The 57671-nt window shown below is 42.2% G+C and carries 57 protein-coding genes and 5 pseudogenes (1 of these 62 cut by a window edge); 30 read left to right on the plus strand and 32 right to left on the minus strand.

Annotated features, from left to right (window positions below; translation table 11 throughout):
• The 4 genes and pseudogenes from argC to ACQ86K_RS18415 all read left to right on the plus strand — a co-directional run.
• Positions 1 to 773, plus strand: partial view of an N-acetyl-gamma-glutamyl-phosphate reductase gene (argC, locus tag ACQ86K_RS18400; RefSeq protein ID WP_091162679.1) — the 3' portion only. It extends 226 nt beyond the left edge of the window; the window shows 773 of its 999 coding nt (coding positions 227–999); its start codon lies off the left edge, out of view; it ends in the stop codon at positions 771 to 773.
• A gap of 69 nt (positions 774 to 842) precedes the next feature.
• Positions 843 to 1969, plus strand: a pseudogene (locus ACQ86K_RS18405) (aspartate aminotransferase family protein).
• 78 nt (positions 1970 to 2047) lie between these two features.
• Complete coding sequence (locus ACQ86K_RS18410; RefSeq protein ID WP_091162677.1) at positions 2048 to 2995, plus strand: N-acetylornithine carbamoyltransferase; 948 nt, start codon at positions 2048 to 2050, stop codon at positions 2993 to 2995.
• 83 nt (positions 2996 to 3078) lie between these two features.
• Positions 3079 to 3687, plus strand: a complete 609-nt coding sequence (locus ACQ86K_RS18415) for an FMN-binding negative transcriptional regulator (RefSeq protein WP_431198509.1) — start codon at positions 3079 to 3081, stop codon at positions 3685 to 3687.
• Between the two features lie 42 nt (positions 3688 to 3729).
• Here the strand turns inward: ACQ86K_RS18415 and ACQ86K_RS18420 are convergent, their stop codons facing one another.
• The 3 genes from ACQ86K_RS18420 to ACQ86K_RS18430 are packed head-to-tail and all read right to left on the minus strand — an operon-like array spanning position 3730 to position 6319.
• Positions 3730 to 4977: a cation:proton antiporter gene (locus tag ACQ86K_RS18420; RefSeq protein WP_129571229.1), complete on the minus strand. Its 1248-nt coding sequence runs from the start codon at positions 4975 to 4977 to the stop codon at positions 3730 to 3732.
• 42 nt (positions 4978 to 5019) lie between these two features.
• Positions 5020 to 5307: a hypothetical protein gene (locus tag ACQ86K_RS18425; RefSeq protein ID WP_431198510.1), complete on the minus strand. Its 288-nt coding sequence runs from the start codon at positions 5305 to 5307 to the stop codon at positions 5020 to 5022.
• 13 nt (positions 5308 to 5320) lie between these two features.
• Positions 5321 to 6319 carry an NAD(P)/FAD-dependent oxidoreductase gene (locus tag ACQ86K_RS18430; RefSeq protein WP_431198511.1) on the minus strand — a complete coding sequence of 333 codons (999 nt, stop codon included), beginning with the start codon at positions 6317 to 6319 and terminating at the stop codon, positions 5321 to 5323.
• A 204-nt stretch (positions 6320 to 6523) separates the two neighbouring features.
• Between ACQ86K_RS18430 and argB the strand changes: the two genes are divergently transcribed.
• From argB to ACQ86K_RS18455, 5 genes are all read left to right on the plus strand, one after another.
• Entirely contained in the window at positions 6524 to 7369 is an 846-nt protein-coding gene (argB, locus tag ACQ86K_RS18435) for an acetylglutamate kinase (RefSeq protein ID WP_431198512.1), read from the plus strand.
• Positions 7366 to 8184: a pyrroline-5-carboxylate reductase gene (gene proC / locus ACQ86K_RS18440; protein WP_090527080.1), complete on the plus strand. Its 819-nt coding sequence runs from the start codon at positions 7366 to 7368 to the stop codon at positions 8182 to 8184. The genes argB and proC overlap by 4 nt, the downstream gene beginning before the upstream one ends.
• Before the next feature lie 194 nt (positions 8185 to 8378).
• Complete coding sequence (locus ACQ86K_RS18445; RefSeq protein ID WP_431198513.1) at positions 8379 to 9755, plus strand: aspartate kinase; 1377 nt, start codon at positions 8379 to 8381, stop codon at positions 9753 to 9755.
• 242 nt (positions 9756 to 9997) lie between these two features.
• A complete protein-coding gene (locus ACQ86K_RS18450) occupies positions 9998 to 10822 on the plus strand; it encodes a hypothetical protein (RefSeq protein ID WP_431198514.1) in 825 nt (274 codons plus the stop codon).
• Between the two features lie 110 nt (positions 10823 to 10932).
• Complete coding sequence (locus ACQ86K_RS18455; protein WP_431198515.1) at positions 10933 to 12807, plus strand: alpha/beta hydrolase family protein; 1875 nt, start codon at positions 10933 to 10935, stop codon at positions 12805 to 12807.
• A gap of 47 nt (positions 12808 to 12854) precedes the next feature.
• On the opposite strand, the gene ACQ86K_RS18460 is transcribed toward ACQ86K_RS18455, so the two are convergent.
• From ACQ86K_RS18460 to ACQ86K_RS18470, 3 genes are read right to left on the minus strand one after another with little or no spacing between them, the layout of a single operon-like run.
• Positions 12855 to 13229, minus strand: a complete 375-nt coding sequence (locus ACQ86K_RS18460) for a ZIP family metal transporter (RefSeq protein WP_431198516.1) — start codon at positions 13227 to 13229, stop codon at positions 12855 to 12857.
• The gene (locus ACQ86K_RS18465) at positions 13196 to 13561 is read right to left on the minus strand and encodes a hypothetical protein (RefSeq protein WP_431198517.1); all 366 of its coding nucleotides are present in this window, start codon (positions 13559 to 13561) and stop codon (positions 13196 to 13198) included. Before ACQ86K_RS18465 ends, ACQ86K_RS18460 begins: the two co-directional genes overlap by 34 nt.
• Positions 13562 to 13568: 7 nt before the next feature.
• On the minus strand, positions 13569 to 14132 hold the full coding sequence (locus ACQ86K_RS18470) for a phosphatase PAP2 family protein (RefSeq protein ID WP_431198518.1): 564 nt from the start codon (positions 14130 to 14132) through the stop codon (positions 13569 to 13571).
• 265 nt (positions 14133 to 14397) lie between these two features.
• On the opposite strand from ACQ86K_RS18470, the gene glmM reads away from it, so the two are divergent.
• The gene (gene glmM / locus ACQ86K_RS18475; RefSeq protein WP_112654294.1) at positions 14398 to 15789 is read left to right on the plus strand and encodes a phosphoglucosamine mutase; all 1392 of its coding nucleotides are present in this window, start codon (positions 14398 to 14400) and stop codon (positions 15787 to 15789) included.
• Between the two features lie 123 nt (positions 15790 to 15912).
• Positions 15913 to 17049 (plus strand): cysteine desulfurase family protein, encoded by a 1137-nt coding sequence (locus ACQ86K_RS18480; protein ID WP_431198519.1) that lies wholly within the window; start codon positions 15913 to 15915, stop codon positions 17047 to 17049.
• Between the two features lie 309 nt (positions 17050 to 17358).
• On the opposite strand, the pseudogene rpoN reads toward ACQ86K_RS18480, so the two are convergent.
• Positions 17359 to 18833: pseudogene (gene rpoN, locus ACQ86K_RS18485) on the minus strand (RNA polymerase factor sigma-54).
• Between the two features lie 176 nt (positions 18834 to 19009).
• Between rpoN and mscL the strand changes: the two are divergent.
• A pseudogene (mscL, locus tag ACQ86K_RS18490) lies at positions 19010 to 19413 on the plus strand (large-conductance mechanosensitive channel protein MscL).
• Between the two features lie 176 nt (positions 19414 to 19589).
• Here the strand turns inward: mscL and ACQ86K_RS18495 are convergent.
• Together ACQ86K_RS18495 and ACQ86K_RS18500 are read right to left on the minus strand one after the other, a co-directional pair.
• Positions 19590 to 20260 (minus strand): annotated as a pseudogene (locus tag ACQ86K_RS18495) (ChaN family lipoprotein).
• On the minus strand, positions 20176 to 20466 hold the full coding sequence (locus tag ACQ86K_RS18500; RefSeq protein WP_431200983.1) for a hypothetical protein: 291 nt from the start codon (positions 20464 to 20466) through the stop codon (positions 20176 to 20178). Before ACQ86K_RS18500 ends, ACQ86K_RS18495 begins: the two are co-directional and overlap by 85 nt.
• Before the next feature lie 384 nt (positions 20467 to 20850).
• Between ACQ86K_RS18500 and rpmH the strand changes: the two genes are divergently transcribed.
• The 4 genes from rpmH (at position 20851) to tsaB (ending at position 22445) form a co-directional block, all read left to right on the plus strand.
• Entirely contained in the window at positions 20851 to 21009 is a 159-nt protein-coding gene (gene rpmH, locus ACQ86K_RS18505; RefSeq protein WP_083878950.1) for a 50S ribosomal protein L34, read from the plus strand.
• 120 nt (positions 21010 to 21129) lie between these two features.
• Positions 21130 to 21453, plus strand: coding sequence for a ribonuclease P protein component (locus ACQ86K_RS18510; protein WP_431200888.1), 324 nt, complete (start codon positions 21130 to 21132; stop codon positions 21451 to 21453).
• Between the two features lie 47 nt (positions 21454 to 21500).
• Entirely contained in the window at positions 21501 to 21743 is a 243-nt protein-coding gene (yidD, locus tag ACQ86K_RS18515) for a membrane protein insertion efficiency factor YidD (RefSeq protein WP_167516103.1), read from the plus strand.
• A 9-nt stretch (positions 21744 to 21752) separates the two neighbouring features.
• Positions 21753 to 22445 carry a tRNA (adenosine(37)-N6)-threonylcarbamoyltransferase complex dimerization subunit type 1 TsaB gene (gene tsaB, locus ACQ86K_RS18520; RefSeq protein WP_091162664.1) on the plus strand — a complete coding sequence of 231 codons (693 nt, stop codon included), beginning with the start codon at positions 21753 to 21755 and terminating at the stop codon, positions 22443 to 22445.
• On the opposite strand, the gene ACQ86K_RS18525 is transcribed toward tsaB, so the two are convergent.
• The 3 genes from ACQ86K_RS18525 to ACQ86K_RS18535 form a co-directional block, all read right to left on the minus strand.
• Positions 22442 to 23629, minus strand: a complete 1188-nt coding sequence (locus ACQ86K_RS18525) for a DUF5723 family protein (RefSeq protein WP_431198520.1) — start codon at positions 23627 to 23629, stop codon at positions 22442 to 22444. The genes tsaB and ACQ86K_RS18525 overlap by 4 nt on opposite strands.
• A 402-nt stretch (positions 23630 to 24031) precedes the next feature.
• Entirely contained in the window at positions 24032 to 24490 is a 459-nt protein-coding gene (locus ACQ86K_RS18530) for a hypothetical protein (protein ID WP_431198521.1), read from the minus strand.
• On the minus strand, positions 24490 to 25620 hold the full coding sequence (locus tag ACQ86K_RS18535) for a hypothetical protein (RefSeq protein WP_431198522.1): 1131 nt from the start codon (positions 25618 to 25620) through the stop codon (positions 24490 to 24492). The genes ACQ86K_RS18530 and ACQ86K_RS18535 overlap by 1 nt, the downstream gene beginning before the upstream one ends.
• Positions 25621 to 25705: 85 nt before the next feature.
• Here ACQ86K_RS18535 and ACQ86K_RS18540 point away from each other — a divergent pair, with 85 nt between their 5' ends.
• From ACQ86K_RS18540 to ctlX, 7 genes are all read left to right on the plus strand, one after another.
• On the plus strand, positions 25706 to 26095 hold the full coding sequence (locus ACQ86K_RS18540) for a DUF423 domain-containing protein (protein ID WP_090527050.1): 390 nt from the start codon (positions 25706 to 25708) through the stop codon (positions 26093 to 26095).
• A gap of 6 nt (positions 26096 to 26101) precedes the next feature.
• Positions 26102 to 28591, plus strand: a complete 2490-nt coding sequence (gene priA, locus ACQ86K_RS18545; protein ID WP_091162661.1) for a replication restart helicase PriA — start codon at positions 26102 to 26104, stop codon at positions 28589 to 28591.
• Positions 28592 to 28652: 61 nt separating this feature from the next.
• On the plus strand, positions 28653 to 28841 hold the full coding sequence (locus ACQ86K_RS18550; protein ID WP_431198523.1) for a hypothetical protein: 189 nt from the start codon (positions 28653 to 28655) through the stop codon (positions 28839 to 28841).
• A gap of 56 nt (positions 28842 to 28897) precedes the next feature.
• Positions 28898 to 29425, plus strand: a complete 528-nt coding sequence (locus tag ACQ86K_RS18555) for a helix-turn-helix domain-containing protein (RefSeq protein ID WP_431198524.1) — start codon at positions 28898 to 28900, stop codon at positions 29423 to 29425.
• 65 nt (positions 29426 to 29490) lie between these two features.
• The gene (locus ACQ86K_RS18560) at positions 29491 to 29805 is read left to right on the plus strand and encodes a hypothetical protein (protein ID WP_091162659.1); all 315 of its coding nucleotides are present in this window, start codon (positions 29491 to 29493) and stop codon (positions 29803 to 29805) included.
• Between the two features lie 142 nt (positions 29806 to 29947).
• Entirely contained in the window at positions 29948 to 31393 is a 1446-nt protein-coding gene (locus tag ACQ86K_RS18565; RefSeq protein ID WP_091162658.1) for an arginine deiminase family protein, read from the plus strand.
• Positions 31394 to 31485: 92 nt separating this feature from the next.
• Complete coding sequence (gene ctlX / locus ACQ86K_RS18570) at positions 31486 to 32403, plus strand: citrulline utilization hydrolase CtlX (protein WP_256337320.1); 918 nt, start codon at positions 31486 to 31488, stop codon at positions 32401 to 32403.
• A 328-nt stretch (positions 32404 to 32731) separates the two neighbouring features.
• Here the strand turns inward: ctlX and ACQ86K_RS18575 are convergent, their stop codons facing one another.
• The 6 genes from ACQ86K_RS18575 to ACQ86K_RS18600 all read right to left on the minus strand — a co-directional run bounded on the left by ACQ86K_RS18575 (position 32732) and on the right by ACQ86K_RS18600 (position 37338).
• The gene (locus tag ACQ86K_RS18575; RefSeq protein WP_091162657.1) at positions 32732 to 33253 is read right to left on the minus strand and encodes a tetratricopeptide repeat protein; all 522 of its coding nucleotides are present in this window, start codon (positions 33251 to 33253) and stop codon (positions 32732 to 32734) included.
• A 621-nt stretch (positions 33254 to 33874) separates the two neighbouring features.
• Positions 33875 to 34624: an ABC transporter ATP-binding protein gene (locus ACQ86K_RS18580; protein ID WP_091162655.1), complete on the minus strand. Its 750-nt coding sequence runs from the start codon at positions 34622 to 34624 to the stop codon at positions 33875 to 33877.
• Complete coding sequence (locus ACQ86K_RS18585) at positions 34621 to 35490, minus strand: ABC transporter permease (RefSeq protein ID WP_091162654.1); 870 nt, start codon at positions 35488 to 35490, stop codon at positions 34621 to 34623. Before ACQ86K_RS18585 ends, ACQ86K_RS18580 begins: the two co-directional genes overlap by 4 nt.
• A complete protein-coding gene (locus ACQ86K_RS18590; protein WP_431198525.1) occupies positions 35491 to 36273 on the minus strand; it encodes an ABC transporter substrate-binding protein in 783 nt (260 codons plus the stop codon).
• The gene (locus ACQ86K_RS18595; protein ID WP_431198526.1) at positions 36192 to 36464 is read right to left on the minus strand and encodes a hypothetical protein; all 273 of its coding nucleotides are present in this window, start codon (positions 36462 to 36464) and stop codon (positions 36192 to 36194) included. Before ACQ86K_RS18595 ends, ACQ86K_RS18590 begins: the two co-directional genes overlap by 82 nt.
• A 229-nt stretch (positions 36465 to 36693) precedes the next feature.
• Positions 36694 to 37338, minus strand: coding sequence for an HAD family hydrolase (locus ACQ86K_RS18600; protein WP_091162652.1), 645 nt, complete (start codon positions 37336 to 37338; stop codon positions 36694 to 36696).
• A gap of 79 nt (positions 37339 to 37417) precedes the next feature.
• Here ACQ86K_RS18600 and ACQ86K_RS18605 point away from each other — a divergent pair, with 79 nt between their 5' ends.
• A complete protein-coding gene (locus ACQ86K_RS18605) occupies positions 37418 to 37918 on the plus strand; it encodes a hypothetical protein (protein WP_091162651.1) in 501 nt (166 codons plus the stop codon).
• Between the two features lie 630 nt (positions 37919 to 38548).
• Here ACQ86K_RS18605 and ACQ86K_RS18610 read toward each other — a convergent pair.
• The 5 genes from ACQ86K_RS18610 to ACQ86K_RS18630 form a co-directional block, all read right to left on the minus strand.
• Entirely contained in the window at positions 38549 to 38701 is a 153-nt protein-coding gene (locus ACQ86K_RS18610; protein WP_167516102.1) for a hypothetical protein, read from the minus strand.
• 165 nt (positions 38702 to 38866) lie between these two features.
• Positions 38867 to 39274: a DUF983 domain-containing protein gene (locus ACQ86K_RS18615; RefSeq protein WP_091162649.1), complete on the minus strand. Its 408-nt coding sequence runs from the start codon at positions 39272 to 39274 to the stop codon at positions 38867 to 38869.
• Between the two features lie 18 nt (positions 39275 to 39292).
• Positions 39293 to 40162, minus strand: a complete 870-nt coding sequence (locus ACQ86K_RS18620; protein ID WP_431198527.1) for an AraC family transcriptional regulator — start codon at positions 40160 to 40162, stop codon at positions 39293 to 39295.
• Between the two features lie 90 nt (positions 40163 to 40252).
• Positions 40253 to 42010: an ATP-binding protein gene (locus ACQ86K_RS18625; protein ID WP_091162647.1), complete on the minus strand. Its 1758-nt coding sequence runs from the start codon at positions 42008 to 42010 to the stop codon at positions 40253 to 40255.
• A gap of 275 nt (positions 42011 to 42285) precedes the next feature.
• Complete coding sequence (locus tag ACQ86K_RS18630; RefSeq protein WP_091162646.1) at positions 42286 to 43236, minus strand: aldo/keto reductase; 951 nt, start codon at positions 43234 to 43236, stop codon at positions 42286 to 42288.
• A 183-nt stretch (positions 43237 to 43419) separates the two neighbouring features.
• On the opposite strand from ACQ86K_RS18630, the pseudogene hscA reads away from it, so the two are divergent.
• From hscA to ACQ86K_RS18645, 3 genes and pseudogenes are all read left to right on the plus strand, one after another.
• A pseudogene (gene hscA / locus ACQ86K_RS18635) lies at positions 43420 to 45275 on the plus strand (Fe-S protein assembly chaperone HscA).
• Positions 45276 to 45312: 37 nt separating this feature from the next.
• On the plus strand, positions 45313 to 46305 hold the full coding sequence (locus ACQ86K_RS18640) for a hypothetical protein (RefSeq protein ID WP_090527015.1): 993 nt from the start codon (positions 45313 to 45315) through the stop codon (positions 46303 to 46305).
• A gap of 122 nt (positions 46306 to 46427) precedes the next feature.
• Positions 46428 to 47129 carry a hypothetical protein gene (locus ACQ86K_RS18645; protein WP_091162644.1) on the plus strand — a complete coding sequence of 234 codons (702 nt, stop codon included), beginning with the start codon at positions 46428 to 46430 and terminating at the stop codon, positions 47127 to 47129.
• Positions 47130 to 47194: 65 nt separating this feature from the next.
• On the opposite strand, the gene ACQ86K_RS18650 is transcribed toward ACQ86K_RS18645, so the two are convergent.
• Positions 47195 to 47482, minus strand: a complete 288-nt coding sequence (locus ACQ86K_RS18650) for a hypothetical protein (RefSeq protein WP_091162643.1) — start codon at positions 47480 to 47482, stop codon at positions 47195 to 47197.
• A gap of 111 nt (positions 47483 to 47593) precedes the next feature.
• Between ACQ86K_RS18650 and ACQ86K_RS18655 the strand changes: the two genes are divergently transcribed.
• On the plus strand, positions 47594 to 47767 hold the full coding sequence (locus ACQ86K_RS18655; RefSeq protein WP_431198528.1) for a hypothetical protein: 174 nt from the start codon (positions 47594 to 47596) through the stop codon (positions 47765 to 47767).
• Positions 47761 to 48735 carry a tetratricopeptide repeat protein gene (locus ACQ86K_RS18660; protein ID WP_431198529.1) on the plus strand — a complete coding sequence of 325 codons (975 nt, stop codon included), beginning with the start codon at positions 47761 to 47763 and terminating at the stop codon, positions 48733 to 48735. Before ACQ86K_RS18655 ends, ACQ86K_RS18660 begins: the two co-directional genes overlap by 7 nt.
• On the opposite strand, the gene ACQ86K_RS18665 is transcribed toward ACQ86K_RS18660, so the two are convergent.
• The 3 genes from ACQ86K_RS18665 to ACQ86K_RS18675 all read right to left on the minus strand — a co-directional run bounded on the left by ACQ86K_RS18665 (position 48732) and on the right by ACQ86K_RS18675 (position 49898).
• Positions 48732 to 49316 carry a riboflavin synthase gene (locus ACQ86K_RS18665; protein WP_091162641.1) on the minus strand — a complete coding sequence of 195 codons (585 nt, stop codon included), beginning with the start codon at positions 49314 to 49316 and terminating at the stop codon, positions 48732 to 48734. The two genes, ACQ86K_RS18660 and ACQ86K_RS18665, sit on opposite strands and share 4 nt — an antisense overlap.
• A gap of 154 nt (positions 49317 to 49470) precedes the next feature.
• Positions 49471 to 49665, minus strand: coding sequence for a hypothetical protein (locus ACQ86K_RS18670; RefSeq protein ID WP_431198530.1), 195 nt, complete (start codon positions 49663 to 49665; stop codon positions 49471 to 49473).
• Complete coding sequence (locus tag ACQ86K_RS18675; protein ID WP_431198531.1) at positions 49635 to 49898, minus strand: hypothetical protein; 264 nt, start codon at positions 49896 to 49898, stop codon at positions 49635 to 49637. The genes ACQ86K_RS18670 and ACQ86K_RS18675 overlap by 31 nt, the downstream gene beginning before the upstream one ends.
• Before the next feature lie 86 nt (positions 49899 to 49984).
• On the opposite strand from ACQ86K_RS18675, the gene ACQ86K_RS18680 reads away from it, so the two are divergent.
• Positions 49985 to 50302 carry an NUDIX domain-containing protein gene (locus tag ACQ86K_RS18680; protein ID WP_431198532.1) on the plus strand — a complete coding sequence of 106 codons (318 nt, stop codon included), beginning with the start codon at positions 49985 to 49987 and terminating at the stop codon, positions 50300 to 50302.
• Between the two features lie 186 nt (positions 50303 to 50488).
• On the opposite strand, the gene accC is transcribed toward ACQ86K_RS18680, so the two are convergent.
• The 5 genes from accC to ACQ86K_RS18705 form a co-directional block, all read right to left on the minus strand.
• Positions 50489 to 51925, minus strand: a complete 1437-nt coding sequence (accC, locus tag ACQ86K_RS18685) for an acetyl-CoA carboxylase biotin carboxylase subunit (RefSeq protein WP_431198533.1) — start codon at positions 51923 to 51925, stop codon at positions 50489 to 50491.
• A gap of 598 nt (positions 51926 to 52523) precedes the next feature.
• Entirely contained in the window at positions 52524 to 53009 is a 486-nt protein-coding gene (locus ACQ86K_RS18690; protein ID WP_091162920.1) for a c-type cytochrome, read from the minus strand.
• Between the two features lie 253 nt (positions 53010 to 53262).
• Positions 53263 to 54255 (minus strand): Hint domain-containing protein, encoded by a 993-nt coding sequence (locus tag ACQ86K_RS18695; protein ID WP_143020674.1) that lies wholly within the window; start codon positions 54253 to 54255, stop codon positions 53263 to 53265.
• Between the two features lie 131 nt (positions 54256 to 54386).
• Positions 54387 to 55442, minus strand: coding sequence for a pyridoxal phosphate-dependent aminotransferase (locus ACQ86K_RS18700; protein WP_431198534.1), 1056 nt, complete (start codon positions 55440 to 55442; stop codon positions 54387 to 54389).
• 130 nt (positions 55443 to 55572) lie between these two features.
• Entirely contained in the window at positions 55573 to 57156 is a 1584-nt protein-coding gene (locus ACQ86K_RS18705) for a flavin monoamine oxidase family protein (protein WP_218134330.1), read from the minus strand.
• Between the last annotated feature and the right edge of the window lie 515 nt (positions 57157 to 57671).

Raw genomic sequence — 57671 nt, forward strand, 5'->3', positions numbered from 1 at the left:
TCCTTTGCGTTGGTCACGGTGACGCCAAAAAGTTCCTGGAAGCAAACGTTATCCCCGATTCGGTTAAGATCATTGACTTAAGCCAGGATTTCAGGCTGAACCAAAACTCAACATTAAACGGTAAAAGCTTTGTTTACGGCTTGCCGGAGTTAAACCGTGAGGCTATTAAAACAGCCTCTAATATTGCTAACCCCGGTTGCTTTGCTACCTGTTTGCAATTGGGTTTACTTCCACTGGCTTCAAAAGGTTTGCTAAACAACGAAGTACACGTTACTGCTACAACAGGTTCAACCGGTGCAGGACAAAGTTTATCGCCGACCTCACACTTTACCTGGCGTAATGATAACCTTTCTGTTTACAAAGCATTCAGTCACCAGCATTTAAATGAGATCGGTCAGTCGTTAAGGCAGTTGCAAGCCGGTTTTGATAAGGCTATCAACTTTATTCCTTACCGTGGCGACTTTACCCGAGGCATTATTGCTTCAATTTATACTGAGAGCGATTTGAGCGAGGAAGAAGCATTAGCACTTTACCAAAGCTGCTACGATGGGCATCCTTTTACGCATGTCACCAATCGCAATATTGATTTAAAGCAAATTGTAAACACCAATAAATGCTTTATCCAGGTAAAAAAACACGACAACAAAATATTCATTATCAGCATAATGGACAACTTACTTAAGGGCGCTTCCGGCCAGGCAGTACAGAACATGAACTTATTGTTCGGGCTGGACGAACGCGCAGGCTTACGACTTAAGGCGATCGGCTTTTAGAAGAGCTGCTCGCCGAATTCTGAAAGTTCTGTTATTAATTAAGTACTAAATTTTTATACCATTTAAGAAATGAAATTATTTGATGTTTATCCTATAAATCCAATTAATATAGTTAGGGGCCAGGGCAGTTTAGTTTATGACGCTCACGATACTGAATACCTTGACATGTATGGTGGCCACGCCGTAATTTCTATCGGTCATACCCATCCAAACTACGTAAAACGTTTAGAAGATCAATTGCATAAACTTGGCTTTTATTCTAATTCTATCGAGATTCCTATTCAAAAAGAGTTAGCTCAAAAGTTGGGAAAAGTTTCAGGCAAGGAAGATTACCAGTTATTTCTGTGCAACTCCGGTGCCGAGGCTAATGAGAATGCTTTAAAACTGGCTTCTTTTTACAATGGAAAAAGAAAGTAATTGCATTCAGCAAATCGTTCCACGGCCGTACCTCATTGGCTGTGGCGGTTACTGACAACCCGAAGATCGTCGCTCCTATCAACGAAACTGATAACGTGATTTTTTTGCCATGGGCCGATGAAGCAGCGCTGGAAGAAGCATTCAAAAACAACGAAATCACTTCAGTAATTATCGAAGGTATTCAGGGTGTTGGTGGTATCCAGGTTGCACCAGAGGGCTTCCTGCAAAAGATTCGCTCACTGTGCGATGAATATAATGCAGTATTCATTGCCGATTCTGTACAATGCGGTTACGGCCGTACAGGTAAATTCTTTTCGCATGATTTTGCCGGTGTTAATGCTGATATCTACAGTATGGCTAAAGGCATGGGTAATGGTTTCCCTGTGGGAGGTATCATCATTTCGCCTAAAATACAGCCGGTATATGGCATGTTAGGTACTACTTTTGGTGGGAACCATCTGGCTTGCGCTGCAGGTTTAGCCGTTCTTGAAACTATGGAACAGGATAACCTGTTGCAAAATGCTGCTGAAGTTGGCGGCTACTTAATAAAGGAGCTTAACAAGCTGGAACAGGTTAAAGAAGTTCGTGGCCGTGGTTTAATGATCGGTATAGAATTGCCCGAAGAATTGGCCCATGCCCGTAAAGAACTGTTAAACAAGCACCATATATTTACTGGTGAAGCTAAACCAAACGTGATCAGGTTATTACCTGCTTTGAACTTAACTAAAGCTCATGCCGATAGGTTCCTGGAAGCTTTTGTAAATGTATTGAATCAATAGACGCCCCTCTAAATCTCCCCTAAAGGGGAGACTTAAAAAAATAGATGACAGAAAACACACCAATTAATTGTAAAGTTCATGAAACTATTCTCTTCTGTTAATGATGTTGCTGATGTTAACGCACTTGTAAAAGAGGCATTGGCGCTTAAGCAGGATCCCTTTGCCCACCAAAAGCTTGGTAAAAATAAAACACTTGCATTAGTGTTTTTAAATCCAAGTTTACGTACCCGAATGAGTACACAAAAAGCTGCTATCAATTTGGGCATGAATGTAATGGTGCTCAATATCGATAAAGAAGGCTGGGCACTTGAACTGCGCGACGGCGTGATCATGGATGGCACTACTGTTGAGCATATCCGTGAAGCCGCAGGCGTTATGGGCCAATACGCTGATATTATTGGCGTTCGTTCGTTCCCTGGCTTAAGGAACCGTGAGGAAGATTACAGCGAAATGATTTTCAATAAGTTTGTTGAATTTTGCAAAGTGCCGGTTGTGAGCCTGGAATCAGCTACCCGCCACCCGCTGCAAAGTTTGGCCGACTTGATCACTATTGAAGAGCTGAAAACAACAGCGCGTCCTAAAGTGGTTTTAACCTGGGCGCCGCATATCAAACCTTTGCCGCAGGCTGTTCCTAACTCATTCTCGGAGTGGATGTGCAAGGCGGATGTCGACTTTACTATCGTGCAGCCTAAAGGATATGAGCTTTGTACCGATTTTACCCAGGGTGCAAATATCTCTTATGATCAGGATGAGGCTTTAGCCGGCGCGGATTTCATCTACGTAAAAAACTGGTCGGCGTATGAGCCTTATGGCAATATATTAGGCAAACACGAAGAGTGGATGCTTACTAACAAAAAGCTGGAGCAAACCAACAATGCCAAAGTAATGCATTGCTTACCGGTGCGCCGTAACCTGGAGCTCTCTGACGAAATATTAGACGGGCCAAACTCAATCGTTGTACACGAAGCCGGCAACCGTGTTTGGGCTGCGCAAGCTGTGCTCAAACAGATGCTGGAAAGTTTGTAAGTAATTGTTGTTCATATAAAAGCAAGAATCAAAGCAAATCTGTCTTGGTTCTTGCTTCTTCTCGTCTTAAATCTTTCCTCCCGATGTATACGCCAAAACATTTCCAGTTAACGAATGAGCAGGAAGCAATCAGCTTTATGCAGCGCTATAGCTTTGCAACAATTGTAACAGCTACTGATAACGTTCCGTTTGCTACGCATCTTCCCTTCCTGGTAAGCAAACGCGATGATAAAATTGTTTTGTCGTCTCATTTCGCCAAGGCCAACCCGCAGGCTGCTGAAATTATTGGAAAGGAAATATTGGTGATCTTTACTGAGCCTCACGCTTATATCTCACCCAAACATTACGAAAAGGGAACCAACGTACCTACCTGGAATTATATCGCGGTACACGCTTACGGCAAAGCAACAATCCTGCCTGAAGGCGAACAAACAGCCAAGCTGTTAGCACAGATGATCGGTAATTATGAGGCCGATTATCTTACCCAATGGAACAATTTACCAGACGAATATAAGCAACGGATGATGAAAGGTATAGTAGCCTTCGAAATCATAGTTGACGACCTGCAAGGCAAACAAAAACTTAGTCAAAACCGTAGCGAAACGGAACGGGAAAACATCATCAATGCATTAGGCAAAAGTACGGACACTACTGAAGCGGAGATTGGCAAATACATGTCGCGTCTTAAATAATATCCTACCGGGTTACGCTGCACCAAACCCGCGCAGCATGGTTTATTCTTCTATCTTTTTAGAAGCGCTGTTTATCATTCTGTTCAACGTCAATCCCTGAACTATTACCGAAAATATCACAATAAAATAACTGCCGGACAAAATCAGGTGCCGGTATGGCGTATTGGGTAAAGACAACGCAAGGGCTATAGATATAGCCCCGCGCAGACCGGCCCAGGTCATAATGTTGATATTGCTATAGTTCACTTTAAGAGTATGCCTTAAAAACGTTAGCGGCAGCATAATACTCAGCCAACGGGCTATTAAAACTGTAACTATAGAAAGGCTTCCCGTTACCCAGTAATTATTTACAAAAGGCAGGTTAACGAGTTGCAAGCCAATCATTACAAATAAAATGGTGTTCAGTATCTCATCAACCAGCTTCCAGAATTTCTCCAGTGCCTCGTGCGACCGTTCTTTATTATCCTGGTTAATAGATTGGCTCCCGGCAAACAGTCCCGCTGTAACAACCGACAATGGAATTGAAAAATCAAGCAAAACTGCCAATACGGATAAACCCATTACTAAGGCCAGCGAGATCAATACGATAGTCTGAAAATCCTTAACCGAGCGCATCAACCGGTGAGCGACATACCCTAAAATTCCCCCGGCTACTATCCCGCCAATAATTTCTTTAACAATAAGCGCTACAACCTTAGCCAGTTCAATTTTCTCTTCTCCTACCCGCGCCACCTCCAGGATGATCACAAACAGGATCAGCCCTATCCCATCATTAAAAAGCGATTCGCCCGAAATAATAGTTTCAAGATTGGCAGGTAACTTTGAATTACGGATAATGGCTGCAACCGCCACCGGATCGGTGGGTGAAATCAAAGCGCCGAACAACAGGCAATAGATCAGCGGCATATGGATATGAAAAAACGGGGCTACATAAAATAACAGGCATCCAAACACCGCAGTCGAAATAACAACCCCCAATGTGCTTAGTACAAATACGGGGCGCATTTCTCTCTTCAGCTTCCGGCCATCTAAGTTAAATGAGCTTGAAAAAAGCAAGAAACCAAGCAGCACATTCAATACCGCTTTTGAAAAGTTGATATTTTTGGCAAGTGTACCCAGGTAATCGGCAATTGATGAGTCAACTTTATCAACAATAAGTATCGATATAGAAGCAATTGTTGCCAGTAACACGATACCAATAGTGCCCGGCAATTTAATAAACCGCGCATTAAGGTACGAGAAAACCGCGCTGACAATAACCAATAAAGCAATTACAACAAACAGATCCATAAATACTTACAAGTAAGGATTCAAAAGGATTATTGTTTGCTTTTATCTCGATTCGGGATCCGTCATTCGGGTTTCGGTATCAAAATACCGTACAATAAGTCGGTTGTCGCTATTTTTGGTGAAATAGTTGATGGCCCAGCTAAAAAATATGATACCCTTATTGGTAAAGCCTGCCAGCGACATGATGTGTACAAATCCCCATACCAGCCAGGCAAAAAATCCCTGGAAATGAATTTTTCCTAAGTCGGCCACGGCTTTATTTCGGCCTATGGTTGCAAGCGAACCTTTATCCCTGTATTTAAAGGGGACCAACGGTTTACGGTCGAACATTCGGTACACGTTCTCACCCAGATTTTGTCCTTGCTGGATAGCTACCGGTGCAACTCCCGGATGCCCGTTTGGATATTCTGTCCGTAATCATAGCGGCAACATCACCTATGGCATAAATATTTTCGTAACCTTTTACCTTATTAAATTCATCAACCAGGATGCGGTTACCCCGCGCTATATTATCGGCAGAAATACCTTCAGGAAATTCCCCCTTTACTCCTGCCGCCCAAAGTACATTACGGGTTAACAGCGATGTGCCGTTATCTATCTTGAGTTCATAGCCATTATAGCTTTCCACGTGTGCGCTGTTATAAATGGTTACGTCCATATCCTGCAAAAACTTTTTGGCCTTGGCCCTCGCCCCCGGCGAAAACGCGGCCAACAGTTCCGCTTTACCTTCAACAAGGTAAACACTCATGCTATGTTTACGTAAGCCATGGTAATCCTTCATTAATATCAACTCGCGCATTTCGGCAAGTGCACCAGATAGTTCCACACCGGTTGGGCCGCCGCCAACAACTACAAAGGTCATTAACGCTGCTTTTTCTTCCGGGTCTTTAGATACGAGCGACATTTCGAGGTTTTGGAGGATCAGGCTCCTTAAGTTTAAGGCCTCCGGGATATTCTTCATCGGCATAGCAAAATGCTCTATCTCTTTATTACCAAAAAAGTTGGTATTGGAGCCGGTAGCTATAGCAAGGTAATCGTAATAAATGGTACCGATATCAGTATCAAGCGTATTAGTTTCGGGATTGATCTTTTGCACTTCAGCAAGCGCGAAGCGAAAATTCTTTTGCCTGGTAAAGATCCGGCGCAATGGAAAGCCAATTGAATCGGCAGCTATGGAGCCCCCCGCCACCTGGTACAACAAAGGCTGAAACGTGTGATAATTATGCTTGTCAATCATCAGTACATCAACGGGCGCATCTTTTAGTTTTTTAGCTAAATGGATCCCGCCAAATCCTCCGCCTATAATTGCCACCCGCGGCCTGGTATTCTTTTTTTGCTCCATAGATAGTTATAAGCAAGGATAATGCCTTAAAGTTTTCCAATATTACTAATTCTTTCATAATCAAATTGTAAACTTAAACTGCAAGTCCCATTATTCATTTTTAAATCAATTTTTGAAAAAACACGCTATATTTTCGTAATTTTAACAGTTTTCCGCTTAAAAAAGTGGAAATTTGGCACTAAAAGAGTTATATTAACAGCTGGAATGAATAAAATTGATACAGATCATATCAAAACGGGTAAATTACCATCAAATAAGAGCCTTTATATAATCAAAATAGGTGGAAACGTTATTGATAACTCTGAAAACCTATATCATTTTTTAAAGGACTTTGAAGCGCTCGACGGCCTGAAGATCCTGGTACACGGCGGTGGAAAAGTGGCCACACAAATGGCCGAAGATTTAGGTATTGAATCGAAAATGGTTGATGGCAGGCGCATCACTGATATTGAAACGCTGAGGGTGGTCACCATGGTTTATGGAGGCCTCATCAATAAAAATATTGTAGCCCAGTTGCAGCGTTTTGGCAACAACGCCATAGGCCTGACCGGTGCCGATGGCAACTTTATTAAAGCGGTTAAACGGCCGGTAAAAACTATTGACTATGGTTTTGTGGGCGATATTGTTAAAGACTCTATTAGCCCCGAAAATATAAGCCGGTTGATGGAAGCAGGCTTTACCCCCGTTTTCTGTGCTATAACGCATGACGGCGAAGGGCAGCTGCTAAATACAAATGCAGATACCATTGCTTCGGCATTGGCGGTATCGTTATCGGGATTATATGAAACCACCCTCATATACTGCTTTGAAAAAAAGGGTGTGCTAAAGGATATTAATGACGAAGAATCGCTGATCAGGGAAATTAACCCGCAGCACTACGAGGAACTAAAAGTGGAAAGGATAATACACAGTGGTATGCTACCTAAACTTGACAACGCTTTTACCGCAATTACTTGTGGTGTAAAGGCAGTAATTATTGGCAAATCAGATGATCTGGGCCAATTGAAAGATAACAAACCATTTGGAACACGTTTAACAAAAAACGCATGAACGCACAACAGCATATTTCAATATTAGGCTCCGGTAACATAGGGCTTTCATTAGCCAAAGGTTTGGTTAAAAAGGGTATTTGTAAACCCCAGCAAATATCATTAACCCGTCGTAACGTAGCTGCGCTGGCTCAATATGCCGAGCAGGGGTATCATGTGTCAGACAATAACCTGCGTGCTGTACGCAAAGCCGATATTATTGTGCTGGCCGTACTGCCGCAACAACTCAATAAACTGTTAGACGAGATCAAACCTTCGTTAAAGCCAGATAAGCAATTATTGATCTCAGTTATCTCTGGTGTTAGCTGTGCCGATATCCGCCAGCACCTTGACCTAAATGTACAGGTGATCAGGGCAATGCCGAACACCGCGATCGCGATAGGCCACTCCATGACCTGTATCGCTACAGATAACGGCACCAATAAAAACATCAACATGACCAAATCATTGTTTGATACGGTTGGTGTAACTATCCAGATCAATGAAGAATTGATGACCTCGGCCACAGCGCTTTGTGCCTGTGGTATCGCTTTCTTTTTAAGGTCGATCCGCGCTGCTTCACAAGGAGGAACAGAGATTGGCTTTCACGCGCATGACGCTTTAAAGATGGCAGCCCAAACAGCCAAGGGAGCGGCCGACCTGCTGCTGCAACTGGCGTCGCACCCCGAGCAGGAAATTGATAAGGTAACCTCACCAAGCGGCTGTACTATTGCCGGCTTAAATGAAATGGAGCACCACGGTTTCAGCTCGGCCATGATCAAGGGCATCCGTTTATCTGCCGAAAAAGCAGGCGATTTGTATAAAAAGGATAGTTAATTAAGCGAAAAGCTTAAGGCCGAAGGCTCAAAGCTTTTAATCATTATATTTCAATCGTTTTGATAGCGTATATCAAAATGAGTTATTTTTAAAAAAGCAGTTCAGATACAAGCTATTTACATTCAACCAATTAATAAATAGCTACAACAATTGATATGGTTATGGTATTTGACTGCTGATCTTTTCAATATAAAATGTTAACAGTAGAAAAAATTGGCGGTACATCCATGACCGCTTTGGGTGATGTGATAAAAAACATTATCCTGTTTAAACGCAGCGGGGAACAACTTTACAACCGCATATTTGTAGTATCGGCATTTTCGGGGGTAACCAACCTCCTGCTCGAAAACAAAAAGACAGGCGCGCCGGGCGTATATCACAAGCTTGCCAATTATAAGGACTTCCATACGCCGTTAAAACAATTAATTACGCGTTTAAAGCAGATCAATAAAACTTATGAAGCCCTTGGCTTGAATATAGCCGAAGCCGATAAGTACATTGAAACAAGGATCAACGATGCTCAAACCTATCTGGAGAACCTGGCTAATATTCTGGCATCAGGGTATGTAGGTAAAGAAGGCATTTTACAGGCTGCGAGAGAGATCCTGGCATCTATAGGTGAAAGCCATTCGGCATTTAACTTTACCAATATCCTGCAAAATATGGGTATCAATGCTACTTTGGTTGACCTGAGCGGTTTTCATGACCACCGTGCATTAACCATTGATCAACGCATTAAGAAAGACCTTGCCCATATTGATTTTTCAAAAACCATTACCGTTGTTACCGGCTACGCCAAAGGCACGGAAGGTATTATGCGCGAGTTCGACCGCGGCTATTCGGAAGTTACTTTCAGTAAAATTGCCGTGGCTGTACAACCACAGGAAGCCATCATCCATAAAGAATACCACCTTTGCACTGCCGACCCTCAACTGGTTGGCGTTGAAAACTGTTTTCCGGTAGGTAACACCAACTATGATGTTGCCGATCAGCTGGCCGACGTGGGCATGGAAGCTATCCACCCAAAAGCGTCAAAACCGCTGGAAATAAATGATATCGACCTGCGGATCAAAAACACCTTTCAACCGGAACACCCGGGTACTCTGATTACCCGCGAATATATTTGTGATAAAAAGCGTGTTGAGGTTATCACCGGCACCGATAAGGTGATCATGATCGATATTTACGATCCCTCAATGGTTGGTAACGTAGGTACCGATTTTCATATCATGCAGTTGTTTTACAAGTTTGGCGTTAGCTATAGCTTCAAAGCCACCAGCGCTAACAGCATTTCTATAGTGATATGGGAGAAGGACTACAATAAAAAACTGATTGGCGAACTGGAAGATAATTACGAAAAAGTTGCTGTTGAAAAAATGGCGATGGTTTGCCTGATAGGCTCCAACATGGATCAGCCGGGTTTACTTGCCAAATCCGCAACAGCATTGGCCCAAAAAGGGATCAATATCAAAAGCTGTGGCTTTGCACTAAGAATGGTCAATATCCAATTTTTGATAGCCCGCGAAGATTTCGATGAGGCGATCCGCGCTTTGAATAAAGCAATGTGCTAATTTTTGAGGTGTTTTTGAGGTGAAAGGCGAAAGCTAAAAGGCCAAAGGTTGTTTTTGGTTATTTAACATAATTCCTTTCACCTTTCACCTTTCACCTTTCACCTTTCACCTTTCACCTTTCACCTTTCACCTTTCACCTTTCACCTTTCACCTTTCACCTTTCACCTCAATTGTAACTTTACAGTAACTAATTTCTTTTAACCATAAGTTTTCAGCATATTTAGGTTTGACATCTTTCCTGTATGCGTAAACTTTTACTATCAGCCTGCCTGTTATTAGCTATTGGGTTTCATGTATCTGCTCAAAAAACAGCTAAAAAACCTTTAGATCATACTGTGTTTGACGGATGGCAAAGTATAGCAGGGCAACGCATCAGCAATGATGGTAAATGGATAGGTTATGTCATAAAGCCGCAGCAGGGCGATGCTGAACTGATTATAAAAGACGCCAGGAACGCTACTTTGGTAAAAATTCCGAGAGCTGACACAATTAAGATAAGCAGCGATTCAAAATTTGCTGTATGCCTTATCCGTCCGTTTTATAAGGATACCAGGCAGGCCAAAATAAAGAAGAAAAAACAATCGGATTTCCCTAAAGATACTTTAGGTATAATTACTTTAGGATCATCATCCGTAAGGAAAGTCCCGGCCATCCGTTCATTTAAAATAGCCGAAGATGCGGCTATTATTGCTTACCTCGCAACAGCCGATACGCTTAAAAAACCTGCATCAGGCGATACCACAAAAAAAGCGGTAGCTGCAACTGTAGCCCCGCCTACACATGAAGGTGCAGATTTAACTATTAAAAAGTTAAAAACCGCCGCCGAACGCTCTTTTAAATATGTTACCGAATACCAGGTCAGTAAAAATGGAAAATGGATTGCGTTTGCTGTAACAGCGCCGGCTAAACAAAAAGAGACTGTATCTGGTCTGTATTTATTTGATTCGGAAAAAAACACGGTTAAACAATTAAGCACCGGCAGGGGTAATTACCGTAACATCAGCATTGATGATGCCGGGCGCCAGGTAGCTTTTACTGCCGAAAAAATCCGGAAAAGGCACTGGTAAAACCTTTTAAGCTTTATTACTACAACACGGCAAAAGATAGCGCGGAAGTTATTGCCGCTGCCGGAACTGCAGGCATATCCAATAACTGGGCGGTAAGTGGCGATGGCAAAGTGAGCTTTAGCAAAAGCGGCAATAGCCTTTTCTTTGGCACTGCGCCTATCCCCAAACCTGCCGATACCACCCTGGTTGATTTTGAGGTAGCCAAACTGGATATCTGGAACTACAAAGATGATTATCTGCAACCCCAGCAGCTCAAAAACCTGCAAACCGACCTAAAGCGTAGCTATCTTGCTGTGATAAAACCTGAAGAAACGAACGCCAAAACTGTTCAATTAGGTAACAAGGCCATCCCAGAAATATTAACTGCCGAAAATAAAGATGCCCGCTATGTTTTAGGGCTTACCGACACCGGCGCACGCGTATCGGCCCAGTGGGAAGGCAGTACCAGGCAACAAGCCATTTTAATTGATACCCGAAGCGGCAATCACAGGTTTATTAATGCCTCTTTGGGCCGTTATTATATCTCTCCGCAGGGCAATTATGTACTATGGTTTGATCTCAAAGATCAGGCATGGTACTGTTATACCATTGCAACAGGGCAAAAAATAAACCTGAGCAAAGCAACCGGCACCAAAATGGGCGACGAACTGAACGATGTGCCAGGGTATGCTTCGGCCTATGGTATGGCCGGCTGGTTAGCAGGAGACAAGGCCGTATTTATTTATGACCGGTACGACATATGGCGTTTTGACCCGGCAACGGGCGACGCGTTTAATTTTACCAAAGGCATCGGGCGTAAAAACAAACTGATCATGAGGTATGATCAAACTGACCCGGAGCAAAAATTCATCCCGCTGAAAGAGCCCATGTGGCTATTAACCCAAAACGAAGAAACCAGGCAATGGGGATATTTCAGGAAGTTTCCTGAGACTAACAATCTGCCCGAAAAAGCGGTCATGGCCTCAATGAGTTATGATAACCTGCTGAAAGCTAAAAATGCCGAAACTTACATCTACACCAAAGCAAGCTATAAACAGTCGCCTGATTTGTACTTTTCATCTGATTTGAAGAAAGAGATCAAGCTGAGCAGCATCAACCCGCAGCAAAGTGAATATAACTGGGGCACTGCCGAGCTTGTGAGGTGGACGACACCTAAAGGCTATCAGTCGCAAGGGATCCTGTACAAACCCGAAGATTTTGACCCGGCCAAAAAGTACCCGATGATAGTTTATTTTTATGAGAAACTTTCTGACGGGCTTTATAATTACATTGCTCCGGCTCCCACTCCTTCCCGCCTGCCTATCTCATTTTTTGTGAGCAACGGCTATCTTGTTTTCGCACCTGATATCAGCTATCAAACCGGTCATCCGGGGGCATCAGCGGTCGAGTTTGTAAATTCGGGTGTTGAGGCTTTAAGGAAAAACACATGGGTTGATGCTGCACATATTGGCTTACAGGGCCAAAGCTGGGGCGGTTACCAGGTGGCTTACCTCATTACCCAAACCAATATGTATGCAGCAGCCTGGGCAGGCGCGCCGGTAGCTAACATGACTTCGGCCTATGGCGGTATCCGCTGGGAATCTGGCCTGAACAGGCAATTTCAGTACGAAAAATCACAAAGCCGCATTGGTGCTACGCTTTGGGAAAAGCCCGAGCTGTATATCGAAAACTCGCCCTTGTTCCAGTTACCTAAAGTAAAAACACCGGTAATGATCATGAGTAATGATGCCGATGGCGCTGTGCCATGGTACCAGGGGATTGAAATGTTTACAGCTTTACGCCGTTTAGGTAAACCTGTTTGGTTACTGCAATACAATGGCGAGGCTCATAACCTGGTGCTGCGCCAAAACCGCAAAGATATTACTATACGTGAGCAGCAATTCTTCGATCACTTTTTAAAAGGCGCGCCAATGCCGGTTTGGATGGATAAGGGCGTACCTGCAGTTGATAAAGGAAAAGACTGGGGCCTGGAGCTGGAAAAATAAAAGTTTATATAGAAATTAATTTCACACAAAGTAATAGCATTAATATTCTATAGCTCTTTCAAAAAGCCCAGCAGCGCAATGGCCACACCGGCCAATACCGCCATCATTTTATGCATATTGAAACGGTGATCAGCACTCGATTCAAAGAGGATGGTAGTGGAGATATGCAGGAAGATGCCGATAACAACGCCCATGATCCTGTTAAAATAATGCTGCAGGTTGCCGATGTTTCCGCTGCTTAACGCGTCGCTAAAAAAATAACCTGCCGGCGCCATTACCGCAAATACTGCCACAAAAAGTATGGTTTTGTTTTTCCCTTGTTTGTTTGTGAGCAACACTGTAGCCAGTGCGAAAGCCGCCGGGATATGATGTAAGGCAATGCCGTAAACTAATTGGTCCTGGTTGCCCTGGGCAAGCGGCATCCCTTCCAAAAAGCGTGCAGGCAAAGGCTTGCCATGATACCAATCGGGAAAACTGCCAGATCATGCGGGTGTTTGTGCATGTGGCCGTGCTCAATCCCGTCCGAAAATTGTTCAAGCACAATCTGAAACAGGAAGCCGACCAATATGAATACGCCAACGTAGTTATCATTACCGTGGTAAGCATCAGGAATCAGGTGCAAAACGGTAATACCAAACAGGTAAGCCCCGCTGAACGACAGCACCAGCTTCAGTGTTTTGTGGTTATCGCCTTTAAATAAAAATACAGAAGTACCGCCAAAAAAGGCGGCAAAAAAAGCAGCAGAATTTTCCAATATCCCATTAAAAGGCAGGTTGTAATTTTTTAAACAATAATGAAAACAGCCATCCAACAAAGGCCCCATATAAAGCGCCGCACAATACATCTACCGGGAAATGAACCCCCACGTATACCTGTGCAAAGCAAATGCTGCCTGCCCAAAGTATCGCCCAAAGCCATACCCACCTCCATTTTCTGAAAAACACAAAGCCAAGGAATATCGCCATGGCAAAATGATCGGTGGCGTGGGTTGATGGAAAACTATATCCGCTACCACAAGGCACACGGCTGATATCGGTTGCAGATACAACCGGATCACGGCAAGGGCGAAGCCGCTGAATATTGTGCTTGATAATAACTCCACTGGTGAAATCAGCAACGCCTGCCGATGCTGCCAGCAGCATTATAATAATAGCGCCTGTTTTTTTATATCGCCATAAACAAAAAATAATGATGAAAATATACAGCGGGATCCAGAATTTGGGGTTACGTAACAAGGGCATGATCCAGTCGAAAAACGAATTGGACAGGTCATGATTAATGAAATAAAATAGATGCCGGTCGAGGTTTAAAAGATAGTCGGGCATTGTTTTTTACTATAGGTGTTTGTTTGCTGTAATTTCCAAAGTTATCAAATAGCTTAAAAAATCCTTCAAATTTTAATACTTAGCAGCAGCATTATCCCGTTAAGCATAAAATAATGCGCAGGGATGACAATTGAAACCACCCTGCACCGTATTAAAAAACAACAAATTAACCGTAACCTTATATGCAAGCGTTTGCGTAAATCCTTAAAACAATATCATTTGTAGCTTATATTTTTTACTTTTACCACACCAAAAACTTCGCATTTTGACATTAATAAAATCTATTTCAGGAATACGCGGCACCATAGGCGGTGCTGTTGGCGATGGTTTAACACCGCTTGATATTGTAAAATTCACTTCGGCCTACGGATCATGGGCTGTAAAAAAATCGGGGATTAAAAAGATTGTGGTAGGCCGCGACGCCCGTTTATCGGGTGCTATGGTGAACAATCTTGTTATTGGCACACTTCAGGGTTTGGGGATTGATGTTATTGATCTTGGTTTATCAACTACACCGACTGTTGAGGTTGCCGTTACCGGTGAGCAGGCAGCGGGTGGTATCATCCTTACCGCAAGCCATAACCCAAAACAATGGAATGCCCTTAAACTGCTCAATGCCAATGGCGAGTTCATCAGTGATGCCGATGGCAAAGAAGTGCTAACAATTGCCGAATACAGCGACTTTAATTATGCCGATGTAAACGATCTGGGTAAAGTTACTCATGATGATACCTGGCTTCAAAAACACATCGACCTTGTACTGGCCTTGCCGCTGGTTGATGTTGAGGCGATAAAGAAAGCCAACTTTAAAGTGGTAATAGATTGTGTTAACTCAACGGGCGGTATTTTTGTACCGGCCTTGCTGAAAGCTTTAGGCGTTGAAACCGTTCACGAACTATATTGTGAGCCGGATGGCAATTTCCCGCATAATCCTGAGCCGCTTCCTGAAAACCTGACAGCTTTATCAAAAGAGGTTGTGGGTAAACGTGCCGATTTGGGTATTGCTGTTGATCCGGATGTAGACCGCCTTTGCTTTGTTTGCGAAGATGGTAACATGTTTGGCGAAGAATATACACTGGTTGCCGTAGCCGACTATGTTTTGAAAAACAATGTGGGCAACACGGTATCTAACCTGTCATCAACCCGTGCGCTGCGCGACGTAACTGAAAAAGCAGGCGGCGAATACCATGCGGCTGCGGTTGGAGAGGTTAACGTGGTTAACAAAATGAAAGAAGTAAACGCAGTTATTGGCGGCGAAGGTAATGGCGGGGTTATCTACCCTGAGTTACATTACGGCCGTGACGCTTTAGTTGGTATCGCGTTGTTTTTAACACATCTGGCCAAATATGGTAAATCGGTTTCGAGTTTGCGCGCGTCATATCCGGGTTATTTTATTTCAAAAAATAAGATCACTTTAACGCCCGAAATGGATATAGACGCCCTTTTGGCGAAAGTTGAAGAAAAATACATCAAGCAACCCCACTCAACAATTGATGGCCTGAAAATAGAATTTGATAAAGAATGGGTACATTTGCGGAGGTCAAACACCGAACCCATTATCAGGATCTACTCTGAAGGTAATTCTGAAACCGTGGCAAACGGTTTGGCCAATAAGATCATCATCGATATTAAGGAGATCTTACAACTGAAAGGTTAATTTTACTGGTATTAAAAATAGCAGGCAACCGGCGGTAAATACCGTTGGTTGTTTGCTTATTATATACATTACCGGGCATATGTTTTTGAAGTTACTGATCCATTAATTTATAAATTTTAAAAAATGCGCGTTTATTTTGATAATGCCGCCACTACGCCGCTTGATCCGGATGTGATGAAGGAGATGTATAAGGTGATGGAAAGCCAGTTTGGTAATCCGTCGTCTATACATGCCCACGGCAGGGAAGCCCGTACTTTAATTGAGCGTTCGCGGAAAACGATTGCCGGTTTACTGCACACCTCGCCCGCCGAAATCTTTTTTACATCAAGCGGTACGGAGGCCGATAACACGGCTATCAGGTGTGGGATCATTGATCACAAAATTACCCATGCTATCACCAGCCCCACCGAGCATCACGCAGTGCTCCACACGCTGGAAGCAATGGAAAAATCGGGCATTATTAAATTGAGCCTGGTAAATATAGACAGCAAGGGTGTTATTGATTATGATCACCTGGAAACATTATTGAAAGAAAATGAACGCAGTTTTGTTTCATTAATGCATGCCAATAACGAAATAGGCACCCTGTCGGACATGGAACGTATTGGTGACCTGTGCGAAGCATACAATGCCATTTATCATTGTGATACTGTGCAAACCATGGGCCATTACCAGCATGACCTGAGCAAGCTTAAAGCTCACTTTGTGGTATGTGCCGGTCATAAATTGCATGGCCCTAAGGGAGTGGGGTTCCTGCATATCAATCATAAAATCAAAATAAAACCATTTATTTACGGCGGCGCCCAGGAACGCAACATGCGCGGCGGTACCGAAAATATTTATGGTATAGTTGGTTTGGCCAAAGCGCTTGAACTTGCTTACAGCGAAATGGAACAGCACCAAAACCACATTCAGGGCTTAAAATCATACATGATGGAGCAACTGGTTGCAAACGTACCCGGTGTAAGCTTTAACGGCGAAACCAACCCCGAAAAAAGTTTATATACAGTACTGAACGTGGCTTTCCCCGAGATGGAAATGAGCGATATGCTGCTGTTTAATCTTGATATTGCCGGTATTTCTGCTTCGGGTGGTAGTGCCTGCAGTTCGGGCAGCGACATTGGTTCACACGTGTTAACTGCTATCGGGGCCAGCTCTTCACGGCCATCGGTGCGTTTCTCGTTCTCAAAGTATAATACAAAAGAAGAAGTTGATTTTGTAGTAGCCAAAGTTCGTGAGCTTTGTGCTGTGAATGTATAAGCTTGAAAATACGCTAATATAAACGCCTTAAGAACTTGGTTCTTAAGGCGTTTTACTTTGGCAGGGGCATGCTAAGTAACTTAAATCCGGGGCCTCTGAAGGTGAAATAACAAAGAGGGCCTGTCAGTCTGAGCCTGTCGAAGACTCGTGCGCAGAGGCCCGCCCGCCATACTTCGACGGGCTCAGTATGACACCCCTTTTTTAAGTTGTCATGGGTAATTTGTTTCAGCGCCTCATACGCTAAGCACACTGCCAAGCAAATCTGATTTGCAACTAATCTCTAATCTCCGACCTCTAATCTCTAAAAAGCTACAACTCCTTCCTCAACCTTGCCACCGGGATGTTCATTTGTTCGCGGTATTTGGCTACGGTACGGCGGGCTATGTTGTAGCCGGCGTCTTTGAGTATTTCGGTCAATTTTTCATCAGCAAGCGGGTGACGTTTATCTTCTTTGCCGATATGCTCTTCCAAAATCTTTTTAACCTCTTTATTGGATACTTCCTCACCGCTTTCGGTTTGGATGGCTTCGGAGAAGAAAGATTTCAGCAGAAAGGTACCAAACTCGGTTTGTACATACTTGGAGTTGGCTACCCGGGATACCGTTGAAATATCCATTCCAATCCTGTCGGCAATGTCTTTCAGGATCATCGGCTTCAGGTTTTTATCATCACCGGTAAGAAAAAACTCATACTGGTACTGCATAATGGCATTCATGGTTTTAAGCAGCGTTTGCTGGCGCTGTTTAATAGCATCAATAAACCACTTGGCCGAATCAAGCTTTTGCTTTACAAACTGCACTGCTTCCTTCAGCTTTTTATCCTTTTGGGAAGCCTTGTCATAATGCTGAAACATTTCCTGGTATGAGCGGCTTACCCTAAGTTCGGGGGCGTTTTTTGAATTGAGGGTAAGGATGAGCACGCCATCATTGTTAGTGATATGAAAATCAGGGATCACCTGCATTTGCTTGGTGTTGATCTCGTTTGAATCGCCGGGTTTGGGATTGAGTTTTAAGATCTCATTGACCACCGCACGCAACTCAACGGAGTTCATATTCAATGATTTTTCAAGCTTATCGTAATGTTTACGGGTAAACTCATCCAAATAATGTTCAACAACCTGTATGGCTTTTTTTACGATCGGGTCGCTTGCATCTTTTTTGCGAAGCTGGATCAGCAGGCATTCCTGTAAGCTGCGCGCGCCTACCCCAGGGGGTCAAAGCCCTGGATCACCTTGAGCATCTCTTCTACTTCGTCATCCTCAGCCAATACATTTTGTGAAAATGCAAGGTCGTCGGTTAGCGACATGATGGGGCGGCGCAGATAGCCGTCGTCATCAAGGCTGCCTATGATTTGCTTGCCGATCATGAAATCTTTATCACTTAGGGGAAGCAGGTCTAACTGGGCTTGCAGACTTTCAAAAAATGAGCTTTGCACAGCAATAGGGATCTCTTTACGCTCATCCTCATCGTCACCATTTTGATCATAGCGAGATCCGTAATCGTTTACGTTATCTTCCTGCAGGTAGTCGTCAATATTAAATTCATCCATCTCGCCCTTTTCCTCATCGTTGTTATAATTATCTTCGTCGGGGTCGCGGTCGGGATATTGTTCTTCGGGTTCGTTTAGGTTGGTAAGGCTCAGATCTTCAAGCGCGGGGTTTTCTTCCAGTTCTTCTTTTATCCGGGTATCAAGCGAAACAGTAGGCACCTGCAGCAATTTTATAAATTGTATTTGCTGGGGCGAAAGTTTTTGTAAAAGTTTTTGTTGAAGGTTCTGTTTAAGCATAATTAAGATGTAGCCAAAAATACATCAAATTAATATCAACTAAAAATTACTTGAGGTATCTGCTTTAAAGTTGTTAAATGTTTTAGGCATACCAATTGTTTTAGCGCTATCAAAAAAACTATATGAATTGATAGTTTATGTAATATTATTAACTTTAAGTAACCAAACTTTAATTTATGGCAATAGTAAAAGAGTTTAAAGAATTTGCAATGCGGGGCAACGTGGTTGACCTTGCTGTGGGTGTTATCATTGGCGCTGCTTTTGGTAAAATTGTTACCTCGCTGGTTGCAGATATTATTATGCCACCTATTGGCATGGCAACCGGGGGTATTGATTTTAAAGATTTAAAGTACGTACTTAAACCGGCTGTTGATAAAACACCCGAAACCGCGATTAATTACGGTTTATTTATCAATAATGTAATTGATTTTTTAATCGTTGCTTTTTGTATCTTTTTAATTGTTAAGGGTATCAACTCTTTGAAGAAAAAGAAGAAGCAGCCCCGGCAGCGCCACCTGAACCAACTAAAGAAGAAGTTTTACTTACCGAAATCCGCGATTTACTGGCTAAGAAAGCTTAATGGAATTTAGTTCATAGTTGATGGTTCATAGTTCATAGCTATAAGAAAAACCGCGAACCATAAAATTTGGTAACCATGATTGATAGTTAGGAAATAGTTAATGGTTCATATATAGCCATATAGCACAAAAACCATGAACTATGGTCCATCGACTATGAACTATCAACCATGAACTATCAAAAAGTTTTCGGCAGCTTAGGATCAGTTAAAATGATATAGTCGGCCATGCCGGCTAATTTGCTCCAGTCGGGCTTGTCAAAACTATCATCCATGTAGGTTGATATGTTAAGCACGCGTAATTTGGGTGCGTATTTTTTAAGTTGGGCTACCGCGCCCAGTTTTTCTTCACTGTGAAAGCCGCCGTTAAGCTGCAATACTTTAAAGCCGGAGTGGTTTTTCAGGAATTTCGCTATCGACCAGCCCATGGTAGCATCCCAAAGGTTTTGCGATTGGTAAATCTGCATGCCCGGCATTGAGGCATGACCTCCCATTATTTTAGCAAATTTATCATAATAGGCCCCGGTAGCAGTATCGATAGGCAGCGGCGCAAGATAGCTTTTAGCCTGCGCATCAAGCTGCTTTAAAGCATCAAGGCCCCCGCGTGTAACCATGTTGGTATAGCGGGTTGGAGCGTTGGCTGCTATTACCGGCAGATGATTGGATTTGGCAAGTTCAACAAGCGGTTTGTAATCCTTATAGTTAGGCCAGGTACGTGCATCTGTTACCAGATTTTTTCGCGAATAAGCCCCGCGAGATATTCATTCAGCACCAGCTGACAGTCAGTTTGAAACATCTCCATGGAAAGCGCCGTTTTCTGCGGATATTTTTCCGAAAGCTTTTTGAACAAGCTAAACTCCAGATAGTGCGCCGTTGAATCATTATGCTCTTCGCCAAAAAAAGCGCATCAGCATTGGCCATGTCATTAACAATATCATCGGGCGTGATGATCTTTTGTGCCGATGTGCTGTAAATTTTATAATGTGTTGCAGGTAGTTCCTGCGCTATGGTAACAGCCGATAAGGAAATAAAAAGTATGGAGAGGATTAATTTCATTTGTTAGGACAACCTGTTGAATTTACACTTTGTTAATGATTCGGAACTATTTATTCAGCTTTTTTTAGCAAATGCCGTAGTTCGCGATTGCACATTGTTGCAAAATTGAATCTGTAACAAATAATTAATGTTAAATTTAACTTTTTATTTAATATGATTTGTAATGATAGCTTAGCGCTGTTATTTAGTTCAGACAATGAACAGGATTTCGAATTTAATTATTGCGTATACAATTAGTTTTCCGGAAAAAGTGCCACTGATTTGCAGCCACCGGGCGGCAGCACACATGTTATTATAAATAAGAAAAATAGTGTTTGAATTATTAAATAAAATAACTACATTTGCGCTCTTGTTTTAAAAAGACGAATAGAATAAAATATAGCCATGAAAAGAACGTTTCAGCCTTCTCAAAGAAAAAGAAGAAATAAACACGGTTTCCGTGAACGCATGTCAACTGCTAACGGTAGAAGAGTATTAGCAGCCAGAAGAGCTAAAGGCAGAAAAAGGTTAACTGTTTCTGACGAAGGCAGGCACAAAGCATAATTGAGGTTGCCCTACCCTATTTATAAGGGTTTGGAACCGCTTATCTGCTTTATCCTTCGGTTCAAAAATGGCAACTATGTATACTTTTAAAAAGAAGAACGGTTATGTAACAAAAGGCTTATTGACAAGCTTTTTCATAACGGTTCTTCTTTTTTATGTTATCCCTTCCGGGTATCCTGGCTTGTCAATCCCGAGCCACAGCCCTATCCTGCGCAAATTCTTTTTTCCGTTCCTAAAAAGCGTTATAAACACGCCGTTGACCGTAATTTGGTAAAACGACTGATGCGCGAAGCGTACAGGCTCCACAAACAGCAGCATCTTTATGATATTCTGCAGCAAGCGGATAAAAAGATAATTATTTCGGTAGGCTATGTAGGCAAACAAATTGAACCATACCTTTTCATCGAAAAAAATGCTGAGGATGCTTGCCCAGCTTTCAGGTGAGTTAACTGCTGCAATACCAGTCACGGCTAATTAACATGAATGGGCTTATGGATACAATCACCAGGTTTTTAAAAGCAATAGTTGGGGGAGTTTTCATCATCCTTATCAAATTTTACCAATATTTTATATCGCCGCTTTCAGCTGCATCATGCCGGTATACACCCACCTGCTCGCAGTACGGTGTTGAAGCCATCAGGAAGTATGGCGCTTTTAAAGGTGGTTGGTTAACCATAAAGCGCATTGCCAGTTGTAATCCCTGGGGTGGTCATGGGCATGATCCGGTACCATAAATTTATAATATGAGCCTTATACTTCAAATAGAAACAGCAACAACATCCTGCTCGGTAGCACTTGCCCGCGATGGCAAGGTTTTGGACTTTAAACAAATAAATGTCCGTAATATCCATGCTGAAGTTATTACTTTATATATCGATGAATTGCTGAATAAATCGGGAGTAACTTATAACGAGCTTGATGCTATTGCTGTGAGCAGCGGTCCGGGGTCATACACCGGTTTACGAATAGGTGTATCTACCGCCAAAGGATTGTGCTTCGCCCTTGATAAACCTTTGATAGCGGTTGAAACACTTGAGGCTATGGCTTATGGCGTTATTAACAGCCTGGGGGATGCTGCTGATGGAAATATGCTGTTATGCCCGATGATAGATGCCCGCCGAATGGAGGTTTACACAGCATTATTTGATGCTGCCGGCAACAGAGTGCGTGAAACAGCTGCTGATATTATAGAAGGAAACAGTTTTGCCAACTATTTGAAAGACCATCAGATCCTGTTTTTGGGTGATGGTGCCGAAAAGTGCAAAGGTGTTTTAAGTGAAAGCCCAAATGCCTTGTTTTTGGATGATTTTGTAAACTCGGCAACATATCTTACCCAAAAAGCAGCTCAAAAATTTACTGATGGCGCATTTGAAGATGTAGCTTATTACGAGCCTTACTACCTTAAGGATTTTATAGCCGGGAAAAAAGCGCTTTAATTATTGGTTTTAAAAATACGGCCAAACAAACGGCCCAAAAATCCTTTTTCGCCCATAGGGATATAGCTGGAGTTCATGGGATGTTCAATTACCCGTCCAAATTTCAATGAAAAGCCCAGGAAGATATCCGCCCCGCTATAGTTGCCTACCCTATTTATTTGATTGGTATTATTTAAAGCGGCCAGAGTAAGGTGGCCCGTATTTAGTAAGCGTTCGGAACCTATAAAAAATTCGACATTAGGGGATTTTACCATAATTTGTGCGCCGAGATTAAATAATTTATAATCGTCATAAGTGGCCGTTAAGGTAGCTATCAGGTTGTTTTTCTGTACCGAGTTAACCATTGCTCCGGTAAAACCGGAAAAGAACATTTCTTTTTGGGCTACAACCGTTGGGAAATATCTGTATGTTTTTTCATCATCAAGCCAGTAGCTTTTGGATACGCTCAATTCGGCTTTGGCATTTGTTTTTGTGTTAAATGAGGTAACCATTCCGTTACCCCTGACCAATTCATATACAGCATTATATATATTCTCATCACGATGCTTGGATGTAATATCTGTTATATTTGTTGTGTTATTAAAATCAGTAATGGTTGAGCGCTTGTTCCAGTGAATAAAGCCAAGGTCTTTTATATTACCTTGTATCAGGATCCCATCCTCTGTTCGGTAAGTTGCACCCATTGATATCGCCGCACCTGGGTTGCGAAACGTTGGTAAAAAGTCACGCCCATCCAGTCTGCCGGGCACATAGCTCCTGTAATACCGTCCCCTCATATAAACGTCGGCATTGTCATTGTCAGGATTTGCCGGGACCCGGTTAATCTGCAGGCTCGACTCCTCCACATCTATTTTGTTATATTGAACACCAGACAGGTAGCTCAGCTTAAAACCTAAGGAGAGTTGTTTATTAACCTGCTCCCGGTAGATATAACTTAACTGGTCATACATCTGCATCCTATAATGGTTGTTGAATATATTATCATAATTATCACGCGCAAAATTTGACGGTCCATCAAGAAAAGCTATAGACTCATCGGTAACCAGGCCTTTACCTTCCACTTTGGTTTGGGCCGAAAAGCCCATTTCAACATTGCCGTTTAAGCTGGTGAAAAGTTTAACCATTACCGCATATGAATTGGCGTTTACATTGAAATGATTTAAAGCATTTCGGCCGATGCGCAATGATGAGGTATTATAATAAGAAGGGCTTGCAAATGCGCGGCTTTTCAGCGGCCGTTGTATATTGCCGGTTACATAAAAATTAGCATCGAAATTCGGGATGAAAAAATTGAATGCTACCCCCGGCTCGAATCGGGGATAAAGGCTCTTTGTGAAGGATTTTCAAATGAATCGTAAAGCGTGCCGGTATTATATTGCGAAAACTGTTGAGCCGATACGGATAAAGAACAAAAAATAAAGAAAAGAATAGTAAAGAAGATTTTATTCATAATTGGCTCACATATCTTGCCCCGAATCTACTTAAAGAAAAGAACTCAAAGCTGATTGTCTGTAAATTTTTTACAAATTGCTATTTGTAATGTTTTACGAAATTTGGCGGGTATTGTTGTGTAAACGTAAATAAATTTATTTTTTAACTGCACTTGTATCCGGAACATTTAGGCGCATACAAAAATTGGTATAAAAGTTTCTGTCGGATGCAGTGAGTTGGAAGGCAGCACCATAATAATTTTTCCAACCGGGGTCGCTGTTTTCAAAAGCATCGTAAAAAGGCCTTTTTAAATCGCGTTTTAATAAAGGCTGCATGTTTTTAAAGTTAATAAAGAAGGCCACATTGCTCCTTTCGGCCAGCAAATTATCAAACTGGGTATACTGATCGGTTTTTCCTATGAATTTGCGGTTGAAGTAGGTGTCGTTATAACTTTCTAACTCGGATACCGAAGTGGCAAGTATGAGATAATTATCAATGATCATAAAGTAAGGTTTCCGGAAAATGCTGAATGCATCGCCCAATAAAAAGAAAGGCAATTTTTCATAATTAAACTGGCCAACTTTATCGGTAACCATATTACTGATGTTCATCATCACCGGAAAAGCTTTGAGCCATCCTTAACAGAAATGATGGCAAATTTTTCAAAGTACCGCGTGGTAACTATCGCGAACTCGTTACCGAGCAGCTTTTCAAACTCGGGTTTTACAAACAGCCCTGCTTCTGATTTTACCTTATTCAAAAGTTCATTCTTTTCCTTGCCCACTCCCGCTTTATCATGCCACTGTGAAAGGTCGGTTTCAAACTTTTTAGGATCTGAAACGGCGAAGCTTGTGCTGTAGGCAGTTGTGGCCGGGAAAATATCTTTTAAATGATTCTCGACAGGTTGCTGGGCCGAAAAAATGTTTAAATAACTGGTTGCATTATTTCGTTTAGTGGTGAACCCGTTAAACATCAAAGCATCGCTTTTGTAATTTAAGTTTAATGCCGCATAGGCCGGCAGCATTCTAAAGCTCTTAAAAAGATCGGTAGTTTTATTAAGGAAGAGCTGATCAAAAAACTGATTAAGCTGGTTGTAATTAATATAAAGATTGGCAAGTGAATTGGCGTTTTGCTGCTCAGGCAACGGTACAAAGCCATTATGGCCTTTATCCTGCTGGTAGATGGCGCTATGATCAACCAAATCTTTTGAAAAACTGCCCGAAAATATATTGTCGCCGGTTTTAATGAGGTAAAAATGTTTATTGAGCGGCTTAACATATATATTATAACCCTGGCTTGCCGCTATTTGCATAGGCGCTATTTGTAAAGCGCTTTTGGCATTGCCTGTTAAATGATTAAACATAGTTGCCGAAAAAGCTTTTGATGCCGAGGTGGTTACGAGCAAATCTATATTATCATTATTTGTAGGATGAAGGGAAACGAAAATGTTTTGGCCTGTAAAAAATTGATCAAGCTGTGGAGAGGCAATAAGCAACTTGCGTAAGGTGTCAAGTTCATGTAATTTGCCGGGGCCAACAAAAGTGCTCAAGAGCTGGTTGCCGGCAAAAATATCATAAAATCCCTTTTCATTACCAAACTCAAATACTGCCACCGCATTATCAGGAATAGCGCGCATAACCTGCCCGGTACGCACTCCCGGCGGACTTAAATTTTTAAAATATAACACCGTTACCAACACGGTAGCTATAATCAAAAATATAGTGGTTACTATCAGTCGTTTCATAGCAGGGGCGTGCAGCAAATATAGAATTTTACCCCACGGCGTTAAAGTAATACTTTCAATTGGTTAACTTAGCTTTTTATATCGCATGAACAAACAAATAATTATTACCGCTTCGTTTTTAGGTATGCTGGCCGTTATCACCGGCGCTTTTGGAGCCCACGGTTTAAAAGCGTTGCTTGCCCCCGCCCAGCTTGAGGTTTGGCATACTGCTGTACAATACAACTTCTATCATGTATTTGCCCTGCTTTTTTTAGCAGTTTTTGCGCGCGAAAAGAGCGGGGGCTTAATATCGGCAGCTTACTACCTGTTCACTTTCGGCATTATATTCTTTTCAGGTTCGCTGTACCTGTTATCATGCCGCGATCTGCTTGGCTGGAACTGGCTTATAGCCATGGGGCCAATTACACCCATTGGTGGTTTGTTGTTCATTTTGGGCTGGCTGATGCTGGCATTAGCTGCTATCCGCAACAAATAATAAACGATGTTAGAGTTTGCCGAAATTGAACATACCGACCGTGAAACACTTTTTGCCGAAGTGATTTTGCCATTGGCTATTTCAAAAAACTACACCTACCGGGTTCCTTATGAGCAAAATGATGCTGTTGCCATTGGCAAAAGAGTGGTGGTGCAGTTCGGCAAAAGCAAGCTTTATACAGCCATTGTTAAAGAGATAGGGAAACTGGCGCCCGAAAAGTACGAAGCAAAATATATCATCGAGATCCTGGATGACCGCCCGGTTGTAACTCCTAAGCAGCTCGAATTTTGGCAGTGGCTGGCAGATTACTATATGTGCAACATAGGCGAAGTTATGAACGCCGCGCTGCCATCGGCACTGAAGCTGGCCAGCGAAACCCGCATCATGCTTAACCGGGAATATGAGATAGATAAAGCCACGCTTCACGATAAAGAGTTTTTAATTGTTGAAGCCCTCGAAATTCAGCTGGAGCTTACCATAAGCGATATTACCAAGCTTTTGGGACAGAAAACTGTAATGCCGATATTGAAGCTGATGTTTGAAAAAAACATCATCAACATATCCGAAGAAGTAAACGAACGTTATAAGCCCCGCAAACGCACTTTTATTACACTTAACCCGGTTTATAACAACCAGGATAATCTGCGGGAGCTATTCCCGATATTAGAAAAGCGCGCGCCTAAACAGGCCGATGCCCTATTAGCTTACATCAAGCTTTCCCGTCATCAAAAAAACATCACCAAAAACGAACTTATTGAAGAGAGCGGTGCAGGTGAATCAAGCATTAAATCGCTCATTGAAAAAGAGATCTTCTTTTCGGAGGACAGAAACGTTAGCCGCCTGCATTTTGAGGAAGAAGGAGAAGAAGGCAACAACTTTGAATTGAGCGAACAGCAAACGGAGGTACTTCAAAGCATCCGCGGGCAGTTTAAAGAAAAAGAAGTAACGTTGTTGCATGGCGTAACCTCATCAGGCAAAACACAATTATATGTAAGGCTGATAGAAGAGATTGTACGCAGCGGGAAACAGGTACTTTACCTTTTGCCTGAAATAGCCCTAACAACACATATTATTGAAAGGTTACGGACGTATTTTGGTGCGGATATCGGTGTTTATCATTCGCGTTTTAATGACAATGAGCGGGTTGAGGTTTGGCAGAAAGTTTTAAGCGGAGAGTATAAGATTGTGCTCGGCGCGCGGTCATCCGTGTTTTTACCTTTTGCCGATCTGGGATTGATCATTGTTGATGAAGAGCACGAAACATCATACAAGCAATTTGATCCGGCGCCGCGCTACAACGCACGCGACACCTCGATTTTTTTGGCTAACATGCACCAGGGTAAAGTGCTTTTGGGTTCGGCCACGCCATCCTTTGAAAGCTACTATAATGCCCGTACTCACAAATACGGTTTTGCAGAGCTCACTGAACGCTTTGGCGGCGTTGAGCTGCCCGATGTGCAGGTAGTAAGCATCGCTCATGAAACCAAACAAAAAACTATCCAGTCGCACTTTACCAGTGTGCTGATGGAGGGCATCAAGCAGGCACTTGAAAATAAAGAGCAGGTAATTTTATTCCAAAACCGCCGCGGATATGCCCCCATCCTGATGTGCAAAGTATGTGCTTATACTCCCAAATGTATCAACTGCGATGTAAGCCTTACTTATCATAAAAGCAGCGGCAAGCTGCATTGCCACTACTGCGGTTACAAGGAAGATACGCCATCCATTTGCCCCGCCTGCGGATCTACCCACCTGGAATATAAAGGCTTCGGTACCGAAAAAATTGAAGATGAACTGAGCGTTTTATTGCCCGAAGCCCGGATTGCCCGGATGGACCTTGATACTACACGATCACGGAATTCCCTGCAAACTATCCTCAACGATCTGGAAGAGAAAAGGATAGATATATTGGTTGGCACCCAGATGGTGGCCAAAGGGCTTGATTTTTCAGATGTGACACTGATTGGTATTATTAATGCTGATAGCCTGCTGAAATTCCCTGACTATAGGGCAAACGAGCGTGGTTATCAACTACTTGCACAGGTAAGCGGCAGGGCCGGCCGCCGGGGTAAGCAGGGCAAAGTAGTTGTGCAAACCTATGATATTTATCACAGGGTGTTAAAGCAGGTGATTGATAACAACTACGCCGATCTTTATTTTACCGAGATGGAAGAGCGGAAAAGCTTTAAATACCCTCCCTTCTACCGGATCATTAACCTCGATATCAAGCATAAAAATCCCGATGTGCTCCATAATCAGGCAGAGTACCTCGGCGCGCGGCTCCGGGAGCATTTTGGCGAGCGGGTGATTGGCCCGGAGCAACCGCTCATCAGCAGGATCCGCAATTATTACATTAAAAGCATTATGCTCAAATTTGAGAAGGATGGGATCTCTATCATAAAAGCAAAAACTGTTTTAAGGGATGTGATCACTCAATATTATACAACCAAACTTAGCACGGGCAGTATTGTACAGCCCGACGTTGATCCGTATTAATACGATCTTGAGTCGCGTCGGACGGGAATTTTCTGATTAACAAATTCTGTATCTTAGTTAAATGCATATTGAACGCTTTACGCCCGGCGAAATACTAAAGCCTTTTATACGGCAATACGTTTTTATCGAGACTGCAAATGATCTGGTTAATCGTATTTTGCCTGATACATCGCTGGTAATGGCGTTCAGATACGGTGGCAAGATTAGCGATATTACCGAGGCACATAGCGGTAAGCTCCCTCCTCTTTAATCACCGGCTTAAAAAAATCGCCCAGGCTAATTAATTATGCACCGGGCACGGACAATATGTTGGTTTTATTTAAAGCAGCCGGCGCGGCAGCGTTGTTCAAAAATCCGCTTCATGAATTATTTGAGGCAACTCTGCCGCTTGATAACTTTATTGACCTGCGTGAATTATCCTTAACTGAAGAACAACTGGCAGAAGCACCCAATAATCAGCAACGGGTAATCATCACCGAACAATTTCTGCTTAAACATATTGAAAGCCACAAACGGGACCAGCTGATCATATCTGCCCTGCAAAAGATCCGCTTATCAAAAGGCATGATCAAAATTAAGGACCTTGCCGATACTCATTATATAAGCCAGGATGCATTTGAAAAACGCTTCAGGCGAGTGGTTGGTACTTCGCCAAAGCAGTTTTCCAATATTATTAAGATCAGGTCGATAGTTGATAGTAAACCTAAAAACGGTTCGCTCAGCCAGGTAGCTTTAGAAGCCGGGTACTTTGACCAGCCGCATTTCAATAAGGAATTTAAACTGTTTACCGGGTTAAATCCTACCGATTTCTTTAAAATACCGCAAGCCTGGTAAATCAATGATTTTTTACAAGTATTGAGCTTCCATTATCCCGATTTTTGAAAAAAACAAGGATAATCATGAAACAGATATTTATAGATCAATTCATTGTTCCCGCAACAGCTCAACATGAATTTAAAGGACGTATGAAAGTCAACCGCGACTTTATAAAAAAGCTCGACGGATTTATTGAAGACCGTGCCTTTGAGCGCGATGATGACCAAGGCAACCTCATTTGCATTACAACCGCCATTTGGCAAAACGAAGATGTTTTACAAAAAGCTAAAGAGGCAGTGCAGCAGCTATATCAGCAACAGGGCTTTGATATGAAGGCTATGTTGCAAAGGCTAAACGTAAGCATGGAAAGGAACACTTACCGGGAGATTGCCGATTAGAAAGCAGCAACATATAATCGACACATAAAACGTTTTATATTGAATTAAAAGAACAGGCAAATATTACCCGGCCTAATTTTGCCGGGTAAGCCCGTTTTGTAATTTAATTTCTGATAGATTTGTGTTACGATTATAGTGTTTTATGACAATAACCAACTCCGATTTTAAAATAGATGTAACCTCCGAAATTGGCACACTCCGCACATTGCTTATTCATAGTCCGGATAGCGGTTTAGGCAAAGTTGTGCCTTCAAAGGCGCAGGACTGGCTTTTTGAAGATATAATTCACCTGGATACCGTGCGCCGGAATGAATACGATTATTATGTAAAGCTCCTGCTCTATTTTCTTGACCCCGACAAAATAAAAGGCAAGCTTAATCAAATTGATGATGAAGCAACCCGCCGTTCATTTTTTAAACCTGATAATCCAGGCTTCCATTCGTCAGATAAAGTTATCGAGATCCAAACCCTGCTGGCTGATATTTTACAGCAGCCGGATATCCGCAAAAAACTGGTAGCTGCAGTTTGTGCCGTTGAAAGCTGCAACTATCGCTTGCAGCAGCAACTTACAGACACGGATCCGGTTGAGCTGGCTAAAATCTTTATTTCGGGCTCGTTAACAACCGAAGAAATGATCTTTGCCCCTATCCCCAATCTTATTTTTTCGAGGGATTTGGGTATAGCGGTTAATAATCATATGCTGCTCAATAAGCCGGCAAAGAAAGCCCGTTTCCGCGAAACTTTGCTGATGCGTTACATATTTTTCAATCATCCGCTGTTTGAAGCTTATCGCGATAATATTTTGGAGATCCCTGAAACCGCGCAGCATTTTTTACGTCCGGGCGAAGACGCTGAAGGCCGCACAACTTTAGAAGGCGGCGATGTGATGATGGTAAGTCCTGATCATTTAGTGATTGGCTGCAGCGAGCGGACATCTGTCAGCGGTGCTAATGAAGCTATCAGGCTGTTGTTTGAATACGATGTTGTGAAGAAGGTAACCATCGTAAAAATTCCAAACAAGCGTGATTATATGCATATCGATACTGTTTTTACGCAGGTAAAGCGCGATACCTGGGTACTACTCCGCTCGCTTGCGGTGGCCGAAGCCCCTATTGAGGAGCGGGAGCCGATATCATGGTTTGCTGATAAAAAACAAAAAGAACGGGCGGAAATTGTTCAGTTTGAAAAAGATGAAAAACCAAGGCTATTTGGTTGTATTGAGGACCTGCTTTCCGACATCAGCGAGAACGACCTCAAAAGCGGTGTAAAAACCAAGTTTATTTACTCGGGCAACAACACCTTCCCCTTTGATGCCCGTGAACAGTGGACAGACTCCTGCAACCTGCTGGCCCTAAAAGAAGGCGTTGTTGTTGGATACGATCGGAATGATAAAACTGTAGAGGCTTTTAAAGAAGGTGGTTATAATGTGATCCGGGTAGCCGAACTGCTTCAAAAATTTGAAAATAATGAACTTGATCCACAAAGTTTAACTGATACGCTGATATTAATGCCGTCGGCCGAACTTTCCCGTGCCCGCGGTGGTTTCCATTGCATGAGCATGCCGGTATTCAGGGACACTGTAATTTAATTTGTCATTGAGTCGTCTGGTCATTAAGTCATTGCTTTGCATGATTTATTAAAAAAATGACTCAATGACTCAATGAAATAATGACAAAAATCATGAGTCAATCAACATCACATATATTAATGATCCGCCCGGTTAATTTCGGGTTTAATGAAGAAACTGCTACAAGTAACGCTTTTCAAAACGCTAATGCCGAAAAAAATGGTGTACAGGAAAGGGCCTTGAGTGAGTTTAATAGTATGGTTAACATTTTGCGCCATAATAGTGTAGATGTTACTGTTATAGATGACACCCTACAGCCTTATACGCCCGATTCGATATTTCCGAATAACTGGATATCGTTTCATAATGACGGTGGCGTTTTCCTTTACCCTATGCAGGCCGAAAACCGCAGGCTTGAGCGCAGGGAAGATATCATAACCGATTTGGAGGATAAATTTAAAGTTGCCCATGTAATTGACCTGAGCCGCTTTGAACATGACCATCGCTTTTTAGAAGGCACCGGCAGTATGGTGCTTGACAGGGATAATAAAATAGCTTACGCCTGCCTCTCGCCCCGTACAGATAAAGAGGTGCTTAACTATTTCTGTGAACAAGCTGGTTATCAACCGATCAGTTTTGAGGCCGTTGATGAAAAAGGGAAAGCCATTTACCATACCAATGTACTGATGTGCATTGGAACTGAATTTGCAGTAATCTGTTTGGATAGCATCCCCAACCCACATGAAAGGATAACTGTTATAGATTCATTGAAATCTTCGCACAAAGAAATTATTGAAATCACTTTTGAGCAGATGAACCAGTTTGCCGGTAATATGCTTGAAGTGAAAAACAAAGCGGGCGAAACGTTGATCGTGATGTCGCAAAACGCTTTCAGCGCTTTGAGTGAAGCACAGCGTTCCGCTTTACAACAGTATGGAAAGCTGGTTTATGCCGATATCAATACCATTGAAACTAATGGCGGCGGCAGTGCAAGGTGTATGATGGCTGAGGTGCATTTACCGGCTATTTAAATTCATCTGTTAACAGCGTACAACGCTATCAGATACTTGAAGAGGAAAACAATTACAGCTATAACTGCGAGTAATAACAATTGCTTAACTAAATATTTAGGCATGGCTAAATCATGATTAAGATATAAAGAGGACAATTTAATTATTACAATGCAATTTATAGCCTCTGCACATTTTTCACAAAAATTGTGTCTTTATTGTATAACAGCAACTTACGACAATAGCTTATCTTTAAACATACGTTATTAATTATGATTTTTTTACTAACGAATAAGCCCCTTTATTAGGGGCTTGTTCGTTAAGTATCCACTTGAACAGCTATTCAAGTTTATTCGGTAATGAAATAGAGGTAAGCCTGTTTTTGCTTCATTTTTGAGCGTACGCGTTTAAAACTATCTTCAATATCTTTACGCTCGTCTTTTTCAGTCACTTCCATAAAGGCTTCCTGGTAATAACCTAAGGATTTATTCCAGTCCTTTTGTTTTTCATAAAACAAGCCAAGCAGCTCAAAGGTGCGGGCCTTGTTCACCCCCGGTGTGGTTAAAGCCTGGGCCGAAATGGTTGAAACCAGCTTATCCATTCCCAGGAATACTACCAGGTCAAGATAATGGGTGTAATTATCCGGAAACGATGGCTCCAGCTCCATACAGGTTTTAAAATGATAACCTGCGGTTTGGTAATCCTGGATCTTGTAATAGTAGATCATCCCCAACTGGTAATGCGCCCTTGCAAAAAAGGGCTCATCCGTAATGATCTGGTTTAATATGTTTAAGCCCTTAGGTGTTTCTCCGAACGATAGTTCATCAACAGCCCGGAGGTACTTTTCTTCTATTGAATAATAATTGTCCATATAAAATTTCAAATTCAATTAAGCTTACGTTTAAGTAATGCTTAATGTTAAACTAATGTGGTAAATGTAGGATCGGTTTGGGTGCTTCGAAACCGCTATACCGGAGTTGAGAAGAGAATTATCGATGCAAAACCCTTCTGCTGCGGCACCATGGGCCACATTACTATTGAGCAGAATGATTTATTAAACAACATCGGTTTGTACTTTATATGTGCAAACCTACAATTATTGGATGAGAAAAGCAAGAAATGAAATTGCTGCACAACGTAAACAGCACTGTGTATGAGGTTTATTGCCGTTACATGACGTAACGGCGCCAAATAAAAATAGCAGCTTGAAATTAAGCTGCTATTGCGTTTTGTTTAACTGCCTCAATAAGGAAGTTATTTTTTAATTCCTTTTCAGATATCATTACGCTGAAATCATCAAACTTAACGCCGTGTTCAAGCGGATAAAGTACGTAACCACGCTTTAGCGCATCATATGCGCCAAGTTCAAATATTCTCGTCGTGCTTTTTGCCTTTTATTTTCGCACCGCTTACTAACTGGTAAGCGTCGGATATGGTTTCAAAATTATTGTTTTTCATAGTGCAGGTAACTATACAATTACTTTGCCAATTTTTATGCAAACCAGTCGAACAAGTCATTTTGTTTTAAAGAAGCTTTGTCAGTACCCGATAAGTCGTTAATAATCAACCCCTCGCCCATTTGTATTATTCTTGTGCCATAATTAAAAGCATCCTTCAAATTATGCGTAATGAATACCGCCGTTAAATTAAATTCGCGGATCAGTGTATCAGCTGTCCGCATTACCACGTCGGCCGAGCGTGGGTCGAGGGCCGCGGTAGGTTCGTCCAGCAATAAAACTTTACAACTATCCATCACACTCATCAGCAGGGTAAGCGCCTGCCGCTGCCCGCCCGACAAAGTACCCATCGGCTGGTCTATCTTATCCTGCAAACCCATGCCAAGGCCGGCTACTTTTTCCTGAACCTGTTTTTTAAAAGCATCATTTACCCCAACGGATAAACCTTTTCTTTTTGTGCGGATAGATGCCAGCCGGAAATTATCTAATATGCTCAAATCGGGCGCAGTGCCACTCAATGGGTTTTGAAATACCCTTGCAATCCACCGGCTGCGTTTGTAATCAGGCATGTTGGTTACATCGTTTCCGTCGATACTTATAGTGCCATTATCGGGCGATACGCTGCCGGCAATTAAATTAAGCAAGGTGGTCTTGCCTGAGCCATTCGAACCAACTATCACCAAAAACTCACCGTCTTTGATCTCCAGTGTAATGCCATTAACCGCGTTTACCTGGTTGGCTTTACCTTTATTAAATGTTTTATGCACGTCGGTTATCGTTATCATGATGATCTTAATAAGGATAAACGCGGCAGGCTTACAATTACCAGCACAAAACCGGCGGTAACTATTTTAAGTAATTTAGGGTCGACACCAACTGAGAGTGTAAACGCCAAAACCAGCTGAAATATCACTGCCCCTGCTAATACCAATACCAGACTTAACCATACCGAGGTAAGCTTAAACCAGTTAATTAATGTTTCTGCAATGATCACCGATCCTAACCCTACTATCACAATCCCAATGCCCATGCTGATATCTGCAAAACCCTGGAACTGGGCTACCAGGTAACCGCTCAAAGCCGTGAGCGCATTGGCCAGTGCCAGCCCGGTAATTTTCATCCTGTCAGTATTTACGCCTAATGAACGGATCATGGATTCACTGTTACCAGTAGCCCGCATGGCTATGCCAAAATCGGTTTTGAGCAGATGGCCGATCAGAAAAGTGATCACGATAACAAAAATGGCAAGGATCCAGAATGTATTTTGATTAAGGTCGCTCACAACACTTACTATAGTAAATAACGAAGGCAAATTGATAAGCGGTAAATTTGAGCGGCCTAAAATAGTAAGGTTAACCGAGTAAAGCGCCGTCATGACCAGGATGCCGGCCAGCAGTGCATTGATCTTTAATTTGGTATGAATAATACCGGTAAGCGCCCCCGCTGCTGCGCCTGCCAAAATCACAGCAGGTAAAATAACATAGGTGGGCTGATGATTGGTCAGCAATACTGCCGTAACCACGCCGCCCAGTGTATAACTGCCATCGGTTGTGATATCCGGAATATTGAAGATTTTCATGGATATATAAATCCCCAGCGCTATGGCCGAAAAGCATAGGCCCTGTAGTAAAGCGGTAAGGTAAAAATCCATTTATTTTACAGGCTCAAAATTTGGCGGAATGGTAATATTATATTTTTTTGCAGCAGCAGGGTTATATACCCTCTTCCTTATCTTTACCATTTCGGGTTGCAGGCCATCGGTTTTATGAGTTTTAAGAAATTGGGCTGCCTGCTCGCCGGCCTGGTACCCCCATTGATAAATATCAGCCCCAAAAGCAGCGACGGCTCCACGCTGTACCAAACCTGCTTCGCTTGTAAAAATCGGGATGTTTTTTTGATTACAGTTTTTTAGGATGGTTTCAAAAGATGCAAAAACGGTATTGTCCGGATTAGCAAAAAAGGCGTCGATGTTTTTATTTAGCAGCGACTGCGTAACCAGCTGCGCATCGGCCGAGGTATTTAACGGAAGTGCTACAATATCAACGTTTAGCCCTGCGGCCAATGATTTAATACGGTTTAAGGCATCGGCCGATTGCGGCTCCGACTGATTATAGATCATCCCGATAACCAGTTTTGCGCCCTTAGGCTTAAGCAGTTTGGGAATAATGCTGAACGAAGTATCAATATAGTTTAACTCTTCTACTGCGCCGAAAAGGTTGGCGGGCGCTTTCCCGTTGGCATCAGTTACCTTCATGCGTTCGGCAGTTGGGGATACCATGGCAAAAACGGGGATATATTTTGTTTTTTGAAGCGCTGTTACTGTTGATAATGTTGTACAAGTTGCCAGCAGGTTTACACTATCAGTAACAAAGTGGTTAACGATTTGCGTAAGCGTTGGGATATCGCCCTGGGCATTGCTGTATTCAATTTGCACCGTCTTTTTTCTTCGCTGAAACCATTTTTGTTCAAGGCATCAGTAAAACCTTTGCGGGCCTGTGATATGGTGGCATCTTCAAAAGCATCAACAAAACCAACTACAGGCACCTGCATTGATTTGGTTTTGGGTTTACAGGATACGAAAAAAACAAGTACTATAGCTACCGGCAGATATTTGATAAACTTCATTTTACTAAATTAACTTTTTAGCCGTAAAGCTGAAAGTACAATGGCAAAACCCGAAAATTGTTTTACAATAAGATTATCATTATACGAAAGCTTAAAGCAGAACACACAAAGCCAAACCGGCAAGCCAATTACAAAGTCGTTTAATTATGTATAATAATTTACTGCATTACCTTTCCAGGCAACGAGCTTAACAACTATTCAACCCTAATATGATTAAAACACAATTAGTTTAAAGCAGCTCTTTAAGCCCGGCAAAATTACTGATGGTTGCTACCATGCCATCAGGCACAACGCCAAAACCATAATTTGCAAAAATAAAAGGTACACCGGCTTGTTTGGCGGCATTATAATCGCCCATGGTATCACCTACGTAAACCGGGGCTTTCAATTGGTGATCATTAACCACATCTTTGATATTATCGGCCTTAGGGTTCCCTTTTGTGCCGAAACACTGGTGTCCAAGAAAATGGCCATGCAATTGGTTCAGATCCAAAAACAGTTCGATATAACCGTTTTGACAATTGCTCACTATATAAAGTTTGTAATTTGCAGCAAGGTATTTAAGGGTATCTTCCAGTTGAGGGTAAAGTTCGCCCCCTTTGGTGAACAGGATCTCCAATTCACTTACGGCACAAAGAGCCTGCACTTCTTTGCGTTGCTCTGCATTAAGATCAGGGAATAACTTATCAAAAATTGCATCGTAGGTCATGCCGGTAATAGAACGCACGCGTTCCTGCGTCATTTCCTCGTTAATATATTCTACCTTACTGATTGCCGCCTGCCATGCAAGGGCAACATTAGCGGTACTATCCCAAAGGGTACCATCAAGGTCAAAAATTATGCTGTCGTATTTATTTTTAAGCGAATCATTCATATCGCCGGCAAAAGTAAAAGTTTATTAGCCGCCTTGCATAATGATGTTAATTTATTTGCTACTTTAACTGAATAAAACCATGATCACAATTAAAACGGTTTCTTTAAGCCCTGATGAAAAGGCTGAATTGGAAAAGGCTTTACGCAAATTCGCAGCGAAGCGTGAAACTAATTTCGATTTTATATCATCAGAAGTATCTATGGGAGCAGATAAAATCTTTTTAGGTTATGAAGGCAATCGCAACATACATTTTACCCGCCCACGCACGTTTATAGATCGCTATCTCCCAAAGCTGATTATCAACCTACCCCGTAACACAACTGATTTATTTTACAGGTTAAGGCTGAGTAACATGAGTACTGCAGTGTTAGTATTGCTGGTAATTGGGATTGCAGCCGGTATTATTTCCGCATCCATCGGCGAGGGTACGATTGAGGCTTTGATTTACCCGCCTGGTTTTCTTTTTATGTTTGCTTTGGGTACTTTACTGGAGTATAAACTTTCTGCTTTAAAAGTTAAAAAGGCTATATCAAAATATCGGCTGTTAAAACACCGGTATATTGAGGAAGAAAGTTTGTAATATGTTCATATCAAAAATAGTGCCCAGGCCAACTCTTACCAACAGCCTGGCATAATTTTTTTAAAGAATTTGTAACATAATGGATTTTTTATTTGTACATTTAAATATTCGCCGTCATCTATTAAAAATTGCGTAAAACTACGTACGCAAAACGGTGAAATCCCTGATTACTTTTTATATAGCGTTGGTTATTTTTGGAGCATAATATGTTTCTGAACATCCGGAGGCATCTTTTAAAGACTTATACCTTGCTTATGAAATTATTTTACCATTTTCTTGTTTTGGTTGGGACATCTCTCATTTTGGTAGCTTGTGCCAATATGTTTTCCTCAACACCCGAAAAAAAATCGATAAACCTGCGCAACGCAGCGGCATCTACTTAGGCAAAGATTCATTGTATAATTCAGAAACAAACACCCGGCTCACATTCTCGGATTCTTATTACCGTGATGTTTTAAACCGGTATACAAGCGGCAACCACCAGGCCTGGCACAAAATCAATAACAATTTATTTATTGCCGCAAATTACCTGGGCCTTAACCCAATAGAAAAATAATTTAGTTTAATAGTTAGTTAGTTAGGAACAGTTGTAAACAGTCGCAGCAGAACGCTCCGACTGTTTTTTTATGATCAGAATTTGGGAAATGAACCCAGGCCAAAAAATATCGCGAATAAAGGGATAGCCAACAAAAAGTATGCTTTTGCCAATTGTCTGTCATCGGCATTCCCAACTACAAATACATTATATAGATCGGCTTTCAGTGATTTAAGTTTCGCTTTCATGATAATAGATTTTAAGCAATTATAAACAGCTTAATTTCAAATACTTATTTAATTTATATAAATCAAGCTTGTTATTATTATGACTGTAGCGGCGGATTTTGGTTTAAATGAAAATGCCCTTAATTTTTTAATCAAGGGCATCTGTATGTATTTCAGTCAATTAAATTATTTCGTTTTATCCTCGCTCATCTCCGGATGATAATGTAAGCCCGGTGTAAGCCAGTGCAAAAGCATCACCCTTGAATACCTGAAATTAAATGGCGCTAAAACTACCGCTACTCCTAAAATAATAGTTACATACAACCAGGGGTTACTGCTGCCTGTTAAAACGCTGATAGCAACTGCTAGTGTAACCATCTCAGCAACGTTAAGCGCATAACTGGCAAACATGGCTACATAAAAATAACCGGGTTCACGCTCATACACCAGGCCGCAGTGTGAACATGTTTTATGCATCTCCTGTCCTTTAAATTCATACATACCGGTAGCAAACAGGTCGCCGCGCCTGCAACGCGGACATTTGGCGTTTACAAAGGCAGACCAGGCGGATAATTTATATTTAGGGGTTTCCATAACGTTATGATTTATTGTTTAAGGTTTTTTTCTGAATTCTTCGGGGGTAATGCCCTCAATTTTTTTAAAGAACTTGGTAAAATAGGAGTTATCACTAAAATTTAGGTTAAAAGCTATCTCACTTATATTAAGTCGCGGATTGGTCAATAGCCTTTTTGCTTCAAGCAAAGTTCTGTTACGGATCACCTCTCCTGCCGACAGGCCAAGCACATCTTTACATACCGCGTTTAAATGATTGGGGGTAATATAAAGCAGTTCTGCATAATCTTTAGGGAGCTTTACATCGATATAATGCTGTTCAATCAGCTTCTGAAAGTTACGGATCAGCGTTTGATTATAGCCCTGTTTGCCAAAGCTATCGCCTTTGCCCTGGCAACGATTTATTAGAATGAAAAGCTGAAGCATAAGCACCCTTACCATATCGCTACCCAAAACTGCAGGCTTTTCAACTTCAGATACAATCCTTTCAAAAAGGGTAATGATTTCGGGTAACTGGTTGGCAGGTAAGTCAACCACCTCATCCTTTGGATTGCCGTTCAAAAAGTTAAAATTGTCAAAGTAGCCTGAGCGTAATAAAAACGACTGGATAAACGAGCTTGAGAAATTGATAATATAACCGTCAGTAAAACCTTCAAAAGCCCATGAATGCACCTGCCCGGGAATCATAAAGTAAATCTGCCCCGGCCTTACCTCAAAGCTTTCAAAGTCAATGGTATGTGATCCTCCGCCATCAGTAAACAATACCAGGTGGTAAAACGAGTGGCGGTGCGGGAAGAAAAGGTTTTTATGAGCATCCAGATAAGACGCAAACCTGCTGATCAGGATGTCGTCCTGTTTAATATCATCGGCAAGTGTGCAAATATCAATTGTGGGAATGCTTTGTAACATGACACAAAACTACACACAATAGCTTTGCCCTTAATGGTACTATTTTTATTTTGTATGGTACTAATCAACGATTGACAATTTTTTAATAAATCACGTCCATTTTTGGATGATATCTTCCAGCCGTTCAAAAGTAAAAGGTTTACTTACAAAATCTTTCATACCGGCCTGGGTGCATTCACGCTCATTTTCGCTAAGCACGTTGGCTGTCATGGCAATAATAGGCGGAGCGCCTTTACCATGCTTTGTTAATATATGGCGGGTAGCCTGTAAACCATCCATTTCGGGCATTTGAATGTCCATGAATATCAGATCGTAGTTACACTGCTCAACCATATTTACCGCGGCCAATCCATTTTCGGCAATATCAATATTATAACCAACCTTTTTAAAAATCTTACTGGCTATTAACTGGTTCATTTTATTATCCTCGGCTAATAAAATGCGTAACGGCCGGTACTGAAAAGCTTCCTTTTCATCCGGTTGCATCTCCGGTTCAATAATGCCATAGGTAACATGTAAAGGCAAGGTAAAGCTAAACAATGAGCCCTGGGCTTCCTTACTTTCTACCCAGATTCTGCCGTGCATCATCTCCACAAGTTTTTTGCAAATGGATAAGCCCAGCCCCGTACCGCCATATTTGCGCAAGGCGGTAGTATTTACCTGTGTAAATGGTTTAAATAACTGTGCTAATGCCTCTTCACTTATGCCAATCCCGTCATCTTTGATGCTAAAGGTTATGTCCTGGACGTTGTTCCTGATCTCAGATGCTGTGACGCGTAAACTTACCGAACCTTCGTCGGTAAACTTAATGGCATTTCCGATCAAATTAACCAGGATTTGCTGAAGCCTGCCCTCATCTGCTATTACATAGTTTGCCACATTAGCATCAACATCATAGGTTAAGCTTAGGGGTTTGTGAAGGGATGTAATGGCCGGTTCAGTAATTTCAATAACTGTTTTTATGCAGTTACGCAAATGCGTTGAAACCGGGTGAAGGACCAGTTTATCTGCTTCGATTTTTGAAATATCAAGAATATCACTGATGATGTTAATCAATAAATTACTGCTCGATTGTAAAGTTTGAAGCAGTTCCTGCTGCTCGGGCTGTAAATTAGTACGTGATAGCAATTGGGCGGTACCGATGATACCGTTAAGTGGCGTGCGAATTTCGTGGCTCATATTGGCCAGAAAGTTCGATTTGGCAAACGTGGCCGCCTCAGCCTGGTCACGTGAGGCCGAAAGTTCAATTTGAGAAGCTTGCAGCTCTTCACCCTTACGAATCAGGTCGCGCTTATCGGTTTCGTGGCTTTTTTTAATAAAACCTACCAGCAGCCCAACAGTCAATATGTTTACCACAGCCGAAGTGATGAGGTCAGATTCTTTTGACGCGGTACTATCATAAGGCTGTACTAAACCAGGAAAATGTTTTTCGATAAAGTAGCATCCTAAAAATATAGCTATTAGCGCGCCGATAAAAATATAATGATATCGTTTTTTTACAAGCAGGGTTATAAGTACAATAAAAAAGACTCCCGAAAGCGTTGTTGATCCGGAGATACCGCCATTGTAAAACCAGCCCGGAATAATTGCAAACAGCCCTAAGCAAATGTAAATGAGGGTTGCATCCTCTTTATACTTTACGAACCTGCTCCTGTAAAAAGCCCAGCCCGACATCAGTATCACAAAAAGCTCAACAAGCTCAAGCTTATAACTTAAGCCTAAAAACAAATTGCAGATTAGCGAAAAAACGCTGCTGGCACAAATGAATAATGAGAGCGCATTAAACAGCTTATTCTCCAGCGACAAATCAGGCATCCCGTAGCCAATAATCCGCTTCAGCTTTTCCATTTAAAATAAAAAATTAATTAGAGAGAACTCTTTATACTCAAAAACAGGGAGTTCGGTTTAGTAAATAAACTATTTTTTAGGAAATATTTAAAACTTTAGTGTTTAAAAAAGTAAAAAACAGGATATTATTGTTTAATAATTAATTTAAAAAATCAATGTAATTATTAAGTAATCCAAAGTAAGTGATTGGAATGCTAATCAGGTAACTAAAAGCAAACAGCGCAGCTTTCATTTAAAAAGCGCGCTGTTATATATAGTGAAATATAAATTAATATTTAATAAACACTGGCGATATTCAGCATTTCAATAGCTTCATTATTTAATTTCAAAGCGGCTGATACAACAAGATCATTAAGCTGCTCCAAACTGGTGGCACTAACAATGGGTGCTGTAATACCGGGCCTCGCAATTAACCACGCCAGTGCAATTGCCGACTGACTGGTTTGATACTGCCCGGCAAGGTCGTCCAGGGCTTTTAATATCCTGTAGCCTCTTTGGTTAAGATATTTCTTAACCATCCCCGCGCGGCTGCTTCCCTTCAGGTCGGCTTCCGAACGGTATTTGCCGCTTAAAAAACCGCTGGCCAACGAAAAATAACTGATCACCCCAAGGTTTTGCTCTTTAATAAAGGGCTCGTAAGTGGTTTCATATTTTTCCCTGTCGAACAGGTTATATTCGGGCTGAAGCGTTTGATAAGCTATCAGGCCTTCTTCAATACTCGTTTTGAGCGACTCATGCAAACGTTCGACAGACATATTGGAAGTACCTATAGCCCTCACCTTACCATCCTGCACCAGTTGATCATAAGCACGCAGGGTTTCTTCAACCGGGGTTGAGGGATCGTCGTAATGGGTTTGATACAAATCAATGTAATCGGTTTGCAAGCGCTTTAATGAAGCCTCGGCCGATTTAATAATGTAATCCTTTTTAAGCCCTTTGCTGCCCGAATCCATTTCGGCGCCTACTTTAGTGGCTATAACTACTTTATCGCGTTTGCCGCTTTGCCTAAGCCAGTTACCAATTTCGGTTTCCGACTCGCCGCCTTTATTGCCCTCAACCCAGCGCGAGTAAACATCAGCAGTATCGATAGTATTAAACCCGGCATCCACAAATGCATCCAGTAAAAGGCCCGTATCTTTACCTTTAACAGTCCACCCAAACACATTGCCGCCAAAAACCAATGGCGCTGTTGATATGCCGGATGCTCCTAATTCACGATTTTTCATAATAATTTATTTAGGGTATTACAGGGATAAAGCGGTGTTAAGCGTATTTGTTTGACAGTATAATGAAATAAAGGCTCAACCTGCGATGATGTTACAAAACGCACAAAACTTAACAAATTAGAGATTGAGAAGACATATCCTCAACCAAAACTAAGTACATTTGCGCTTTGTTAACTTAATATAATGGCTAAAGTTTCTATCAACCTGGCAACAGGCTCATTGCAAAAAGAAGAGATCATTGTAGGCATCGATCTGGGTACCACTAACTCGCTGGTAGCATTCATCAACCCTGGTAAAAACCCGCAGGTAATTAATGATGCAGGCAAAGGTGTATTGGTGCCCTCTGTAGTTCATTTTGGTGATGCAGGCGATGTGCTGGTTGGTAATGAGGCAAAAGAGTTCCTGATAACCGATCCACAAAATACAATATTTTCGGTTAAACGCTTGCTTGGCCGCAGTTACCACGATATTGAAAACTACAAAGACTTTTTTAGCTATAAAGTAATTGACGACGATACCGAAAGCCTGGTAAAGATCAAAGTAGGCGATAAATTTTACACCCCTATCGAGCTATCGGCCCAGATATTGAAAGAGCTTAAGGCCCGTGCCGAGCATGCCCTTAAAACCCCGGTTAACCGTGCTGTGATCACTGTTCCGGCATATTTTAATGATTCGCAGCGCCAGGCCACCCGTGATGCTGGTAAACTTGCAGGGCTTGATGTGTTGCGGATAGTTAACGAACCTACCGCGGCAAGTTTGGCTTATGGGATAGGCCTAAACCCCGAAGAAACTAAAACTATAGCAGTTTATGACCTTGGCGGCGGCACCTTTGATGTGTCCATATTGCAAATACAAAACGGCATTTTTGAAGTACTATCTACCAATGGCGATACATTTTTAGGCGGCGACGATTTCGACCGTATTATTGTTGATTACTGGATTGAGAAAAACCAGCTTAATAAAGCCGAAGTGCTTGCCAATACCGAACTGGCCCAGCAACTGCGCCTAAAGGCCGAAGAAGCCAAAAAAGCCTTCGCACACCAAAGCTTGGTTAATGATAAAATCGGCGAGATCTGGTGTACACTTGACCGCACTACTTTTGAAGAACTGATATTACCAAAAGTACAGCAAACCATCACCAGTTGCCAAAACGCGCTTAAGGATGCAAAACTAACTATCGATCAAATTGATGAAGTGGTTATGGTTGGCGGCTCAACCCGTACGGCATTGGTTAAACGTATGGTTGCTGAGTTTTTTGGTCGCCCGGTGCATGATGATGTGAACCCTGATGAAGTAGTTGCTTTAGGCGCCGCCATACAGGCCGATATTTTAGCAGGCAACCGTAAAGATATTTTACTATTAGATGTTACCCCCTGTCCTTAGGTATTGAAACCATGGGCGGCCTGATGGATGTTATTATTCCCCGTAATTCCAAGGTGCCAACCAAGGGAGGCAGGCAATATACGACATCAATAGACGGACAGGTAAACATGAAAATTGCCGTTTACCAGGGCGAGCGCGATCTGATCAAAGAAAACCGTAAACTCGCCGAGTTTGATTTAAAAGGCATCCCTTCCATGCCTGCAGGTTTCCCTAAAGTTGATATTAACTTTTTATTAAATGCCGACGGTATCCTAACCATACAGGCCATCGAACTACGTTCGGGCGTAAAGCAGGAGGTTGAAGTAAAACCAACCTATGGCATTACCGACGAACAGGTGGAACAAATGCTGATGGACAGCATTACCCACGCCAAAGATGATGTAAATCAGCGGATGCTTATTGAGGCGCGCACTGAAGGCGAACAAATGGTTTATACCGTTGAACGCTTCCTGCAAAAAAATGCTGATTATGTTTCGGTTACAGAAATTGCCGATACTACCAAACTTGTTCAGAAACTGAAAGAGGCCCTCACCAGCGACGATAAAGACCTGATTTTAAAAACGATTGATGAGGTTAACGAGTTCACTCGTCCGTTTGCCGAACGCTTAATGGATCAGGCAATAAGTACAGCTATGAAGGGCAAAAGTATAGAATAGGCACAGATATTGCTCATTAAGTCAAAAATCTTAAAATTTGAAAAGGACAATTTCTGCTTTAGCCCTGTTTATTTTTATTGCCGTTGCTAATACGGCCTGTTCTACAACCCGCAAACATTTCCGCGATACGTCGGCAAGGTCATCCATGCTGGATACTTTAAAGTACGATTCGCTGATGAAAAAACTGGCCAATGGCGATAAAAGTGGTCGCTGGCCGGTAAAAACCAAAGAATATCCGCTTCCCGGAGCTATTTTACCATTTAACCGCATTGTAGCGTTTTATGGTAACCTCTATTCAAAAAACATGGGCGTGCTGGGCCAATACCCACGCAAAACCATGCTCAATAAATTAAAGGAAGAGGTAAAGAACTGGGAAAAGGCTGATACAGCTACTAACGTGGTACCGGCCTTACATTATATCTGCGTAACGGCCCAGGCTGATGCCGGCCGTAATGGTCTGCATAACTTACGGATGCCCTTTAGCCAGATTGATACCGTGATTAGCTGGGCAAAAAGCATCAATGCACTTGTGTTTTTAGATATCCAGGTTGGCTTCAGCACAGTACAAACCGAATTGCCTTTATTAGAGAAATACATGAAGATGCCAAACGTTCATTTAGGCATCGACCCGGAATTTTCTATGAAGGAAGGCAGTGTGCCCGGCAAACGCATAGGTACCTTTGATGCCGATGATATTAACTACGTAACCGGCTACCTGGCCAAACTGGCAAAAAAGAATGACCTCCCACCTAAAATATTTGTTGTACACCGCTTTACCAAACGCATGGTAACCAACTACAAGGATATTAAATTACGTCCCGAAGTACAGGTAGTGATGGATATGGATGGCTGGGGTGGTCCGGAACTTAAAAAAGGCACTTACAAATATTTTATTTCAGAAGAGCCTGTACAGTTCACCGGCTTTAAACTTTTTTATAAAAACGACTTAAAAAACGAACCACACAGGATGCTTACGCCTAAGGAAGTGTTAAGTCTGAAGCCTGCCCCTATTTATATTCAGTACCAGTAGTGATGAACTATAAGACTTACGAAGCTTTAAAAGCTTCGTAAGTTATAAGTTATTTAGTATTGGTAAAAGTTAACATTTCGGTTAAACTGGTTTCATATATTTAACCCATCTAAGCTTTATATATGAAACTTTTATTAAAGTATGTTTCTCTTTTTTCCTTTGTTATTTTAGGAAAATGTGCCTCTGCTCAAAACGGATTGCCCGCTGTTAACAATACATTTAACACGCAAAACATGGACTCACAAATGGATCGACAGACGCCTCTCGCTATGTGGGACTTTTGGAGTGATCACAACAAGAGTACCAACAACCCAGAGTATACTTTCCTGGTAACGATGCGCAACGGATCTAAAAAAGAAGTTAAGTCCAGAATTTACGTAGATGCCTATGTACACAAAAGTTACCTGCTGTTTGTTGATCAGTCACTATCTAAAGCGGATACAAACAGGGAACAAGTGATATATCCTGAACAAACTATTGAAATAGCCCGAAACCTTACACCTCCATCAGCTGAAAAAAATGCCAATACTTTGGCCCCCCATTATTATGCAGGCATCGCTAATGATAGCTGCTGGATGTTTAAATTTATAAGCGGCCCCATTAATGCATACTCGCTTTTAAGTGACCCCGAAGGGAAAATGTTCAATCCAAAATCCATCGTTGCTATACAGCTCAACAACGGGCCTATTATCCAATATAACGAAGAAAATCTACGGGTTATGGTTGGTGACGATCTTGACGCTATTGAAAGCATCCAATGGAAAAATTATCTCCAGGCCATAAAAAGATATAACCGGAATAGTGGAAAAATCAACAAGAAATAATGGTGCTTTAGTATTACCACGACTATAAAAATAAAATCCCCGAGAACGGGGATTTTATTTTTAACTTATTTTCCTAATGCTTCCTGCTCTTTCAGGGCGGCTATATTGTTGCTGTCGCTATAGCTTGCGGTTTGATTAGCAAAATCCTCAAGGATGGCTGCAATAGTATCCAGGTTTTCTGATACACGCTGGTGCATATCGGGCAGATCTTTTTCAAGGCGTTTATCACCAAGTTCGATATTATCAACTTCTATTTTAGTTAACTTAGCAATAATAGCCTGCTGGCTGTTTTTCAGGTCTTCCAGTTCATGGACAATTTTTTCCATCAGTCCAAATTTCTTTAACTTATCCATAATGTGTGGTTTTAAGTATCACTTTATATTTTAACCACACCAATAAAAAATTGTTTCAGATTTGGAATTAACACTTATAACTAATAACTTAGTTCAACTAAATATTTAGTTATGAAAAACCTATTTATAACCCTATTCCTTATCTTATCAGTATTGCAACTACACGCTCAGCAAACCGTTAATGATTCGCTCCTGCTTGATTATTATCAAAACCAGCGTTTTGCCGACGCGGCAGATTACCTCAAAAAATATATCACGAGCCCGTTATCGATGTTAAAGTGTTAGCTAAACTCGCCTACACCTCAAAAATGGCATCCCGCCTGCCCGATGCCGAAAATTATTACCAGCGCATTTACGCTACGGATACCACCAGCCTCATTAATCTATATAACATGAGCGAGATCATTAAAAGGCGCGGTAATAATAAAAAAGCGATCGTATATGTAAAGAAGATCCTGTTGAAAGATACCACCAACTTTGATGTGTATAAGCAACTGGCAGACCTGTCGCAAAATTTAGGCGATATAGAGGGGAGCATTGTATATCTGCAAAAAGCTAATAAGATCAATCCGCTTAACCCTGATGTAGCCTATGACCTGTCGTCCTTCTTCATCAACCTTAAACTATATGGCAATGCTGAAAATATTATCGACAAAGCACTTGTTGCCGATACTGCCAATTTGCTGCTCCTGAAAGGCAAGGCCCAGGCCTCGTACGCATTAAAAAGGTATCCAGTAACTATCGCCATTACCAAAAAACTAATAGACGCGGGCGAGCAGGCCGGCAGCATTGTATCCATGCTGGCCACTTCTTATTACATGACCGGCAACTATCCGGATTGTATTAAAACTTTCAAAACATTGGAGGACGGTAATACCGGCACAGAAGCTTCATATTATTATACAGCCATGAGCTACAAAGCCCTGCACAACGACTCAAAAGCGATAACTTACCTGGATAAGGCCATTGAAGAAGCAATATCTACAGGGGTGAGCTCCTATTACAATGAAAAAGGTGATTCGTACGACAGGCTGCACCAGCTTAAAAATGCAGTTCAAGCTTACCAGAAAAGCTTGCTTTATAAACCCGACCCTATTACCTATTATGCACTTGCAACCCTGTATGATACCGAACTGAAGAATAAGGCAACAGCTATTAAGTACTATAAAAAGTACCTGGCAAGTAAACCAAAGGAGACACAAAAAACTTATATAGCGTACTCCAGGGAGCGCATTAAATCTTTGGGAATTTAGCGTTGCATTAAGCGGGCAACGTATTTGCCTATGATATCAAACTCGAGGTTAACCTGGCTGCCAACCCGCACATTGTGCAGGTTGGTATGCTCAAATGTATACGGAATAATAGCTACAGAAAAACTATTGGCATGCGAATTAACCACGGTTAGGCTGATACCATTTACACAGATAGATCCTTTTTCTACGGTTACATTGCCGCTTGCTGCATCATATTCAAAGGTATATTCCCAACTGCCGTCAAGTTCTTTAAACGCGGTGCAAACAGCCACCTGGTCAACATGGCCCTGAACAATGTGGCCATCGAGCCTGGCATTCATTTGCATGCAGCGTTCCAGGTTTACCGGGTCGCCAACTTTGAGCTGCGAAAGATTGGTTTTATTTAATGTTTCTTCAATCGCGGTTACCACGTGCAAGCCATCGGCTAAAGCTACCACAGTAAGGCATACACCATTGTGCGCTACCGATTGATCGATCTTGAGCTCGTGCGATATAGCCGATTCTACTGTAATATTAAGGTTGCCTTTTTCCTGCTGCAGATCGGTGATCTTCCCTAAAGTTTCTATAATTCCTGTAAACATATGCTTCCCGGCCCGTTGAAAGGGGCTATTTTGATTGACCCAAAGCTAAAATATTTTGCACTATGGTTTGTCAGCAGTAAATGAAATTATTTGAAACTCGAGAACAAATCCTTACGCTTATTGCGAAGATCTTTGCCGCCCTCCAGCACCGATTTCAGGTTGGCCAGATAAAATGTCCAGCCAAGTTGGCATTGCACATAAAGATTTTTTCGGGGTCGGCTTCTTCGGGGATGTTTTCCTGCACCAGTTCAACAATAACAACGCCCAGTTTAGCAGTGATAGATACACTCACTATACTGCCGCCTGTAAAAGTAAATTTTATAAAATCGGCGCCGTTGGCTTCCAGCACCTGTCCGTTTTCGGAAATGGTATCATCAAACCCATGCCAATGCCAGGTATAAGTATCCTCTTTTTTATAAACTCCTGCGGTTCGCGTTGACGGCCTGCTATGGCAAAAAAATCAGCCTTACGCAAAAACCAGGTTTCCAGGCCTTCGGGAGTAGCCCAGGCTTCATACATACTGCGTACGTCCGTATCAACATCAGCAGTTACTTTAAATTTGCTCCATCTGTTGTCTGCCATAATAATTGTATATCGGTTTGGGGCGTTTGTATCAAAAATAACAATTATAATTAAGCCTTTCATTAACTTGCCTTTAAATCTTAAACATGCCAAAGCAAAGCGCAGGGATCTTATTATACCGTAAAGCAGCTCATGGTTTGCAGGTGTTTCTTGTACATCCGGGCGGGCCGTTCTTTAAAAACAAGGATGAAGGCTCGTGGTCGGTACCCAAAGGTGAATATCTTCCCGACGAAGATCCCCTCAAGGCAGCAAAGCGTGAATTTCGGGAAGAAACCGGGCATGAAATAACCGGGGATTTTATAGCGTTGAACTTTATAAAACAAAAGGGGGTAAAACAGTACTGGCCTGGGCTGTTGAAGGCAATATTGATCCGGGAAATATCAAAAGCAATACCTTTGAAATAGAATGGCCGCCTCGCTCAGGAAAAAAACAAACTTTTGATGAAATTGATCGTGCCGAATGGTTTGATATGGCGACAGCAAAAATAAAGATCAACCCTGCTCAGGCAGCTTTGATAGATGAACTGGCCGCGATCAACAATTATTAAATCTGCTTCCTGTTCTTGATCCAGTTGCTTGAGTTAGCTACCTCTACCGGGGCAGCAATTGAAACCCTTTTTTGCTCAAGAGCTGTTCCATTACTATTGCTGCTACAATAGCTTCATCCTCGCGACTTTCCAGCAGCACCTCGGGCGAAAAATATTTTTTTACAAAATGGGTATCAAAATTGCCAGAGGTAAAAGCTTCGTGCTGCATTACAAAACGGCCGAAACCGAGGGTGGTAGTAATACCGGTGATTTGATATTCATCTATAGCCCTTATCATCCGCTCAATTGCTTCAGCGCGGGTATCCGCAAAGGTTATCAGCTTGGCTATCATCGGGTCGTAATAAATGGGAATCTCCATGCCTTGCTCAAACCCATCGTCAACCCGTACGCCAGGCCCTTTTGGGGTTATATAGGTTTGCAGCGTGCCGATATCCGGTAAAAAATTATTGGCCGGATCTTCGGCATAAACACGCAGTTCAATGGCATGACCATGAATCTTCAAATCTTCCCGTTTAAAACTGATAGCCTCGCCCCTTGCAATTTTAATTTGCTCCTTTACCAGGTCAATACCGGTTATCAGTTCTGTAACAGGGTGCTCAACCTGTAAACGGGTATTCATTTCCAGAAAGTAAAAATTCAACCCTTCATCCATGATAAATTCAACCGTACCTGCACCCGTATAATTTACAGACCGGGCTACATCAACCGCACAACGCCCCATCTTTTCCCTGATCTCGGGTGTTAATATTGCCGATGGCGCCTCCTCAACTACTTTTTGATGGCGGCGCTGTACCGAACAATCCCGCTCAAACAGGTGCACAATATTACCATGCGTATCGCTAAGTACCTGGATCTCGATGTGTTTGGGAGATGATACATAGCGCTCAATGAAAACAGAGCCGTCGCCAAAAGCTGAGGTAGCTTCGGATACAGCCAATTGCATTTGCTCTTCAAAGTCTGCCGGGCCTTCAACAATGCGCATCCCCTTACCCCCGCCGCCCGCGGCTGCTTTGATCAATATTGGAAAACCTACCTCAATAGCCCGTTTCTTAGCCTCGTTAACATCAGTAATGGCTTCCTCCGTTCCGGGTACCATCGGAATATTATACCTGAGTGCCGCAGCTTTGGCCGATAACTTGTTACCCATTACTTCCATGGCCTCGGGAGATGGGCCAATAAGAATAAGTCCCGAATCCTTAACCAGCCTGGCAAAACCGGCATTTTCGCTTAAAAATCCATATCCAGGGTGAATGCCTTCAGCCCCGGTTTGCTTACATGCAGCTATGATCTTTTCTCCAATAAGATAGGATTGACTGGATGGAGCTTCCCCGATATTTACAGCCTCATCAGCATAGCGCACGTGCAGGGCGTCCCGATCAGCATGTGAATAAACCGCAACGGTTTTAATACCCATTTCGCGCGCCGAGCGCATAATTCGTAAAGCTATTTCACCACGGTTGGCAATCAGTATTTTCTGCATAAAACAAATGTAATTGATTTACACAAAAAGATACTATATGCCCAATGCTATAAAAACGATTGAAGTATTATTTGGGGGCCCACCTGTAGGTTTTACGGGAGCACTTATAACAGATGTATTTTTTAAAGGGTAAACCCAACAATAAAAATTTTGCCAGGCTGCTCCGTTTGATACGGCTCAACCGGTTTTTGCAATTCCGGCAAAATAAATCGCTGGAATTTGTTGAGATATTAGCTTGCTCCTGTGGCTTAATCTGAAACTCAGCAGTCATTTATTAATTATGATAATATTAAAGGTTACAATAATTAGTCCCCGGTTTCATAAATCAACATTGCAAATTTGATCATAAATCAACTAGCAATTCTCTAAATAAAACCAACGAACCTCTATGGTGTATAAAGATCGTTACCAAGCATGAATTTTTCATGAATACAGTTTGAAGCTATCTGTCAAAAATTATAAATATTCAACAGTTAAATAACAAAATCCTTAACCTAATTTTTACTTTGCAGGTAAACACAGCTGATAATAACCACTATAAAACAAAAATGCCCCTGGGGTTACCAAAGGCATTTAATTATACTAATACACTTGTTAATTATGGCTTAGTTGGCGCAGGGCTGCCCGGAGCAGGACCAGCAGACGGCGGACCAGGCTGACCACCCGGACCTTTTCCGTCAGGTACCATAACCTCTGGATGAGCTGTACCACGGTGACAGGTATTGCAGTTAACACCACTTTGCATGATCATGCCTAAAGAATCCTTTTTTGCATGAAAATACTTCTGGTTAATTTTGTTCATCATTTTATACATATCGCGCGCCATTGCTTTTTCAGGCTTGGCATCGCTTGCCCAATCCATCTTTTTAGTTTCTTCATTACGGGCATGGCAAAAGTTGCAATGTACACCTAATGAATGCTCCCACTCTTCCATAACCTTGTGCAGGTTCTCGCCCGAAATGTTTTTAGGCAAAACTTTAAGGTTTTTAAAACCTTCGTCCTGCGGTTTACTTGTAGTCATAGCGCCAAACACTACTATGGATAGCAGACCTAGCGTAACTAATAATTTTTTGTTAACAAGCATAATTGTCATATTTAAGTCATCTAAATTAACTTATAGATTTTAATGTTGCAACATTTTGATGCAAATGATTGAATTATTCATGGTAACTTCATTATTACAAAAGCATGTTTCCCTACAGTTTATGCTTCGCAGGACTACGCATTGTTGCCGACATTGTTAAGAAGCTGGTATTTTATGAATATCTCAGGGGTCCCCAACAGAGACCCCGAGGGAGACACTAAGTTTGATTAAAGCAGAAAAAGGGAACACGAAATTACTTCTGCATCACCATTACACCGTTCATGAGCAGGGTACTGCCGCCATCGGCTACAATGTTATATACTCTTTGTACACCGCCCGCGTGTTCTGTTTTTTGCAATACGGTGAAAGTTTCATATTTGCCGGTTTGCTCGTTCAGGCAAAGTACTTCCTGGCCGGTTGCTACCGCTCCAATTTTAATGTTACCCTGTTTGGTTAACATAGGGTGATTAGGAGTTGCCTGTAACACTTTGCTATTCAGTTTTACCTGCCTGCCTTCGGCTGTGTTTTTTGTTTGGGCCGATACCAGTACCAGTTGCGTTAAAGCGTAGTTTTTGGCCTCATGTATGGTAAGTTCTTTTACCTTTACAGCGGTACTTTTTTTAGTCAACGGATCAACCGTTATTACCTCATCGCCACTTTTCACAGCTTTAAGCATCTTTTTATCGCCATTGGCCATGGTAACCAGTTCTTCGCCCGGGAAACAGATGTCATTGCCATAGGTAGCGGCCTCTTCCTTCAAATCCTTGCCGGCGTTAAGCACCTTATATTGTTGAAAGCTGACTTCCTTTGACAGCACGTACGACAACTTCAGGATAAAGTTTTGCTCCACTTTATTGATATTATCAATATCCTGGAAATACTGCTCCCAAACCTTGGCATCGGCAGTAAAATCGGGCACAAGGGCTTTGTAAAGCTTGCCTTTTTCGTTGGTATAAAATACCATGAGGCCTATTTCTTGCATACCTTCTTTGGCAACCAGTTTATACAGGTCGATACGTTTTTTTAACCCGTCGGCCCCGGTTATAAAATAGGGTTTACGGCTTTCGTACCGGTCAAGCACATAGGTATTTTCAAATTTAATGTAGGTATCATTATCCAAATTAACAATGGTGAATGATTGTGCCTTTTTATACTCATCCATAGTAAGCGGACGAGGGTTTACAGTTTGCGCCTGGGCAAAATAAAGTGATGAACTTAGTAGTAGTGTTAATGTGAGGTTTCTCATTTTAGAGATTGGAGGTTAGAGATTAGAGGTTGGTTGTGTTAAAGATTGGAGATCAGAGATTATAGGCTAATGGATAAAAACGACTCCTAACCTCTAATCTCCAACCTCTAATCACCACTTAAGATAACTGTTTAAACGCATCGGCAAAGGCTTCCATTCTCGTCCATACGGCCAATGCTTACTCGGCACCAGTCTTTGCCGTTAAATTGCCAGTTGCGGACACCTACGCCGCGTTTCATCATTTCGCTTACAAACTTTTTACCGTCCATTTTAAGCGGGAACATCACAAAGTTTGCCGATGAAGGGATATATTCATAACCCTCTTTTTTAAGTACCGAATACAGGTATTCTTTTGAGGCCAGCGTTTTTTGGAGTGCATCCTTTAAAAATTCCTCTTCGCGATACGCCGCAATTGCGCCTGCAATAGTAGTTGCTGCAAGCGAAAAGCCTGTAGTATACATCGATAAAGTTTTAATAGTATCGGGCTGGGCAATCACATAACCGCAACGCAAACCGGCAAAACCATACAATTTTGAAAAGGTACGGGCAACAATAACATTGCTTCCGGCTTTCACGGTGCTGATCATGGTGCTGGCTTGTGGATCGGGCAGGTAATCGATATAAGCCTCGTCAACAAATACTGTTGTTTTTTTAGATACGCGTTCACAAAAGGCTTTCAATTTAGCAGTATCCAATATAGTTGCAGTTGGGTTGTTGGGATTGCAGACATATACCAGACCGGTATTATCATCAACCTTTGCCTCCATCGCGTCAAGATCAAGTTTATAGTCTGCAGTTAGGGGCACCTTGATCCATTTGCCTTCCAATTGTTGCGCATGTGAAGGCAGATCATCATACGATGGATCACCGGTAATGATGCTTTTACCGCCTTTACTGTAATGGATCGCCGCTGCCAACAACAATGGCGATGAGCCAGACTCCATTAAAATGTTGTTGTAGTTTATACCCTCATACTGGGCTATTTTATTGTACAGGGTGCCCTGGGTCATGAAAGGATACTGATAACTTTTATCAATAGCATCCTGGATAGCTTTTTTTGCTGCTGCCGACGGGCCAAAAGGGTTCTCATTGGCTAATAATCTTGCTTTCAATTCAAAGCCGGCATTGGTAACGGCTTCCTGATCGGTTAATACCCGGCTTTGTAATTTAAATACGCGGGCCGGCATGGCTGCCAGCTTACCAATTGTTCCTGAAAAAAGGCCAGTCCTCCGGCCATAAATGCGCTGGATTTAATCCAGTTTCTGCGGTTAATTGTACTTGACATGGTGGTGGTATTTAATGTTTTGTAACGTCGTTTTATTTTTGAGCCGGATATTGGGTACGCTGGCCTGTAACCCTTGCATGTACGGCGGCAACCGTGCTCCTGGCCGATTCAAAGGCACCGGCCATCCAGGCATTCAGGTATGTCAAATGCTCGCCTGCAAAATATACCTGCTTATCGGGCTTTAACAGTACCGGGTATTGTGTTTTGCGGGTTTCGGTAGTATACACCGCCCATCCGCCTAAATTATATTTGGTTTTATGCCAGCTTACCGAAAACGAGTTTTCAAACTCCTTGTCATACTGCGGGTGGATCAGCTTGCCTTTTTCAAGCGCGAACTTCTCCCTTTCGGCGTAGCCTAAAGCGCCGATCTTTTGCGCTTTTTCGTTAAAGTTATAATATCCAATCAAGATACCCTTTTTTCCCAAATAATCATAACTCGGGTAAAATATTTGCGTTAAATCATTGTTAGTGTGCGTTATACCACCGTAAATATGCTCATCCTCCTCCCAAAAGCGGCGCTTAAACTGCAGGCCTATCTTTCCGGTCTGGTTATAGCTGATATAGTCAATAGCCCGGCTAACATCGCCGCTAAAATTATTGCTGATATTGCTTAGCACGGGTAACGGAATGGTACAGATACACAGGTCGCCATTTAAGATATGCTCCCCTGTAGCGTCTTTATAAGTTATCTTAACGCCATCAGGCACATTATTAATGGCAGTAACCTCCGCTCCCATTTTTATGGATGGCGCTACTTTCTTCTCCATCGCTTTAGCTATCTGATCCATACCGCCCACGGCCTGAAACATGGTCATCTGCAGTTCATAGGTATATTCGGCCACATTATAGAAATCTGGATCCATCAAACCCGAATGCAGCAGATCGGCCAGTTTATGCGGATCAGCGATTTTGCCAGGCTTATCGCCTGCACCAGGTGATTCCGTATAGCCGCGGCGAGCAGACGCTTTGTACAATTTATCAATATCCAGTCCACCTTCGGCTTGCAGGTATTCGATGATCTTTTCGCCATCCTCTTTGGTAAAGCTGCTATCGAGACCGCCGTGGTCAATGCTTTTGGCAAGCATTTCGGTCATATAACCGCGAATGTCGTTATGCACCTCCCGTACCTTTATTTTTTTATTAGATAAAGGCCCCTTACCTTCGGCAAAATAATAGGCGCCCTCGTTTACATTGTTATAAACCTGGATGGGTACACCCAACTCTTTGCAGTAATGCAACGTGAGCTCATGATTGTGGGGAATGCGCGATGGGCCTGCATTAAAATATTGACCTTCATCAAAACGGGCTGTAGCCGTAGGTTTATCAATTTCGGTATTGGTACTTCCATTACGAATACTAAAACAGCGACCGCCTGTACGTTGCCGCGCCTCCAAAATGGTACATTGATATCCAAGCTTGCCAAGCTCATAGGCACAGGTCATACCGGCCAAACCGGCTCCTAAAATAATAATGTGTTTGCCTTTGCCGCTGCCTTCCAGGTTAAAAGCATGCGCGGGTGCGGATTTAAGTAAGCCAAGGGCAAGCATAGCGGGATAAGCTCCGCCAGCCAGCATAGCACCTTTACTTAAAAAGTCTCTGCGGGTAATAGTTTTCAATAAGCGCGTATTTATGTTTTACAATCAACTCAGGCTTAAATATAGTTTTTTGTTTGTTTTTATATTAAGTTAAGATCAACTTTTGTTGTGGTTTTTATGAAATTAACAGGGTTGATTTGGTGATTGATAGATTTATGTTAAGATATGGTTGGCGGAAATTAGAGATCAGAGGCTGGAGATTAGAGGTTAGGCTGTTAGCAAGCTTGCATTAGTTTTACTGATGGGTTGGTGGGCTTTAGTTATCGTCGCAGTAATATCAAATATTGATTGGTTATTTATCTGAACGGAAATTACTTAGAATTAAAGAATTTATAGAATGACAAGAAAGCTCAATAAGTCGTCTGAAATTTGTTTAATCCTGACTCAGCAGCATCCTGCCAATCTATTAATCCTAAAATCATGGTTCAAATTACGGGCGTTGCCTCAGGCCCGGGCTATCCGCTCATACTGCACAGGCCTTAGTCACAGGCCGGTATCCGCTCCTATCACTAACGCAGATTTGAGGGTGAGTAGTG

Source organism: Mucilaginibacter sp. P19 (genome assembly GCF_050632265.1).
Taxonomy (GTDB): Bacteria; Bacteroidota; Bacteroidia; order Sphingobacteriales; family Sphingobacteriaceae; genus Mucilaginibacter; species Mucilaginibacter gossypii.

What these genes read in the sequence shown, in the direction of transcription:
- ACQ86K_RS18410 (WP_091162677.1), top strand. Translation starts at nt 2,048, where the DNA reads ATGAAACTATTCTCTTCTGTTAATGATGTTGCTGATGTTAACGCACTT.
- ACQ86K_RS18415 (WP_431198509.1), top strand. Translation starts at nt 3,079, where the DNA reads ATGTATACGCCAAAACATTTCCAGTTAACGAATGAGCAGGAAGCAATC.
- ACQ86K_RS18420 (WP_129571229.1), bottom strand. Translation starts at nt 4,977, where the DNA reads ATGGATCTGTTTGTTGTAATTGCTTTATTGGTTATTGTCAGCGCGGTT.
- ACQ86K_RS18425 (WP_431198510.1), bottom strand. Translation starts at nt 5,307, where the DNA reads ATGTTCGACCGTAAACCGTTGGTCCCCTTTAAATACAGGGATAAAGGT.
- ACQ86K_RS18430 (WP_431198511.1), bottom strand. Translation starts at nt 6,319, where the DNA reads ATGGAGCAAAAAAAGAATACCAGGCCGCGGGTGGCAATTATAGGCGGA.
- argB (WP_431198512.1), top strand. Translation starts at nt 6,524, where the DNA reads ATGAATAAAATTGATACAGATCATATCAAAACGGGTAAATTACCATCA.
- proC (WP_090527080.1), top strand. Translation starts at nt 7,366, where the DNA reads ATGAACGCACAACAGCATATTTCAATATTAGGCTCCGGTAACATAGGG.
- ACQ86K_RS18445 (WP_431198513.1), top strand. Translation starts at nt 8,379, where the DNA reads ATGTTAACAGTAGAAAAAATTGGCGGTACATCCATGACCGCTTTGGGT.
- ACQ86K_RS18450 (WP_431198514.1), top strand. Translation starts at nt 9,998, where the DNA reads ATGCGTAAACTTTTACTATCAGCCTGCCTGTTATTAGCTATTGGGTTT.
- ACQ86K_RS18460 (WP_431198516.1), bottom strand. Translation starts at nt 13,229, where the DNA reads ATGCCGCTTGCCCAGGGCAACCAGGACCAATTAGTTTACGGCATTGCC.
- ACQ86K_RS18470 (WP_431198518.1), bottom strand. Translation starts at nt 14,132, where the DNA reads ATGCCCGACTATCTTTTAAACCTCGACCGGCATCTATTTTATTTCATT.
- ACQ86K_RS18480 (WP_431198519.1), top strand. Translation starts at nt 15,913, where the DNA reads ATGCGCGTTTATTTTGATAATGCCGCCACTACGCCGCTTGATCCGGAT.
- ACQ86K_RS18500 (WP_431200983.1), bottom strand. Translation starts at nt 20,466, where the DNA reads ATGAAATTAATCCTCTCCATACTTTTTATTTCCTTATCGGCTGTTACC.
- rpmH (WP_083878950.1), top strand. Translation starts at nt 20,851, where the DNA reads ATGAAAAGAACGTTTCAGCCTTCTCAAAGAAAAAGAAGAAATAAACAC.
- yidD (WP_167516103.1), top strand. Translation starts at nt 21,501, where the DNA reads ATGGATACAATCACCAGGTTTTTAAAAGCAATAGTTGGGGGAGTTTTC.
- tsaB (WP_091162664.1), top strand. Translation starts at nt 21,753, where the DNA reads ATGAGCCTTATACTTCAAATAGAAACAGCAACAACATCCTGCTCGGTA.
- ACQ86K_RS18530 (WP_431198521.1), bottom strand. Translation starts at nt 24,490, where the DNA reads ATGATGAACATCAGTAATATGGTTACCGATAAAGTTGGCCAGTTTAAT.
- ACQ86K_RS18535 (WP_431198522.1), bottom strand. Translation starts at nt 25,620, where the DNA reads ATGAAACGACTGATAGTAACCACTATATTTTTGATTATAGCTACCGTG.
- ACQ86K_RS18540 (WP_090527050.1), top strand. Translation starts at nt 25,706, where the DNA reads ATGAACAAACAAATAATTATTACCGCTTCGTTTTTAGGTATGCTGGCC.
- priA (WP_091162661.1), top strand. Translation starts at nt 26,102, where the DNA reads ATGTTAGAGTTTGCCGAAATTGAACATACCGACCGTGAAACACTTTTT.
- ACQ86K_RS18550 (WP_431198523.1), top strand. Translation starts at nt 28,653, where the DNA reads ATGCATATTGAACGCTTTACGCCCGGCGAAATACTAAAGCCTTTTATA.
- ACQ86K_RS18555 (WP_431198524.1), top strand. Translation starts at nt 28,898, where the DNA reads ATGTTGGTTTTATTTAAAGCAGCCGGCGCGGCAGCGTTGTTCAAAAAT.
- ACQ86K_RS18560 (WP_091162659.1), top strand. Translation starts at nt 29,491, where the DNA reads ATGAAACAGATATTTATAGATCAATTCATTGTTCCCGCAACAGCTCAA.
- ACQ86K_RS18565 (WP_091162658.1), top strand. Translation starts at nt 29,948, where the DNA reads ATGACAATAACCAACTCCGATTTTAAAATAGATGTAACCTCCGAAATT.
- ctlX (WP_256337320.1), top strand. Translation starts at nt 31,486, where the DNA reads ATGAGTCAATCAACATCACATATATTAATGATCCGCCCGGTTAATTTC.
- ACQ86K_RS18575 (WP_091162657.1), bottom strand. Translation starts at nt 33,253, where the DNA reads ATGGACAATTATTATTCAATAGAAGAAAAGTACCTCCGGGCTGTTGAT.
- ACQ86K_RS18580 (WP_091162655.1), bottom strand. Translation starts at nt 34,624, where the DNA reads ATGATAACGATAACCGACGTGCATAAAACATTTAATAAAGGTAAAGCC.
- ACQ86K_RS18585 (WP_091162654.1), bottom strand. Translation starts at nt 35,490, where the DNA reads ATGGATTTTTACCTTACCGCTTTACTACAGGGCCTATGCTTTTCGGCC.
- ACQ86K_RS18595 (WP_431198526.1), bottom strand. Translation starts at nt 36,464, where the DNA reads ATGAAGTTTATCAAATATCTGCCGGTAGCTATAGTACTTGTTTTTTTC.
- ACQ86K_RS18600 (WP_091162652.1), bottom strand. Translation starts at nt 37,338, where the DNA reads ATGAATGATTCGCTTAAAAATAAATACGACAGCATAATTTTTGACCTT.
- ACQ86K_RS18605 (WP_091162651.1), top strand. Translation starts at nt 37,418, where the DNA reads ATGATCACAATTAAAACGGTTTCTTTAAGCCCTGATGAAAAGGCTGAA.
- ACQ86K_RS18610 (WP_167516102.1), bottom strand. Translation starts at nt 38,701, where the DNA reads ATGAAAGCGAAACTTAAATCACTGAAAGCCGATCTATATAATGTATTT.
- ACQ86K_RS18615 (WP_091162649.1), bottom strand. Translation starts at nt 39,274, where the DNA reads ATGGAAACCCCTAAATATAAATTATCCGCCTGGTCTGCCTTTGTAAAC.
- ACQ86K_RS18620 (WP_431198527.1), bottom strand. Translation starts at nt 40,162, where the DNA reads ATGTTACAAAGCATTCCCACAATTGATATTTGCACACTTGCCGATGAT.
- ACQ86K_RS18625 (WP_091162647.1), bottom strand. Translation starts at nt 42,010, where the DNA reads ATGGAAAAGCTGAAGCGGATTATTGGCTACGGGATGCCTGATTTGTCG.
- ACQ86K_RS18630 (WP_091162646.1), bottom strand. Translation starts at nt 43,236, where the DNA reads ATGAAAAATCGTGAATTAGGAGCATCCGGCATATCAACAGCGCCATTG.
- ACQ86K_RS18645 (WP_091162644.1), top strand. Translation starts at nt 46,428, where the DNA reads ATGAAACTTTTATTAAAGTATGTTTCTCTTTTTTCCTTTGTTATTTTA.
- ACQ86K_RS18650 (WP_091162643.1), bottom strand. Translation starts at nt 47,482, where the DNA reads ATGGATAAGTTAAAGAAATTTGGACTGATGGAAAAAATTGTCCATGAA.
- ACQ86K_RS18655 (WP_431198528.1), top strand. Translation starts at nt 47,594, where the DNA reads ATGAAAAACCTATTTATAACCCTATTCCTTATCTTATCAGTATTGCAA.
- ACQ86K_RS18665 (WP_091162641.1), bottom strand. Translation starts at nt 49,316, where the DNA reads ATGTTTACAGGAATTATAGAAACTTTAGGGAAGATCACCGATCTGCAG.
- ACQ86K_RS18675 (WP_431198531.1), bottom strand. Translation starts at nt 49,898, where the DNA reads ATGGCAGACAACAGATGGAGCAAATTTAAAGTAACTGCTGATGTTGAT.
- ACQ86K_RS18680 (WP_431198532.1), top strand. Translation starts at nt 49,985, where the DNA reads ATGCCAAAGCAAAGCGCAGGGATCTTATTATACCGTAAAGCAGCTCAT.
- accC (WP_431198533.1), bottom strand. Translation starts at nt 51,925, where the DNA reads ATGCAGAAAATACTGATTGCCAACCGTGGTGAAATAGCTTTACGAATT.
- ACQ86K_RS18690 (WP_091162920.1), bottom strand. Translation starts at nt 53,009, where the DNA reads ATGCTTGTTAACAAAAAATTATTAGTTACGCTAGGTCTGCTATCCATA.
- ACQ86K_RS18695 (WP_143020674.1), bottom strand. Translation starts at nt 54,255, where the DNA reads ATGAGAAACCTCACATTAACACTACTACTAAGTTCATCACTTTATTTT.
- ACQ86K_RS18700 (WP_431198534.1), bottom strand. Translation starts at nt 55,442, where the DNA reads ATGCCGGCCCGCGTATTTAAATTACAAAGCCGGGTATTAACCGATCAG.